Here is a 55703-nt window from a genome sequence, read left to right as displayed (position 1 = left end):
AGAATTTCGCGCGCGGCCAGCGGGATATTGGTCCCCGGCCCGAAGATCGCCTTCACGCCCGCCTTCTTGAGGAAGTCGTAATCCTGCTGCGGGATCACGCCGCCGCAGATCACGATGATATCCTCGGCGCCCTTCTCTTTCAGCGCCGCGATCAGCTTCGGCGCGAGGGTCTTGTGCCCCGCCGCCTGCGACGAAATCCCGACCACGTGGACATCGTTGTCGATCGCATCCTGCGCGGCTTCTTCCGGCGTCTGGAACAGTGGGCCCACATCGACGTCGAAGCCGATATCGGCAAAGGCCGTCGCGATCACCTTGGCGCCGCGGTCGTGGCCGTCCTGACCCATCTTCACCACCAGCATCCGCGGGCGGCGGCCCTCTTCCTCGGCGAAGGCCTCAACGTCCTTCTGGATCTGCGCGAAGCCCTCGTCGCCGTCATAGGCCGCGCCATAGACACCTGCGAGCGTCTTCACCTCGGCGCGGTGACGTCCGAACACCTTTTCCATCGCCATTGAAATCTCTCCCACAGAGGCCCGGGCGCGTGCAGCTTCCACCGCCGCTTCGAGCAGGTTGCCACCTTCAGAGGCGCGGCGCGTCAGCTCGGCCAGCGCCGCCTCGCAGGCTGCCTCGTCGCGGCTTGCGCGCATCTTCTCGAGCCGCGCGATCTGGTTGTCGCGCACTTTCGCGTTGTCGATGTCGAGGATATCCAGCTCATCCTCTGTCTCGCGGCGATACTTGTTCACACCGACCACGACATCCTCGCCCCGGTCGATCAGCGCCTGACGCCGGGCGGCCGTTTCCTCGATGCGCAGCTTGGGCATGCCCGAGGCCACGGCCTTCGTCATGCCGCCCATCTCCTCGACTTCCTCGATCAGCTCCCAGGCCTTCTCGGCCAGTTCCGCCGTGAGGCTCTCGACGTAGTAGGAGCCCGCCAGCGGATCGACCACATTGGTGATCCCCGTTTCTTCCTGCAGGATCAGCTGCGTGTTGCGCGCGATCCGGGCCGAGAACTCGGTGGGCAGCGCAATTGCCTCGTCGAGCGCATTGGTGTGCAGCGACTGCGTGCCGCCCAGCGCTGCCGACATCGCCTCGTACGCCGTGCGGATCACGTTGTTATAGGGATCCTGCTCCGCCAGCGAGACGCCCGAAGTCTGGCAGTGCGTGCGCAGCATCGAGCTTTGCGGCTTCTTCGGCTCGAACTCTTCCATGATCCGGCTCCACAGCAGGCGCGCCGCGCGCAGCTTGGCGGCCTCCATGAAGAAGTTCATCCCGATCGCGAAGAAGAAGCTCAGACGGCCTGCGAACTTGTCGACATCCATCCCCGCCTTGATCGCCGTGCGCACGTATTCGCGCCCGTCGGCCAGCGTGTAGGCCAGCTCCTGCACGAGGTTCGCGCCGGCCTCCTGCATGTGGTAGCCCGAGATCGAGATCGAGTTGAACCGCGGCATCTCGTTCGAGGTGTATTCGATGATATCCGCGATGATCCGCATCGAGGGCTCGGGCGGATAGATGTAGGTGTTGCGGACCATGAACTCCTTGAGGATGTCGTTCTGGATCGTGCCCGACAGAACGCTGCGGTCATGGCCCTGCTCTTCGCCGGTGACGATGAAGTTGGCGAGGATCGGGATCACCGCGCCGTTCATCGTCATCGAGACCGAAATCTGATCGAGCGGGATGCCGTCGAACAGGATCTTCATGTCCTCGACGCTGTCGATCGCGACACCCGCCTTGCCGACATCGCCCTCGACGCGCGGGTGATCGCTGTCATAGCCGCGGTGGGTCGCCAGGTCGAAGGCCACCGACACGCCTTGCTGCCCGGCGGCGAGCGCCTTGCGATAGAATGCGTTCGACTCCTCGGCGGTCGAGAAGCCCGCATATTGCCGGATCGTCCACGGACGGCCCGCATACATCGTGGCGCGCGGTCCGCGCGTGAAGGGCGACAGGCCCGGCATGGTGCCCAGATGGTCGAGCCCCTCCACGTCCTCTTCGGTGTAAAGCGGCTTGACCGCGATCCCTTCGAGCGTGTTCCAGGTCAGGTCCTCGAACGGCCTGCCACGCAGTTCCTTCTCGGCGAGCTTGCGCCAGTCCTCTTTCTTGTCCGTCATGGCCAAATCCTTCTTCCACTGTCGCCGCGGCGGGTGTCTTCCCCGCATCTTCGGCCGTCATTTCCACGAAATTCAGTCCCGGCGGCGCGTGGCGCAGCCCGGTCATATGTCCCAGATCGCGGGTGTCCATACGCGCACGGCACCCTATCGAAAGGCATCCGGCGCGCCTCGCCCGCCTCCGGTGCGCCGGCGTTTCGCGTATCCGCTTCCCACGACAGCAGGCCCAAGCGGCACCCCGCCGCACGCCCCGCCCCCCGGCGCCAGTCGGCACCGCTGTTCCTAGCGGCGCGCTTAAAGGCCGCATTTCGCGAAAATTCGTAGCGCCCGCCATGGTGCGAGAGGTCCGCCGCGCATATATCTGGAACGAGAGAGGAGCCCATGACCCGTCTATTATCCCTTGGACTCGCTGCATTTCTTGCGCTGACGCCCTTTGCGGCCGCAGCCCAGGACAGCACCGTCAATCTTGCCGTGGCAGAGCCCGAGGTCACGCCCCCCTTCGCGCCGGTCGATGGGGCGGACGCGGATCTGGATGCACTCGTCTGGCAGAAGCGGCCCATCGTGGTCTTCGCCGACAGCCCGCTCGACCCGGCCTTCAAGGAACAGATCCGGTACCTCGAAGACCATTGGTCGGAACTGGCCCAACGCGACGTCGTCGTCATCACCGACACCACGCCCGATCCGGCGAGCGACGTGCGGCGCAAGCTGCGCCCGCGCGGGTTCTCCCTCGTCATCATCGCGAAGGACGGCACGGTGAACCTGCGCAAGCCCGCCCCGTGGGATGCGCGCGAGATCATCCGCTCGATCGACAAGATGCCGATCCGGCGCGACGAGATCCGCGAAGAGCGCGGTTTCTGACCACATCCCCGCACACCACCGCGCGCCAATAGATCGTGCCCCGCCATGGCGGGGTGAGCCGGTCGCCCGGCCTCCCTATGCCACGGCGCGGGCGTCACTTATTCGAACTCCATGATGATGTCGTCGACGGCAAGGCTCGCGCCCGCCTCGGCGTTGATCTTCTTCACGATGCCCTTCTTCTCGGCGCGCAGAATGTTCTCCATCTTCATCGCCTCGACAGTGGCCAGCGGCTGACCCTCCTGCACTTCCGCGCCTTCCTCGACCGAGATCTTCACGACGAGACCCGGCATCGGGCAGAGCAGGAATTTCGACGTATCCGGCGGCAGTTTCACCGGCATCAGTTGCGCAAGCTCGAACTGGCGCGGCGTGCGGACATGGACCTTCAGATCGGCGCCTCGCACCCGGATGCGGAAGCCCATCGGGATCTTGCCGACCTTCAGGACCAGCGGCGCACCGTTCACGGTCAGTTCGGCCAGCGGGTCGCCCGGGGTCCAGTCACTCTCGACGCGCATCTCTTCGCCATCCTCGAAGACGATGGTGGAGCCGTTGCGATCCGCATTCACCTTCAGCTTGAAATCTTCATCCTGCAGCGAGACCGCCCAATCCACGCCGACCTTGCGCTCGTGATTGCCGAGCGTGCCGGAGATCTTCGTGCGCCGAATCTCGGCCACGCGCTCCATCGCCGCCGTGGCCGCCGCGACCTTGCGCAGCATCCCCTCGTCGAGCGTGACGCCCGCGAACCCCTCGGGATATTCCTCTTCGATGAAGGCGGTGGTGATGTTGCCGGAGGTGAAGCGCTCGTGATCCATCACCGCGGCGCAGAACGGCAGGTTGTGACCGATGCCTTCCACCTCGAACTTGTCGAGCGCGAGGCGCATCTCTTCGATGGCCGCGTCGCGGGTCTCGCCCCAGGTGCAGAGCTTGGCAATCATCGGATCGTAGAACATCGAAATCTCGCCGCCCTCGAAGACGCCGGTATCGTTGCGCACGATGCCGCCCGACGCGGTCTTGCCTTCCACCGGCGGACGGTAGCGGGTCAGACGCCCGATAGAGGGCAGGAAGTTGCGGTAAGGATCTTCGGCATAGAGGCGGCTCTCGATCGCCCAGCCGTTGATGCCGATATCTTCCTGCTTCATCGGAAGCTTCTCACCGTCGGCCACGCGGATCATCTGCTCGACGAGGTCGATGCCGGTGATCAGTTCGGTGACCGGGTGTTCCACCTGAAGACGGGTGTTCATCTCGAGGAAGTAGAAGTTCTTCTCGCCATCGACGATGAATTCCACCGTGCCCGCGCTGCAGTAATCCACCGCTTTCGACAGGGCGACGGCCTGCTCGCCCATCGCCTTGCGGGTCTCGGGGTCGAGGAAAGGCGACGGCGCCTCTTCGATGACTTTCTGGTTGCGGCGCTGGATCGAGCATTCACGCTCGTTCAGATAAACGCAGTTGCCGTGCTTGTCGGCGAGCACCTGAATCTCGATGTGGCGCGGCTGGGTGACGAATTTCTCGATGAAGATGCGGTCGTCGCCGAAGCTGTTCGCGGCCTCGTTCTTCGACGACTGGAAGCCCTCGCGCGCTTCTTCGGCGTTCCACGCGATGCGCATGCCTTTACCGCCGCCGCCAGCGGAGGCCTTGATCATCACCGGGTAGCCGATCTCGTCGGAGATCTTCACCGCTTCATCGGCATCCGCGATCAGCCCCATGTAACCGGGCACGGTCGACACGCCGGCCTCTTTCGCGAGCTTCTTCGAGGTGATCTTGTCGCCCATCGCCTCGATCGCGCCCGAGGGCGGGCCGATGAAGGCGACGCCCTCTTTTTCCAGCGCCTCGGCGAATTTCTTGTTCTCCGACAGGAAGCCGTAGCCCGGGTGAACCGCTTCGGCGCCGGTCTGGCGGATCGCATCCATGATCTTGTCGATCACGATATAGGATTGGTTCGCGGGCGGCGGACCGATATGCACCGCCTCGTCGGCCATCTGGACATGTAGCGCCTGCGCATCGGCATCGGAATAGACGGCGACCGTCTTGATCCCCATCTTCTGCGCCGACTTGATGACGCGGCAGGCGATCTCGCCACGGTTAGCGATCAGGATTTTCTTGAACATGTCAGGCCCTTCCCTTCCGGTGCGGGAGGGGCATCCCCCGCCCCGCGTGTCGTGTTCATGATGTGAGACAAAAGAAAAACCGCCACCGGGGCGAGCAGCGCCGATGGCGGTCGGATAGCGATCGGGCGCGGACAGAGCCGCGCGGATGTGCTTAGTAGGAGCGCTGGCAGACGCCGGCGTCGTCGCAATAGGTGCCCGCGAGCGCGCCGAGAGCCGCACCGGTGAGCGCGTTGTTGTCGGTCGCGTCCGCGATGATCGCGCCGCCGGCCGCACCGGCGAGGGCGCGCTGACCGTCGGTTTGCATGCAGCCTGCGAGGGCGAGACCGGCAAGGAGAAGAAGGATCGGGGTTTTGCGCATGGGAAACTGCCTCCAATAGCGGTTATGATTGGACGCGAGTTTATCGCGGCCCCGTGAAAAGCCAACGGCGAAAACGCGAGGTCCGACCCCATCGGCGAGCTATCGCCACTGCCCTTCAAATCTCTGCAGGCAGCCCCTTGACCTTCCGAAGGAAAAAACTGCGGCCCGACCATAAGATCAGGCCGCAGGAATAGGGAAGGGGTAGGGATATTACACAAGCCGCGGGTGTTGGGGACAGTACGGCTTGCCCCCTCAATGTGACTGCGCATATCGCGGATTGCAAAGGCGAAATCCCTGCAATTCCGAGATTCGGCGGCATGCCGCCATTTCGCGCAGGACATCAGCGAAATCATGCCCAATCCTCATCCTCGTCATCGTCGAAGGTGAAGGCGTCGGGATCGGCGAAGACCTCCGGGAAGGAGGCTTGAGCGCGTTTCACGTCGATCTTGAGAAGCGCCTCGTAGCTTTCGGGGTCGAACGGGTCCTCGGCAGGCACGACTTCGCGCCCGAAGAGCCAGCTCAACCGGCCCGCATCGAGATTGCCGCGCTCGAACGGCTCCTCGCCGAAATGCGCCCAGAGCGCGGCCATGAAGCCCGCATCGGCCTTGCGATCGGCATGACCGCGATCGGCGTAGCGTTCACGCCGAATGATCTTCGTCGCGCCCTTCTTGTTGGCCCGGCGAATGGTGAATTGATAATCCGTCGAGGGTAGCCGCGACGGGAAACCGCGATGCTTCAGCATGACGCGCCCTCCGCTTTGAAGTTGCTGGGACGGCGCGCGCTGAGTTTCTGCGTTACGCCTTCATTATTGACCCGTTGGGGTCTGGTTCCCGCCGGTCGGGTCCCTGCTAGGCGTCGGCTGGCGCTCGCTCGAGCCACCGCGCTGCTCGGGGACGCATTGCGCCGGTCGCTGCGTTGTCGCTGCCACCGCCGTCTCGAACGGTCCGCATTGCAGCGGACAGTCGGGCACGGAAGCCGGGTATTGCGAGTCGACGAGCCGTCCGGTCGGTCGGCAACTGCTGCCGCTTGCGACGGGACCGCCATATTTGCCGGTATAGACCGGTTCCACGGTGACAGGCGCAGGCTCCGGCTTGGGCGCACAACCCACAAGCAGAGCCGCACAGGCGACGGCGCCCAGAGAAATTCGGCCCATTTCACTCTCCCCCATTCTGTTATCGAATGGCTAAGAGCGTATTCCCGAAGGGAAATTTCCGCTAGGTAACCGTATGGCGTATTGCAAAACGCCACCCTCTCGGCAGGGATCGTGGGGGCAAGGCGGTGGCTGCCGCCCTGCCCCGCACGCAGATCACTTGTACTTGCCGGTATAGGTCGGCTCGGTAGTGACGGCCACCGGCATCGGCTCGGGCTTGGGCGCGCAGGCTGCGACGAAGGCCACGAGGCCAAGCGCGATGAGAGCTTTCGACATGTCGTTCTCCTGTCCAGGGGGGCGCGCGCCCCGATCTGGGCGAGGTTCGGCACGACCCGTTTCAACGCGGGGACCGAAATCGCTTTCCCCAAGGGCAGGTTAGCCCGCAAATCCCGCTCACGAAAGCGCGATCTTGCCGTGAGCGTCCGCACAAACGCGCGCTCCGGCATCCTGCCTTCCAAGCTGTGATCTGCGGGTCTGGCCACGGCCATCAGAAAAACTCCCAAACGCATTTTCCATCCTCGACGGAAAAGCTGTCGAAATATTGCACCACCTCTGGGGCGGCTTCGCCGAACGGCACGATCTGGTCCGACAGGCTCACCATCACCTGTGCGGGCTCCGGACCGGGCTGCGGCAGGCGCGGCACCACCCACCCGTTGCACAGCGCCTCGATATCCTTCAGCGCGATATCGGAGGAGATCGGGCTCGGCCCTCCGATCTGCGGCGCGAGGAAGCGGAAGCGATAGGTCAGCCCGTCCGGTCCGGCCTCGTTGTGGATCACGTCGACCCACCAGACCTTCTGCCCGGACGGTACCGGGATCGCATCGCCCTTCGTCCCCTCCGGCCCGTCGCCGGGCCCCAGATCCTCCCCCAGGTTGCCCGGATGCATGACCGCACCGTAATCGGGCACTGGCGTCACCTCCCGGAGCTCTTGGGCGGGCGCCGGAGACGCCAGCGCCAGCCCGGCGAGAGCGCCGGGCAAGAGCGTCGCGATCCTCGACCTGCCCGTCATGCGCCTCCTCAGAGCGGGATGTTATCGTGCTTCTTCCACGGGTTGGACAGCTTCTTCGAGCGCAGCGCCGCGAAGGCGCGGGCCACCCGGCGACGCGTCGAACGCGGCTGGATCACCTCGTCGATGAAACCCTTCTCGGCCGCCACGAACGGGTTCGCGAAACGGTCCTCGTAATCGGCGGTGCGCTTGGCGATCTTCTCCTGGTCACCCAGTTCCGAGCGATAGAGGATTTCGACCGCACCCTTCGCGCCCATCACCGCGATTTCCGCAGTCGGCCAGGCGTAGTTGAAATCGCCGCGCAGGTGCTTGGAGGACATGACGTCATAGGCGCCACCATAGGCTTTGCGGGTGATAACCGTGACCTTCGGCACGGTCGCCTCGCCATAGGCGAACAGCAGCTTCGCACCGTGCTTGATGACGCCGTTATATTCCTGGCTCGTGCCCGGCAGGAAGCCCGGCACGTCGACCAGCGTCAGGATCGGGATTTCGAATGCGTCGCAGAAGCGCACGAAGCGCGCGGCCTTGCGGCTGGAATCGATATCCAGACAGCCCGCCAGCACCATCGGCTGGTTCGCGACAACGCCGACCGTCTGACCTTCCAGACGGATGAAGCCAGTGATGATGTTGCCCGCGAAGTCCTTCTGGATCTCGAAGAAATCGCCCTCGTCGGAGATCTTCAGGATCAATTCCTTCATATCGTAGGGGGTGTTCGCGTTCGAGGGCACCAGCGTGTCGAGCGACGCCTCGATCCGGTCCACCTCGTCGAAGAAGGGCCGCACGGGCGCCTTCTCGCGGTTCGAGAGCGGCAGGAAGTCGATCAGGCGTCGGGTCTCGAACAGCGCCTCGACGTCGTTCTCGTAGGCGCCATCGGCGACCGAGCTTTTCTTGGTGTGGGTCGCGGCCCCGCCAAGCTCCTCGGCCGTCACCTGCTCGTTCGTAACCGTCTTCACCACGTCGGGGCCGGTGACGAACATGTAAGACGTATCCTTCACCATGAAGATGAAGTCCGTCATCGCGGGCGAATAGACCGCACCGCCGGCGCAGGGCCCCATGATGAGGCTGATCTGCGGCACGACGCCCGAGGCCATGATGTTGCGCTGGAACACGTCCGCATAGCCTGCAAGCGACGCCACGCCTTCCTGAATCCGCGCCCCGCCCGAATCGTTGATGCCAATCACCGGCGCGCCGTTCTGGACCGCCATATCCATGATCTTGCAGATCTTCTCGGCGTGGGTTTCCGACAGCGAGCCACCGAAGACGGTGAAATCCTGGCTGAACACATAGACCATGCGCCCGTTCACGGTACCCCAGCCGGTAACGACGCCGTCGCCATAGGGCTTGCTCTCTTCCATCCCGAAATCGGTGCAGCGATGGGTCTTGAACATGTCGAACTCTTCGAAAGAGCCCTCGTCGAGCAGCAATTCGATCCGCTCGCGCGCGGTCAGCTTGCCCTTCTTGTGCTGCGCCTCGATGCGTTTCTCGCCGCCACCAAGGCGGGCTTCGTCGCGCCGATGCTCCAGCTCCTTCAGGATGTCTCTCATGAGGGTCCTCCGCATAATTTCTCGGCACCCTATTCTGAAGGCAACAATCTTACAAAGGGGATTCGAGAAAATTTGCAAATTATTGGCAAGCATGCGATAGCGAATTGCATAACTGCGAAGCACGCTACCGATCGCAGACCATCCGCGATTGATCCAATGACGCCGGCTCAGAACCGGCAAAATTTGACGCAGGATTTTTGCAAAGCTAAAAATCTCTTTGCAAAAGGAGGGGCAGATGGCGACTCAGAAACTCTATGCCGGCGTGAAACTGCGCGAAACCCGCACGCGGCTCGGCCTGACCCAGAAAGCCTTCGCCGAGCGGCTCGGCGTGTCGCTGCCCTATCTCAACCAGATGGAGAACAACCACCGCCCGGTCTCGGCGCAGGTCGTGCTGGCGCTGGCGAGCGAATTCGGCCTCGACGTGACCGAACTTTCGGCGGGCGATGCGGAGCGGCTGGTCTCGGACATGCGTGAGGCACTGGCCGACCCGATCTTCTCCGACGGCGCGCCGCCCTTGGCCGATCTGCGGCTCGCGGCCTCCAACGCCCCTGCACTCGCCCGGTCCTTCCTCGAACTGCACCGCGCCTACCGCCAGACCCATGAACGCCTCGCCTCGCTCGACGAAGCCCTGGGCCGCGAGGGGGCACAGACGGTGGTCTCCCCCTGGGAAGAGGTCCGCGACTTCTTTCACTATTGCGACAATTACATCGACGCCGTCGATCGTGCCGCCGAACGCTTTTCCTGTCGTGATGGCAAGCGGTTGGAGCCCATTCCTCATGCCATCGATACCCTCGCGAAACGCGGTCTCGACGTGCAGTTCTCCGACATTTCGCAACTGCGCGAGCGCGACGGCAACCGGCTTCTGATCAACGCCCATGCGGGCCGCCCGACGCAGGCCTTCCAATTGCTGCACCAAGTGGCGTTGCTGACCCAGAACGACTTGCTGGATGCGACGCTCGACCTCGCGCGCTTCCAATCCGACACGGCCCGGGCGATCGCCAAGATCGGGCTCGCCAACTACTTCGCGGGCGCGGCGCTGCTGCCTTACCGCCCCTTCCTCGAAGCGGCGCAGGACACCCGCCACGATTTGGAGCGACTTTGCGACATCTTCACCGCCTCGATCGAGCAGGTCGCCCACCGTCTCTCGACCCTGCAGCGCCCCGGCGCGAAGGGTATTCCCTTCTTCTTCGTCCGCGTCGATCAAGCCGGCACCATCACCAAGCGCCACTCTGCCACGCGACTACAATTCGCCCGATTCGGTGGCGCCTGCCCGCTCTGGAACGTCCACCAAGCCTTTGAAACTCCGACTAAATTCCTGCGCCAACTCGCAGAGACCCCCGATGGCGTTCGCTATCTCTGCCTCGCGCGCGACGTCTCGAAATCGGGCGGCAGCTTCACCGCGCCAGTCCGCCGCTACGCGATCTGTCTGGGCTGCGAGGTGAGCCACGCTAAGGGGCTCGTCTATGCCGACGATATGGAGCTCGGCAATCCCAAGGCCTACCAGCCGATCGGGATCTCTTGTCGAATCTGCGAGCGTAAGGATTGCCACCAGCGCTCGGTTCCGCCGCTGGAACGCCGCCTGCATGTCGACCCCGACCATCGCGGCCTTCTGCCCTACGACATCGCATAGAAAAACGCCCCGGGGCCGAAGCCCCGAGGCGTCCCACCAAAATCACTCGTTACCATACAACTCAGGCGTCGGCGGTACCCAGCATCCGCGCGATCTCATCCTTCACCGCGGCGCGTTGCTTGCGCAGGTCGGTCTCGGCGAGGCTGTCCATCGGCTCCACATTCGTCTCGGCCCGGTGCACGCGATCGTTCAGCGTGTCGTAATCGTCCAACAGCTTTGCAAAATGCGCGTTGGAGATTTTCAACTCGTGGATCCGATCGAGTTTCGTTGGGAATTCGTCTTGCAGCGTGTGCGGCGTATTGGCCATGTCGCTCCCTTTCCTTGCTGTCGGACCGACATTAGGCCACCGCGACTGGCGCCACCTTGATGCGCATCAAGTCAGCCGCCTGCGCGACGCCATCCGGCCGCTTTTGCCGCAGCCTCGGTGCAAAACCATCGCTCGCCCTTGGCGGTATTGATCCGCGTCGCGGCATAAGAGCCCGTGCCCGGCAGATGATAGAGCCGCCCGCGCTTGGAAATATTGCCCTTGATCGCGCAATTACCCGGCGGGGTTTGTACCTTGGTCGCGGCGCGGACCGCTGCTGGGCGCCTTGCTTCGCCCTGCCAGATGCCGAGACCCGCGCGGCGCGCGCGCTCCTCCTGCCCGACATAATCGAGCGCGTATCTTCGGTAAGCGAAGGCTGCGCCGCGGGCCACCATCTCGGCGTTGAGATCGCGCCCGCCGGCGCGGCAAATAGCGATCAGCCGCCCGTAGCGATCCTGCTCGTGACCCGAGCACCGCACTCCCCGCCCCGCGAGCCGCTGCAGTTCCGCCGTCGCGGCCTGTCCACAAGCCCAGCGCACGCCTTGCGTCGTCTTGCAGCTTTGCTTCGCCTCCGGCGCGTCGATGCCGAACAGCCGCACCCGCGTATTCGCAACCACCAGCGTATCGCCATCGACGACGCGTGGAATGCCCGTGACCGTCGCCGCGAAAACGGGCGAGGCGATGAGAACCAGAAGTGAACAAAGCCTTAACATTCCCTAGATATCGGTGGGACTGATCTCGCACGCAACAGATTTCGTAGCTGAAAGGTAAACCGAAACTTGGGAGCCCCGCATGTCCGACGCGCTCAACCTGATCGGCCGCATCCTGATCGCGCTGCTGTTCCTCGGCGGCGCGGCGCAGAAAGTCAGCGACCCGCGGATGGTGCAGGAAATGATCGGCTGGCTTGGCCTGCCCGGCTGGCTGGTCTGGCCCGTCGCGCTGTTCAACCTGATCGCGGCGCTTGGCCTGATCTTCGGCCCGAAGGTGCGGGCCTGGGCACTCATCCTCGCCGCCTATTGCATCTTCACCAGCTGGTTTCACTGGCAGCTGCGCGCCGACCCGTGGCAGGTGACGATCTTCGTGAAGAACTGGGCGATCGCGGGCGGGCTCTTGATCCTCGCGGCGCAGGGGCCGGGGCGCTATGCCCTCAGCCTCCCGCGCCGCGAAGGCCGCTAACTCAGCGCTGCGCCACCTGCCAGTTCGGCGCCACCCACGGCTCGAGGTTCTCGCGTGCGAGCGGTGCCCGGCCCAGCAGGTGATCGGCCATCTTCTCGCCCACCATGATCGAGGGCGCGTTCAGGTTGCCGTTGGTGATGCGCGGGAAGACCGAGCTGTCGGCGACCCGCAGCCCCTCGACCCCGATCACGCGGCCTTCCGGATCGACGACGGCACTCGGATCGTCCGCCGCCCCCATCTTCGCAGTGCCACAGGGGTGATAGGCGCTCTCGGCATGTTCGCGGATGAAGGCGTCGATCTGCTCATCCGTCTCCACGTCGGCCCCCGGCTGGATCTCGTGCTTCACATGGGCGGCCATCGGCGCTTGCGCAAAAATTTCCCGGGTCAGCCGCACGCATTTGCGGAATTCGGCCCAGTCGTCGGGATGGCTCATGTAGTTGAACTTGATCTCGGGCTTGGCCTCGGGATCGCCCGAGCGCAGCCGGATATGGCCACGCGACTTCGAACGCATCGGCCCGACATGTGCCTGAAAGCCGTGCCCCTCGGCGGCGGCCTTGCCGTCATAGCGCACCGCGATCGGCAGGAAGTGATACTGGATGTCCGGGTAGTCGATCCCGGCCTCCGACCGGATGAAGGCGCAGCTTTCGAACTGGTTCGACGCGCCGAGCCCGCTTTTGGTGAAAAGCCATTGCGCGCCCACACGGGCCTTGCCGTAGAGGTTCCAGTATTTGAACAGCGTCACCGGCTGTTTCGCGGCGAATTGCATGTAGATCTCAAGGTGATCCTGCAGGTTGCCGCCCACCCCGGGACGATCCGCCAGCACCTCGATGCCATGCGCACGCAGATGCTCTGCCGGGCCGACACCCGAGAGCATCAGAAGCTTCGGCGTATTGATCGAACTTGCCGCCAGCACGACCTCGGACGTCGCGCGGACCACCTCGATCTGCCCCTTGCGCTTGATCTCGACGCCGACGGCCTTCTTGCCATCGAAGACGACGCGCCGCGCCAGACCACGGACGATCCGCAACTTGCCGGTCTTGAGCGCGGGGCGCAGATAGGCATTGGCCGCCGACCAGCGTCGCCCTTTGTAGATCGTGGCCTCCATCGGCCCGAAGCCTTCCTGCTGCCGGCCGTTGTAATCCTCGGTCACCGGATAGCCCGCCGCCGCGCCCGCAGCGACGAAGGCATCGAACAGCGGGTTGGAGCGCGGCCCGCGGGTCACATGCAGCGGCCCCGAGCGGCCACGCCATTCGGTCTCTTCGCCGCCGTGCCAATGCTCCATCCGCTTGTAATAGGGCAGCACATCGGCGTAGCCCCAGCCGCGCGCGCCGCTTTCTTCCCAATGGTCGAAATCGCGCGCGTGGCCCCGGACATAGACCATGCCGTTAATGCTCGACGAGCCGCCCAGCACCTTGCCGCGCGGGGTCGCCAGACGGCGTCCGCCCAGATGCTCTTCGGGTTCCGACTGAAAGCCCCAGTCGTAGATCCCCATATTCATCGGATAGCTCAACGCGCCGGGCATCTGGATGAACGGCCCGGCATCCGAGCCGCCATGCTCGATCACGACCACGTCGCGGCCCGCTTCCACGAGCCGGTAAGCCAGCGCCGAGCCACCCGAGCCTGCGCCTACGATCACATATTCTGCCGAAACACTCATATCTTCCCCTTGGCGGAAAATCCCGGGGGGCGCCGGTTGGGCGCCATCGGTCCGAGGACCAACCGGCGACGGGCAGCGCCCCCAACCTCCCCAAATTCAAATTCAGTACGGGCTCTCGACCGGCCCCATGCCGACATAGACGGATTTGAGCTGCGTATAGTGCTCCACCGCCGCGCGCGAATTCTCGCGCCCGAAGCCCGATTGCTTCACCGCGCCGAAGGGCATTTCCACCGGCGTCAGGTTGTAGGCGTTGATCCAGGTCGTACCCGCCTGCAGCTGGCTCACGACACGGTGGCCGCGCGCCAGATCGCCGGTGAACACACCCGCGGCGAGGCCGAACTGCGTGTCATTGGCCCGCGCGATCGCCTCTTCCTCGGTCTCGAAATCCAGCACGGACATGACCGGGCCGAAGATTTCTTCCCGCGCGATGGTCATATCGTCGGTGACATCGGCGAAAACGGTGGGCTGCACGAAAAGCGGCCCCTCATTGCCTGCCGAGCCGCCGCAGACCAGTCGCGCGCCTTCGGATTTCGCGCTCTCGACATAGGACATCACCTTGTCGAACTGCGCCTTCGAGATCAGCGGACCGAATTGCGTCGCCTCGTCCAGCGGATCGCCCGCGACAATGGTTTCCGCGCGCTCTTTCAGACGGGCGAGGAATTTCTCCTTGATGCCCTTCTGCACGAAGACTCGCGTCCCGTTCGAGCAGATCTGACCCGAGGAATAGAAATTCCCCAGCATCGCCGCGCCGATTGCGCTTTCGATATCGGCATCATCAAAAACGATCATCGGGGATTTGCCGCCAAGCTCCATCGTGACGTGCTTCATGCCCGCCGATGCCGCCTGATAGACTTTCTGACCCGTCGGGACCGACCCGGTCAGCGAGACTTTCGCGATACGCGGATCGGTCGAGAGCGCCGCCCCTACCGGGCCGAAGCCCTGCACCACGTTGAAGATACCCGCGGGCATCCCGGCTTCGATGAAGATCTCGGCGAGCTTCAGCGCGCCCAGCGGCGTCATCTCGGAAGGTTTGAACACCATCGCGTTGCCGGTCGACAGCGCAGGCGCGGATTTCCAGCAGGCGATCTGGCTGGGATAGTTCCACGCGCCGATCCCTGCGCAGACGCCCAGCGGCTCGCGGATCGTATAGGCGAAATCGCCGCCCAGCGGCATCGTCTCTCCGGTCAGCGTGGGCGCGAGACCCGCGAAATACTCCAGCGCCTCGGCGCCCGAGGGCCAGTCGGCCTCGCGGGTTTCCTGAATGGGCTTGCCGGTGTCGAGCGTTTCCAGCAGCGCCAGTTCCTCACCGCGCTCGCGGATGATCGCGACGGCACGGGTCAGGATACGGCCCCGCTCGACCGGGCGCAGCGCGGCCCAGTCCTTCTGCGCCTCAACCGCCCCCGAAATCGCGGCGTCGATCACCGCAGGGGTCGCCGCATGCAGCTTGGCGATCACCTCGCCGGTGCCGGGATAGGTGACGATCAGCTCGTCGCCGTCCGTATCTTCCATCCAGTCGCCATTGACGAAATGGCTTGCTTTCGGCTGTGCCCTCATTGGTGGACCTCCAATTCCTTTTCCAGATGCGCCAGCACCAGTTCGCAGGCGGCCTCGCGGTCGGGCTCGCCCGCGACAAGCGCCGCGCGGATGTAGACGCCGTCGATCATCGCGCCCAAACCCTCGGCCACGGAGCCAGCGCGGTCGCCGACCAGCGGCCGCAGCCCGTGCATGAGGTTGGAGCGCAGACGGCGCTGATAGATATGCAGCAGGCGCCGCGCTTCGGCGCTCGACTGCGCGAGAACGTAGAAGTTCAGCCACGCGGCGATCGCCTCGTGACGGAACGAGCCCGCCGCGAAAGAGCCCATCACAACTGCGCGAACACGCTCGTGCGGGGAATGCGCCATCGCCATCGCACCGCGCACTTCGGCCCCGTAAATCGAAAGGATCGAGCGCATCGCGGCGAGGAAAATCCGGTCTTTCGACCCGAAATAATGGTGCGCCAGCGCCGAGGACATGCCCGCGCGCCGGGCGATCTGCGCGACCGTCACGTCGAGCGACCCCGCCTCGCCCACTGTCTCAATAGTCGCTTTGACCAAGGCTGCGCGCCGTATAGGCTCTGCTCCAAGCTTCGGCATGTGATCGGCCTCCTTCCGGGTGGCTTGCTTGCATGTCGAGCTAGAACATGTTTATTGACTCGTCAATCAACAACCGCATCCCGCGGTTTTTCTTAACGCTGCACAGGGAGAAAAAAGCATGAAACTTCGTTCCACGCTCCTCGCACTGGGGGCCGCGCTCTCGTTCGGACTGGCAGGCACCGCGCCCGCTCAGGCCGCCGATTGCTCGAAAGTGACCTTCTCCGATGTTGGCTGGACCGACATCACCTCGACCACCGCGGTCGCGACCACCATCCTCGAAGCGCTCGGCTACGAGACCGACACCAAGGTTCTCTCGGTTCCGGTGACCTACGAGGCGCTGTCGAAAGGCGACGTCGACGTGTTCCTGGGCAACTGGATGCCCTCGATGGCCGCCAACGTCGATCCCTACACCAAGGACGGCACCGTCGAGACGCTCGGCACCAACCTGACCGGCGCGAAATACACGCTGGCGACCAACCCCGCTGGCGCCAAGCTCGGCATCAAGGACTTCTCCGACATCGCCAAGCACGCCGACGAGCTGGACAACCAGATCTACGGCATCGAGCCGGGCAATGACGGCAACGCGCTGATCCTCGACATGATCGACAAGGACGCGTTCGGCCTGAAGAACTTCGACCTGAAGGAAAGCTCCGAGCAGGGCATGCTCGCGCAGGTCGCGCGTGCCGACAAAGCCGACAAACCGATCATCTTCCTCGCGTGGGAACCCCACCCGATGAACTCCAACTTCGACATCACCTACCTGTCGGGCGGCGATGACTTCTTCGGCCCCGATTACGGCGGTGCGACGGTCATGACCAACGTTCGCGCGGGCTATGTCGACGAGTGCCCGAACCCGGGCAAGTTCGTCTCCAACCTCAAGTTCACCCTCGCGATGGAAAACGAGATCATGGGCAAGATCCTCGACGATGGCGAGGATCCCAAGGCGGCCGCGAAGGAATGGCTCAAGGCCAACCCGGACAGCTGGAAGCCCTGGCTCGACGGTGTGACCACGAAGGACGGCGGCGACGCGCAGGCAGCGGTCGAGAAAGCGCTGAACTCGTGAGCCTTCGGGCGCAATATTCGCGCGGGCGGCAGGGCATGGCCCTCCGCCCCCGCTTCCCCTCGGTCCGCGCCCTCACCGGCGCGGCCCTTCTCTTCGCGGGGATGTTGAGCGCGCCCGTAACCCCGGCGCGCGCCGCCGATTGCCCGGAGGCCGAGGCCCTGCACGCGGCGGGCGTCACGCTCACCCGCAACGCCCCGAAAATGGCGCAGGCCTATCGCTACGAAAACGGCACGCTGACCTCCTACCGGGTCGACGATCCCGAGCTCGGCCGCCCGCCCAAGCGCGAGCGCTACGACCATCCGCTGGCGGTGAGCCTGCAGGAAATGGACGGGCGCAGTTTCGCGCTCATCTACGACGAGGACCCCGCGCGGCTCGACCAACTGCCGCAGCTGGGCAACTGGCGCACTCCGGTGACGCTGAAAGTCGACGGCGAGACCAAGGATCGCGGCACCATCTCCTACGCCTATCGCGGCCCCGGCTCGGTGCTGATCGGCGCGTGCCGCTACGATGTCTGGCAGGTCGTCGAACGGATCGCGATGGGCAAGCTGCGCACCGCCTTCCTCAAGGAATTTTCCCCCAAGGCCGGGCTGGTCCTGCGCGTGACCAAGCTCGACCCCGAAACCGGCAAGGCGCAATCGCAAGTCGCCTTCGACCGCATCGAAACGCGCCAGAAATAACAACTCGCAAGGACAGTTATGAACTGGTTGACCGAAACCAAAATCCCCGTGGGCAAGACGGCCAAGATCGTGATCGACTGGCTGCAGGACCATGCAGCGCCGCTCTTCGACGCCCTCTCCGTCGCGCTGAAAGCGCTGATCGACGCAACGCTCTGGGTGCTGCAAGGCCCCCCGCCCCTTCTCGTGATCCTCGCCTTCGCGGTGATCGCCTACCTGCTGCAGCGCAGCTGGAAGATTTCCTTGCTGGTGATCGTGGGCTTCCTGTTCATCCTCAATCAGGACTACTGGGAAGAGACGACCGAGAGCCTCACCCTCGTGATCGCCGCCTGCGTGGTCTGCATGGGGATCGGGGTGCCGATCGGCATCGCCGCCGCCCATCGCCCACGGCTGTATTCAGTGCTGCAACCGGTCTTGGACCTGATGCAGACGCTGCCGGCCTTCGTCTACCTGATCCCGGCAATCGTCTTCTTCGGCATCGGCATGGTGCCCGGCCTGATCGCGACCGTGATTTTCGTTCTGCCCGCGCCAATCCGTCTGACCCATCTGGGCGTCTCCTCAACGCCGGACACGCTGACCGAGGCCGCCCAATCTTTCGGCGCAACCAAGAGCCAGCTTCTGTGGAAAGTCGAGCTGCCCTACGCCACACCGCAGATCATGGCGGGTCTGAACCAGACGATCATGCTCTCGCTGTCGATGGTCGTGGTGGCCGCGCTCGTCGGCGCTGACGGGCTTGGCGTGCCGGTCGTGCGCGCACTGAACACCGTGAACACGGCACTCGGCTTCGAATCCGGCTTCGTGATCGTCGTCGTCGCCATCATCCTTGACCGCATGCTGCGCCGCGGAGGTTCGAAATGACCCAGACCAAAGCCAAAACCGCCGTCAAATTCGACAATGTCTCCATCGTCTTCGGCGATCGCCCGCAAGAGGCCCTGCCCTTGATGGACGAAGGGCTCTCGCGCCCCGAGATCCAGGAGCGCACCGATCAGGTTCTGGGCGTGCATGACTGCTCGGTCGAGGTACCCGAGGGCGAGATTCTCGTGCTGATGGGCCTCTCGGGCTCCGGCAAATCGACGCTGTTGCGCGCGGTGAACGGACTCAACCCGGTCGTGCGCGGGCAGGTCGAGGTGCATGACGGCGAGCGTCTCGTCGATGTCACCCACGCCGATCCCGCGACTTTACGCAAAATGCGCCTCAACAAGATCGCAATGGTCTTCCAGCAATTTGGCCTGCTGCCCTGGCGTACCGTGCGCGAGAATGTCGGCCTCGGCCTCGAACTCGCCGGCATGAGCAAGGCGGAACGCCGCAAGAAGGTCGACACCCAGTTGGAACTGGTGGGTCTGTCGGACTGGGCCGACCGTCAGGTGGCAGAGCTTTCGGGCGGCATGCAGCAGCGCGTGGGCCTCGCCCGGGCATTCGCCACCGACGCGCCGATCCTGCTGATGGACGAGCCCTTCTCGGCGCTCGACCCGCTGATCCGCACCAAGCTGCAGGACGAGTTGCTGGAGCTGCAGACCAAGCTCAAGCGCACGATCATCTTCGTCAGCCACGACCTCGACGAGGCGTTCAAGATCGGCAACCGGATCGCGCTGATGGAAGGCGGGCGGATCGTGCAATGCGGCACGGCACGCGACATCATCGCCAAACCGGCGAACGGCTATGTGGCCGATTTCGTGGCCCATATGAACCCGCTCGGCGTGCTGACCGCCGAGGATATCGCCGATCCCGTCGGCACGCCGACCGGCGATGCCACGGGTGAACCGATGCCCGCCGACGCCCCCGTGCGCGACGTGATGGAGCGGCTGCGCCACGAGCCTGCCGTCCCGCTCACCGATGGCCGCGTCGTGACCCGCGAAGGCGTCATCACGCGGCTCATCGACCCCCAGCGCAGCGCCGAGGCGAGCTGAGGGACGCTTCGCGGAGGATATTTTGACCAAGCCGAAACCAAGGCGCGCGCGCCCCTTCGGCTTGGCTCAAATATCCCCGCCGGAGGCATCCGACATTTGCAGAAAAGTGCGGCGCTGTCAGATCTTGGTGGCCGGCGGAGGCGGCGTCACCCGGCGCTTGAGCTGCGCCTCGCGGATGGTCATGTAGCTCACCGCGCCGATGATGATCGCACCGCCCAGGATCACGTAAGGGTCCGGACGCTCGCCGAAAATCGTCCAGCCCGCAATCGCCGCCCAGACCAGTTGCAGGAAGATCACCGGCTGCGTCACCGTCACGGGCGCCGCGGCGAAGGCCCGCGTCATGCAGTAATGCCCGCCGGTGGCGAAGACCGCGACCGCGCCCAGCCAGAGCGTCTCGGACAGCGTGATCGGCTCCCATTTCCAGATCGCCACCGGAGCGAGCGCGACGGTCACTACCAGCGTCATCATCGCGACCACCGTGCCCGCGGGCACGTAATCGGTCAGCCGCTTCGCCGCGAGATAGGCGCCGCCAAAGAACAGCGCCGCGCCAAGCTGGGCGATATGGCCGGGCTCGATCGCGCGCATCCCCGGGCGCAGGATGATCAGCGCCCCGATCAGCGCGACGATCACCGCCGTCACGCGCCGCCACGCCAGCCCCTCGCCCAACAGGAGCGCACCGCCCACCGTCACCACGATCGGGTTGAGGTAGTTGATCGCGGTGACATCGGCGATCGGGATATTGCTCATCGCGAAGAACCACAGCCCCACCGCCACCGCGTGCAGCGCCCCGCGCACACCGAACAGCGCCCAGACCTGCGGCGGGAAGTTCTGGCGCAGGATGCGGGCCAGTGCCGGCGCGAAGAAGATCAGCCCCCAGGTGAAGCGCACGAAGGCCGATTGCGCGGCGGGTACCTGATCGCCCAGCCAGTGGACGATGATATTCACCATGACGAAACAGGCGGTGGTGGCGAGCATCCACAGGATGCCGATCAGCGGTTTGTTAGGTTTGTCTTGCGCGGTCATGGCTCTCTTGGACGCTGGATCGGCACCGCGCGCAAGGGGCGGTTTTGTGTCGGTTATAATCCGCCCGCGGCGAGCTTCCAGGCGATCGAACCCATCAGCAGCCCAATCAGCGCATCAAGCACGCGCCAGGCGCTCTCCTTGGCGAAAAGCGGCGCCAGCAGCCGCGCGCCATAGGCCAGCGCGAAGAAGAACACGAAGGAGGCCACGATCGCGCCGGTGGCGAAGCTGATCCGCGCGCCTGCGAACTGCGCCGAGACCGCGCCCAGAAGCACCACCGTATCGAGCCAGACATGGGGGTTCGCCCATGTGAAAGCGGCCACCGTCACGAGGACCGCGCGCAAGGACGGCGCGCTGCCCGCGCTCGGATCAAGATGCTCGCCGCCCCGGATCGCCGCCAAAGCGGAACGGATCGCATACCAGCTAAGAAAGGCGACACCGCCCCAGCGCAGCGCCTCGGCCAGCCATGGCAGTGCGGTGGACGCGGCGGCAAAGCCCGACACGCCAATGGCGATCAGCACCGCATCGGAGAGTGCGCAGAACAGCGCCACCGCCAAGACATGCTCGCGCCGCAGCCCCTGACGCAGCACGAAAGCGTTCTGCGCGCCGATCGCCACAATCAGCCCGAGCCCCAGTTTCAGCCCTGCCCAGAATGCCGCCAATTCCATCCGCCTCACCCCCAGTCTGCTCGGAGACGCTTCTCAGTGCCGGGGCGCGCGTATAAGTTCAACTTAATTAAACTAACTCTGTATAAGTAAAACTTATGTTCGACTATGCCGCGCTGGATGCGCTCGCCACCGTGATCGAGACCGGAAGCTTCGAGGCCGCGAGCGCACGGCTCGGGGTGTCGCAATCGGCCGTCTCGCAACGCGTCCGCCAGTTGGAGGAACGCATGGGCGCCGTTCTGGTGATCCGCGCCACGCCCTGCCGCGCGACCGAGGATGGGGCGCGGCTGATCGCCCATCTGCGCGAGGTGGCGCTTCTGGAGACCGAGCTGGCGCCCTCCGAGACCCCGCCGGTTCTGCGTATCGCCGTCAATGCCGACAGTCTCGCGACATGGGTGCTGCCCGCGCTGGCCGAGGTGGAGGGCGTGCGTTTCGATCTGGTGATCGACGATCAGGACCATTCGGCGGGGCTGTTGCGGCGCGGCGAGGTCGTGGGGGCGATCACCGCCGACGCGGGGCCGATCGCGGGCTGCGACAGCGTGAGCCTCGGGCGGCTGCGCTATATCGCGACGGCGAGCCCGGACTTCGTCGCGCGGTATTTTCCGAACCGGATCGACCGGCACAGCTTGCGCGCGGCCCCCGCCCTGCAGTTCAACGCGAAGGATCGCTTGCAGGATCGCTGGGCCTCGATGATCGCGGGCATGCCGATGGGGTTGCGGGCGCATCGTATCGGCTCGACCGAAGGCTTCGTAGAGGCCTGTCTGCGCGGCATGGGCTGGGGGCTGAACCCCGAGGCGCTGGTGCAGGCGCATCTGGAAAGCGGCGCGCTGGAACGGCTGGGCCCGGCGCCGATCGACGTGCCGCTCTACTGGCAAAGCGCGAGGCGGCTGAAAGCCCCGCTCGCGCCGCTGACCAAAGCGTTGCGGAAGGCGGCGAAGGTGGTGTTGTTGTAAGAGGTCGGGAACAGGGCGTCGCGCGCGACTTGTTCCGGTCTGAGCGGCTCCCCGGGCTGAGCGCGCATTGCCCGCGGCCTGCGCGGCGCGCATAGTGACGCATGTCCCGCAGGCCCGTCAGGAGGAGAGACACCCATGGAGCTACCCGATTTCATTCAGGCCTTCCCCGCCCTCGATCTGCCGTTTCCCGAAGATCAGGTGCGCAGCCACGCGGTCCGCTCGGAGACGGGGCTGGTGGTGTTTCTGCACTTCCTCACCGATTTCGACCTTCCGGCCCATTCCCACAAGGGCCAGTGGGGCACCGTGATCGAAGGCGAGGCGGAGCTGACCATCGCAGGCGAGACCCGGGTCTATCGCCCCGGCGAGACCTACAACATCCCTTCGGGCGCGGAACATTCCGCGCGGCTCAAGGCCGGAACGAAAGTGATCGATGTCTTCGAAGAGGCCGATCGCTATCCGTTGAAGCGCTGAAGGAACGCGCTCAGACCCGGATTACGGAGACGCTCTGGTTGATCAGCGTTGCGGGCGCCTGCGATTCCATGAAGGCCACGTCATAGGCGTCGCGCCCCACCGCGACCAGCGCCATGTTCTCGGCCCCGCACATGCCGGTCGCATCGACCATATGCCACGCGCCATCGAGCCAGACCTCGGCCACGGCGTGGAAATCCTGCGGCCTCACGTCCGGCCCGTAGGATGAAGCCATCCGCGCCGGGATCTGCGCCGCACGCACCATCGCGCAGAACAGATGCGCGTAGTCGCGGCAAACCCCTGCCCGGCCCGCGAAAGTCTCGAGCACATTGGTGTCGCTGTCCGACGCGCCGGGCACGTAGGAGAGGTTCCTCTCGATCCAGTCGCGGATCGCGGCCACTTTCGCGCCGCCCTGCAGATCGCCGAAGCGCTTGCCCACGAAGGAGACGAACTTGTCAGACTGCACGTAGCGCGAGGGGCGGATATAGGGGGCGGCCTCGGCGGGCAGTTCGTGCAGCTGCGCGGCTCGCATCTGGCTGAGGTCGATCGCCGGGCGCGTGATGTCGATCAGCGCCTGATAATGCAGCGTCATCTGTGTGCCGACCCGGGCCCAGATCCGCTCGCCCACGCCGCAATCACCCGCGATCCGGTCGACGGTCGCATCACCGAGATTCATCGACGCGCTGACGATCTCCTGCCCCGGAGCATGCGCCGCTTCGAGCACCAGCGCGACCGTATTGGGCTGCGGGAACTGGTATTGCATCTGCACGTCGACGGAAATGCGCATGGCGGCTCCTTCTCTCGGGTTTCAGGTGGTGTCACTGGAATGGAGCGCGCCGCGTAACAGAGACACGTCGATGGGGAAAGGGGGGCGGAGAGGGTTTGGTTCCGGCGCAGGATGCGCCCGCAGCGAATTGCCTGTCGCAAGGGACGTATCGTGGTCGGAGCGACCGTCCGCCCTGCTCCGGATAAAATTAACGGCGGCCGCGCCGGGAAGGCACAGCCGCCGTTGAAGTCACGCCAGGTGCGTGCCGACTTACGCGTCGATCTTGACGAGTTCCACGTCGAAGGTCAGCGCCTTGCCGGCGAGCGGGTGGTTCGCGTCGAGGACGAGTTCCTTCTCGTTCGCCTCGGCGACGGTCACGTTCACGGTCTGGCCGTCCTGGGTCTGAACCTGAAGCTGAGTGCCCGGCTCGGTCGGGATGTCGTCGGGAATGTTCGCGCGGTCGACGGCCTGCATGCGCTCGGGGTGGTGCTCGCCATAGGCTTCTTCGGGCTCGACACGCACGGTGCGCTTTTCGCCCTCTTCCATGCCGGTCACGCCCTTGTCGAGGCCGGGAATGATCTGCCCCGAGCCGAGCGTGAAGGAGAGCGGCTCGCGGCCTTGCGAGCTGTCGAAGACGGAGCCGTCATCGAGCTTGCCGGTGTAATGCAGATGCAGGGTGTCGCCAGCCTTTGCCTGGGTCATGGTGATATCCTTTCGCGGGCAGATGAATTTGCCGAGGCCGCGGGGGTTCGCGGGTGCTCGGAGCGTCACGCGACAACGTGGGGGTTATGGCCCGGAATGTAAACCGGGGCACGGGAAAAGGCGCAATTTCACGCGTTTTTCATGCAAAAAGCGCCCCGGAGGGCGCTTTTTCCTATTTTTTCGGCGAAACGCGTTACAGCTGCGCTGCAACATCTTCGGGCACGTCGAAATTGGCGGTGACGGATTGCACGTCGTCATCGTCTTCGAGCGTGTCGATCAGCTTCATCAGCTTCTGGGCGGTCTCGAGATCGACCTCGGTGCGGTTCTGGGGCTTCCAGATCAACTTGGCCTCCTCGGCCTCGCCCAGCTCCTTCTCCAGCGCGTCGGAGACATCCGAGAGGTCTTCCATCGCGCAGTAGATCCAGTGGCCTTCCTCGTCGCTCTCGACGTCTTCGGCGCCCGCCTCGATCGCGGCCATCAGCACGGTCTCGGCATCGCCCACGGACGCGGGATAGATGATCTCGCCCATACGGTCGAACATGAAGGACACCGAACCGGTGGTGCCCAGATTGCCGCCGTTCTTGGTGAAGGTGGAGCGCACGTTCGACGCGGTGCGGTTGAGGTTGTCGGTCATCGCCTCGACGATCACCGCGATGCCCTCGGGGCCGTAGCCCTCGTAGCGGATTTCGGTATAGTCATCGCCGTCGCCCGCCTGCGATTTCTTGATCGCGCGGTCGATCACGTCTTTCGGCATCGACTGGGATTTGGCCGCTTTCACGGCGAGGCGCAGGCGCGGGTTCTTCTCGGGATCGGGGTCGCCCATCTTCGCGGCAACCGTGATCTCTTTCGAGAGCTTGGAAAACATCTTCGAGCGCGCCGCATCCTGCTTGCCCTTGCGGTGCTGGATGTTGGCCCATTTTGAGTGGCCTGCCATGGGTATCTCCGTTCGGAATAGTCGCGAAATCGACCCCGTATAGTGCGCAACGGGGGGATGATTCAAGATCGATGGATGCGGGCCGGCTCCGTGCCCGCCGGGGCGAGGTTACTGCGGCAGCTGGATCTGGCCCTCGCCGCGGGCATGCGGCGGCACGTCACGAGGCGTCTTGAAGTGCCAGCGCCGACCGGCCGCGTCTTTCAGCGTCACCTCGGCATAGGGCTGGAAAAGGTCCCCCACCCCGCTGCCCGCGAGATAGCTCGGCTCGAAGCGGGTCACTTGGTAGCGCATCGGATAGGGGCAATCCACAAGGTCGCCGGTATACTGGCCCGAGATATTGGCTTGGCAGTTTGTGCCGTCATTGAACGACACCTGCATCACCGTGCCCCGGAAGCTGATCTTGTCCGGCCAGGACGGTGCGCGGGTCCCCGGCCCCGGCACGCATGCGGCGAGCGCGAGCGGCGCGAGAAGCGACAGGGCGGCGAGACGAGCGGCAAAGCGCATGGGGGAACCTCCTCAGAAGGGCCAGATCAGCGGGATCAGCAGGCAGGCGGTCACCCCGGTCACGATATCCATCGGGATGCCGACGCGCAGGAAATCGGTGAACTTATAGCCACCGGGGCCATAGATCATCATATGGGTCTGATATCCTATCGGGGTCGCGAAAGCCACCGAGGCGGAGAACATCACAGCCACGGCGAAGGGCCGCGGATCGAGCCCGAGAGCGGCGGCCAGCGAGATCGCGATCGGGGTGTAGATCACCGCCACGGCGTTGTTCGACAGCAGCTCTGTCATGAACAGGCCGAGGAAATAGACCACGAACAGCGCAAGCTGCGGCGGCAGCATCTTCAGCAAGGGCGCCACGCCCGAGACGATCAGTTCGACTGCGCCGGAATGCTCGAGCCCCGCGCCGACCACGAGCATCGCGAAGATCAGTGCGAGCAGGCGGCCCTCGATGAAGGTGAAGGCCTCGTCGGTATCGATGCAGCGGCTGACGAGGATGCCCGCCACCGCCACCATCGCGAGCGCGAGGATTGGGGCCACGCCAAGCGCCGCGAAGATTACCACCGCACTCAAAGCACCCATCGCGAGCGGCAGATGCGAGCGGCGATAGGCGCGCGCCTGCGGTTTCGACACGTCCACAAGGTCCATATCAGAGGCCAGACGCGCGATATCCTCGGGCGCGCCTTCAAGCAGCAGCGTATCGCCCACCACCACAATCAGATCGTCGAGCTGGCGGCCGATATTCTGGTTCCGGCGGTGCGCGGCCAGCGTGTAGACGCCATAGCGGCGGCGCAGGCGCATGTCGCCCAGACGCTGCCCGATCATCCGGCAGCCGGGCGAGATCAGCACTTCCACCGTCTCGGTCTGCACAGAGGACAGCTTGTCGACCATGCGAAGGTCGCGGTTCTTCTGCATCCCGAGCAGTTCTTCCATCTCCGAGCGCAGCACGACGCGGTCGCCCGCCATCAGCTCGACCGAGGCCAGATCTCGGCGCAGCGAGGCATCGCCGCGCAGCACGTCGATCACCCGTACGCCCTCGCGCTTGAAAGTGTCGGCCTCCTGCACTTTCTCGCCGATCAAGCCGCTCTCCTCCGGGATCGCGACCTCGGTGAAATATTTCATCTTCGGCCGATCGCCGAGCATGAAGGACAGCGATTGCCGCTCGGGGATCAGTTTCGGCGCGAAGATCATCAGGAACGCCCCGCCGACGAGGCAGATCGCGAAGCCCAACGGCGCGATCTCGAAGATGGTGAAGGGCTCCATGCCGCGGCCGCGCACGACGCCGTCGACGAGGATGTTGGTCGAGGTACCGATCAGGGTGATCATGCCCCCCATCACCGTGACGTAGCTCAGTGGCATCAGCAGGCGCGACGGCGAGAGGTTCAGCTTGCGCGCGACCTGAATGAAGACCGGGATCATCACCGCAACGACCGGCGTGTTGTTCATCACCGCGCTGGCGAACATGGTGATCGCGAACATCAGAAGCACGGTGAGCTTCGGGTTCTGGTCGATCCGCGATTCCGCGTAGCGCGTCATCGCGTCGAGCGCGCCGGTGCGCACCAAGGCCCCCACGATCAGGAACATGAAGGCGATGGTCCAGGGCGCCGGGTTCGACAGGATGGCGGCCGCGTTCTCGTAGGGGACGAAGCCGAAGATCAGCATCAGCGCCGCGCCCGCGATCGCGGTGACCTCTGGCGGCCAAGTCTCGCGGACGAACATCGCGAACATCCAGCCCACGACGAGAAGGGCCGCGACTGCCGTCTCGGTGCCGGTGAAGGGCAGTTGGATCATGTCAGGCTCTCGCGAAGGCGCATCGGGCCGATACTATCGACACGCGATGCACGAGCAAGCGCGCTCTGCCCACAGCAAAGGAAATTTGCACGCAACGGCATGAGGTTCGGGCAAATCGGGACGCGAACGGCGCTCAGAGCGGCACCGATTGCGCGAGCCTGCCGCCGGTGCGCACCGCTTCGCAGCGGGTGGCGCGGCCGGTCTTGTCGTCGGTCTCGACATAGAAGCCGCAGAGCGTCACCGGACCGCGCGCCGGCGAGAAGCGTTCCTTCGACATGCCGGTCACGAAGCGCCGCATCGGTTCGGCCTTGGCCATGCCGATGACGGAGTCGTAATCGCCGCACATTCCCGCATCGCTGAGATAAGCCGTGCCCTTCTCTAGGATCTGCGCATCGCCCGTGGGGACATGGGTATGGGTGCCCACCACGACGCTCGCACGCCCGTCGCACCAATGGCCCATCGCCATCTTCTCCGACGTCGCCTCGCAATGCACATCCACCAGCGCGGCCTGCACCGCCCCGCCCAGCGGGTATCGTTTCAGTTCCGCCTCGATGGCCGAGAAGGGATCGTCGAAGGCGCGTTTCATGAACACGTTGCCCAGCACCTGCGCCACCAGCACCTTGCGCCCGCGCCGGTCCTGGAACACCCGCGCGCCCTTGCCCGGCGCTTCCTTGGCGTAGTTCACGGGGCGGATGATGCGCGGTTCGCTCTCGATGAAGCGCAACATGTCCTTCTGATCGAAGGCGTGATCGCCCAGCGTCACCACATCCGCGCCCGCATCCAGCAGAAGCTTCGCGTGATCGCCGGTCAGCCCCATGCCGCCCGAGGCGTTCTCGCCATTGACCACGACGAAATCGAGGCGCCACTCCTCGCGAAGTTTCGGCAGGGTTTCGGTGATCGCGGCGCGGCCCGCGCGGCCCATCACATCGCCTAGAAAGAGTATCTTCATGGCCCGATTAGATAGAGCGCGGCGCCAGCGAGAGCAATGGGCGGCGCGCATCGGCTGCATGATGATGATGACGATTTCTCATGCAGGCGCGTCGGTTGCGGGCTTTGCTCTGCCCCGCATGGGCCCTAGAACGAGGGGCAAGGAAAACGGGAGCGCGATATGACCGAAGACGTGCAGGTAATCTTCACCCCCTCTGGCAAGCGGGGGCGCGTGGCGCGTGGCACAAGAGTGCTCGCGGCGGCGCGCAAGCTGGGTGTCGATCTCGATTCCGTCTGCGGCGGGCGCGGCGTGTGCTCGAAATGCCAGTGCACGCCGTCCTTCGGCGATTTCCCCAAACTCGGCCTGCATGTGGAGCCCGGCGCGGTCAGCCCGATCAACGCGGTCGAGGAACGCTATGACCGGATTCGCGGGTTGAAACCGGGGCGGCGGCTGGGCTGCCAGACCGAAATCCTCGACGACGTGGTGATCGACGTGCCGCCCGAAAGTCAGGTGCACAAACAGGTCGTGCGCAAGGCGGCTTCCGAACGCGTGATGGAGATGGATCCGGCGACGCGCCCGGTCTATGTCGAAGTCGCGGAACCGGATATGCACCGCCCCGAGGGCGACCTGCAGCGGCTCTCGCAGGCCCTCGAAAAGCAGTGGCAGATCAAAGGCGTGCGCGCCGATCTTGATGTTCTGCGAATCCTTCAGCCCGCGCTTCGCAAGGCCGATTGGAAGGTCACCGTCGCGATCCACGATGCGGGCGACGGGCCGCGCGTGACGGGCATCTTCCCCGGCGTGCGCGAAGTGCCGCTGTATGGGCTGGCGATCGACCTCGGCTCGACCACGATTGCGGGGCATCTGGTCGCGCTCGATGACGGGCGGGTGCTGGCGAGCGCGGGCGTGATGAACCCGCAGATCCGCTTCGGAGAAGACCTGATGAGCCGGGTCTCCTACGTGATGATGAACCCCGGCGGCGATCAGGAAATGACCAACGCCGTGCGCGATGCGATGGGCGATCTAGCGCGGCAACTGGCGGAAGAGGCGAAGGTCGAGACGGGCGAAATCGTCGAGGCGGTCGTCGTCTGCAACCCGGTGATGCACCACCTGTTGCTGGGCATCGATCCGGTGGAGTTGGGTCAGGCGCCCTTTGCGCTGGCGACCTCGGAGAGCCTTGAATTCGCCGCACGCGAGATCGGCATCGAGGCCAGCCCCGGCGCGCGCGCCTATATCCTGCCGCTGATCGCGGGCCATGTCGGCGCGGATGCGGCGGCGGTGGCGCTGTCCGAGGCTCCGCAGAAGCGCGACGACCTGTCGCTGATCGTCGATGTCGGCACCAATGCCGAGATCATTCTCGGGAATAAACAACGGGTTCTGGCCTGTTCTTCACCCACCGGCCCGGCCTTCGAGGGCGCGCAAATCTCCAGCGGTCAGCGCGCCGCACCCGGCGCGATCGAGCGCATCGAGATCGACCCGGAGACCAAGGAGCCGCGCTTCAAGATCATCGGCAACGAGCACTGGTCGACCGATCCCGAATTCGGCACGCCCCGCATCACCGGCATCTGCGGCTCGGGCATCATCGAGGCCGTGGCCGAGATGCGGATGGCCGGGATCGTGGACACATCAGGGCTGATCGGTTCGGCCGAGCAGGTCGGTACCCCGCGCTGCGAGCCGAACGGGCGCACCCATGAATACGTGATCTACGACGGTGGTGAGGAAGGCCCGCGCATCACCGTCACCCAAGGCGACATCCGTGCGATCCAGCTGGCGAAATCCGCGCTCTACGCGGGCGCGCGTCTGCTGATGGACGAGATGGGCGTGGACACGGTCGACCGCGTGGTGCTCGCGGGGGCGTTCGGCGCGCATATCTCGCCCAAGCACGCGATGGTGCTGGGGATGATCCCGGATGCGCCGCTCGATCGTGTCACCTCGGCGGGCAACGCAGCGGGCACCGGCGCGCATATGGCGCTGTGCTCGGTGAAGGCGCGGCGCGAGATCGAGGCGCAGGTGCATCAGATCACCAAGGTCGAGACCGCGATCGAGCCGCGCTTCCAGGAGCATTTCGTGGCCGCGAACGCGCTGCCGCACGCCACCGCCCCCTTCCCCGAGCTGCGCAAGATTGCGCCGCTTCCGGAGGTCAGCTTCAACACCGGCGGCTCCGGCGAGGATGGCGGGCGCAGACGGCGCAGGCGCGGCTGAGGCGGGCCTGCGGGCCTCGCTTCTTAGCGCTGCGAGCGGCCCGATTTCGGGCCGGATCGGCTTGCACACGATTTCGTGATGAGACGTAAGTGATCGGCTCGCCCCCGGCGCGCCGTAACCCTCTTGCTTTGGCGGGGACAACCGTCGCTCAACAGGGAAGGAAAACCTATGTCCATGAAATTCCGCGCATTCGCCGCGTCGCTCACCGCAGCCGCAACCTTGGGCCTCGCCCTGCCCGCGCTGGCGAACCCGATGGTCGGTGGCGCGAAAATGTATGAGAGCAAGCCGATCGCGGCGAACGCTTCGGCCGCTCCGAACCTCACGACGCTCGTCGCAGCCGTGAAAGCCGCAGGGCTCGTCGACACGCTGGCGGGCCCCGGCCCGTTCACCGTCTTCGCGCCGACCAACGCGGCCTTCGACAAGCTGCCCGCGGGCACCGTGGACACGCTGGTGAAGCCGGAGAACAAGGAGATGCTGACGCATATCCTGACCTGCCACGTCGCCAAGGGCGTGATCACCGCCGAGAATATCATCGCGACCGTTCAGAAGGGTAACGGCATGGCCACGATCAAGACGCTCGGCGGCTGTGATCTGACCGCGATGGTCAAGGACGGCATGGTGATGCTTAAGGACCCGAAAGGCGATGTCGCGACGGTTCAGACCGCCGATGTGAAACAGAAGAACGGTATGGTCCACGTGATCGACACGGTGCTTCAGCCGAAGATGTAACTACCCCCCGCGCGCCTCGTCTCCCTTTTTTCGCGCGGCGCCTGGCGCCCGGTGAGCTGATCCTCGCCGGGCGCTTTTTCATGGGAGGGCGCGGGGCCCCGCGCGATCCCTCTTGACCGTGGCTTTCGGCTGGAATACCTCTGCGTTCGCACCATGCGGGTATGATGTAATGGTAGCCTGTCAGCTTCCCAAGCTGAACGCGCGGGTTCGATTCCCGCTACCCGCTCCACCCTCCCGAGACGATAAGCTGCTGTTTTGAATGCGCTATCCCCGCTCTACGGCGGAGAAGAGCTTTCGACTGTTTTGCTGACTGAGAAGCCAATTCAGGACATAAAACGACGGAAATTCCCGAAGAGTCCCGAAGAAACTCCCGAAGCGGATGGACCCCATGCGCCCGACCTACAAAACCAAGAGCTGGCCAGCCTACAGTAAGCCGGCGGCAGCGTCGCTGGGTTGAGCCTAACAGCGGTCGCGATGGTCGCGGGGCTCGCTGACGATCTGGTTTGACCCCGAGATGACCGAGGATGCCGTGCCGACAGGTCGACGTGGCCACCGGCAGACTGTCTGTCATGCCTGCACTGGCGCAGTTCTCAGTTTTGGAGATATTCTTCTCCGGAAAGCACTGAATTTCTTGACGTTGGTCCCTCCGAGTCCAGATTTTCAATGAAGAACCAAGAAGGAGCAGTTCGGTCGCATGGTGAAGAGCTTGTTCTCTCTCGGCGCCCTGTTTCTGGGTTCAGCGTTTTTGCTGTTCGCGGGCGGCGTCAATGCCTTGATCCTGCCTGTCCGCGGCGAGGCCGAAGGCTTCACGGCAGCGTCGCTCGGCCTGCTCGGGACAGGGTGGGCGATCGGGTATATCGCGGGGTGCTTGCGCACGCCTGCCCTCGTGGCACGTGTCGGCCACATCAGGGCATTTGGGGCCATGTGCGCAATTGCCGCCATTGCCGTTCTTATTTCTCTCATCCTTATCACACCATGGGTCTGGATCCCGGTGCGGGCGCTGTCCGGTTTCTGTTTTGCAGGAGCGGCAATGATCGTCGAAAGTTGGCTCAACGAGCGGACCGAGGCATCCTCGCGCGGTCGGGTGTTCGGCATCTATACGATGGTAAATCTTGCTGCGACGACGGCAGGCCAGATGGTGCTGACACTCGGGGATGCCAGCGGGTTTTTCTTCTTCGTTCTGGCCGCGATGGTTTACTGTCTGGCGCTTCTGCCGACAGCCATAAGCGCGACAACGACCCCGCGGCCGCTTACAAAGGTCTCGCTCAATCTGCGGGGACTTTGGAAAAATTCACCCATCGCAGTCTTTGCGGTGTTGATGGTCGGTGTCTCAAATGCTTCTTTCGGAACTTTGGCCGCCGTTTACGCGGCCCGGATCGGCCTGACGCTGGGCCATATTGCGTTGTTCGCCAGCATTCCGATTCTGGCAGGCGCTGCGATGCAAATCCCCGTCGGGATCGCCTCGGACCGTCTTGACAGAAGAAAAGTGCTGATCGGCATCACCGGCTTTGCCCTTGTTTCTGATGCGCTCTTTCTGGTCTCGGGCGCGACCACTCCAGCCGCTGTGCTTAGCCTTTCCGCTCTGTTTGGAGCGACGGTTTTTGCGATGTATCCCGTGATCGTGGCCCATGCAAACGACCACGCCGAGCCCGGAACATATATTCAGGTGAGCGGTGGTCTGTTGCTTGTGTTCGGGATCGGGTCGATCATCGGCCCTACGGTTGCCGGTATGTCGATGACCGCATTCGGGGCTCTCAGCCTGTTCGCTGTCACCGGCGCTGCACACATCCTTTTGTTTGCTTTCGCGGCCTACAGGCTAAGAAATGCTCCTGCCGTCTCCAGTGAAAACAAGGTGGCGTTCCAATCCAAACCGATGGCCCGCGCTTCGACACCTGAAACGGTCGCCCTCGGTGCTGATCAGGCCGAACTGGATGCGGACCAGCCCGAAGACGCTCCCCTCCCCATGGAATTGGCGCAACAGGACCCAAGAGAATGAACTCCGATTTTTTTGGCGACAATTGGCCTTGCAGATGTGGTGGTCGGCGGCGAACTCCTTGTGCGCGGTGCTGCTCCGTCCGCTCTGCATACGATGGAGGAATGGCCGGTCTCATGAAGCTGCAGCGCAGCGGTCTGACAAAGGCTGAGGGTCAGCTTTGGGCCGTTAACGAAGTGATGCAGGAATGGGCGGAAAACAGTCATTCGCTGCATTTGGTGCGAAAGTCCGCTAACGGCGTAGCGCGACGAGCAGGTGATCAAGGCTGAGAACGGGCCTGGGTCGGCACGCATCGTGAAGTCTCGATCCGTAGACGCGAGAGCTGTCAGTTCAAATTCAAAGCCGCGAAAACCAGCATTTCTGTTCACATGACATGCTGGTTCCTTGAGACTGTAAAAGGATCGAGCGCACAATAGTGTGCTGGTCGGAAAAATGACCGGCACACTCCTTTCCAGTGGTAAATGCTCTCAGACCGTGAAGGCTCTGCGGAAAGCCTCAAGTGCGACCTCATCATCGCCTTGCGCGAAGGCCTCCATGCCCACAGGACCCTGATACCCCATTTTCTGCAACGCCCTCGCCACACCGGCGTAGTTGATCTCGCCAGTGCCCGGCTCACAGCGACCCGGATTGTCCGCCACCTGAACCTCACCGATCCAAGGCAAACAGGCCTCACACCAGCGGATCACATCGCCTTCGCCAATCTGCGTGTGATAGAGGTCGAGATTGATCCGCAGCTGTGGTCGATTGACGGTCGAGACCAGCGCCAGAACATCCGCTGTCGCGCCGAACGGGCAGCCCGGATGGTCGATCGGGTTGAGGTTCTCGAGGGTGAAGACCACCCCCTCTTCTTCGGCCAGATCGCAAATCCTGTTCAGCGTATCGCAAGCACGCTGGAACATGCCCGGAGCGAAGCTCCCAGAGTGCGGGATCGGGAGACCGCCGTCCCCAAGACCCGTGCCATGCAGGTTGAGCCGGTCCACGCCAAGGCGCTTGCCGATCTGCGCAATCTCACGGGCCGAGCGTAACAGCATCTCGGCACCTTCGGGGTCACTCAACCGCCCCTGCAGATAGCCGTTCATGATCGTGTAATTCGCTCCCACCGCCTCGAGCTTGTCGAGATCGTGGTCGGGCCCGTTCCACAGCCCTACGCCGAAGCCCATCTCGGTGAGGCGCGCCGCGCGCCATTCGATCGGGCGGTCACTCCAGAGCATTTCTGCGCAGGCGGCCAGTTGAAACGGTTGTCCCATGGTTCTTCTCCCAACGGATGCCGCTCAGGCATCCCGCTCCATGATCCACTGCACAGCAGGATCAGCCTGGAAACGCCAGTTGCGGCGTGGCCCGGCCATGACGTTGAGGTAATACATCTCAAACCCGTAGGGCGCCCCGCAGGGATGATGCCCGCGCGGGACCAGCACGACGTCGCCATCCGAGACCGCCATCGTCTCGTCGAGCGTGCCGTCCTCGGTATAGACGCGCTGGATGCCGAAGCCCTGCACCGGGTTGAGGCGGTGGTAATAGGTCTCTTCGAGATAGGTGATGCGCGGGAAATCATCCTCGTCATGGCGGTGACTTGGATAGGACGACCAGTGACCCGCTGGCGTGAAGACCTCGGTCACCAGAAGGCTGTCGCAGTAATCCTCCGCCTCCATCGCGATATTGTTGATGTAGCGCGTGTTGGTGCCCTTTCCGCGCTCGGTCAGGCTGATCCCGTCGGGGCCGATGCGGCGCGCCTCATGCCCGCCTTTGCCCGGCGCGAGGCAGACCGCGATCGTGCAATCCGTCTCTGCCACGGCCTCCCAGTCCTGATCGTTCGGGACATAAAGGCAATGGGGCGGCGTCTTCTCGAACACATCCATCCGCTCGCCCAATACCCCCCAATCCCGCCCGGCGGCGTTAATCGCGGCCTTGCCCTCAACCATCACGAGGATCGCCTCGTTAGAACCGGTCGCCTCCGCCGCACTCTCGCCCGCCCGCAGCCGATAGAGCGAGAAGCCGACATAGCGCCAGCCCGCCGATTGCGGGGTGATCTCGTGGACTTTACCATGAGTGCCAAAGGGTTTGCGCAGCAGATCGGTCATTTGTCTTCTCTCGGCTTGAAGGTCACGAAAAGACGATAGGCGGCATACCCGCCCATCGCGAGGAACAGGATCGCGAAACCCGGCTCTCCAGCGACGAGTTCGAACAGCCCCCAGCCAAGGGCCACCCCCACCACCAGCAGCCGCTTCCACAGCGGGCGGAACCAGGGCGTGTCGAAATCGAGGAAGCGATCACGGGCCATGCGCTCAGGCCTGTTCGGTGGCGATCAGCCCCGCCTTGACGGCGGCTGACTTGAGGGTTTTGAGCCCCAGAGATTGATACTCGAACGGGTTGCGCTGATCGGGATCCTGCTCGGCCTCGATCACGATCCATCCGTCATAGCCAGCCTCGTTGAGGATCGAGAGCAGCGGCGCGAAATCGATCCCTCCTTCGTTATCGCCGGGGACGGTGAAGACGCCGCCGCGCACCCCGTCCATGAAGGACATGCCTTCCTCGCGCACTTTACGCATAACTTCGGGGCGAACATTCTTGGCGTGGAAATGGCGCACGCGGTCGACGTATTTGCGCAGTATCGGAGCCGGATCGATCCCGTCGCCGCCGAAATAGCAATGCCCCGCATCGAACAGCAGCTTCGTCGCAGGGCCGGTCGCCGCCATGAACGCGTCGATCTCAGCAGGCGTCTCGACGACGGTGCCCATGTGGTGGTGATAGACCAGATCAATGCCCTGCCCGGCGGTGAACGCCGCCAGTTCCTCGACCTTGGCACCAAATTCGGCCATTTCGGCGGCGCTCAGAACCGCCTTCTCGCTCAGCGGCACGTCCTGCCCCTGCACCGAATTCGACGTCTCGCAGGCAATACAGACCTTGCAGCCATTATGCTTTAGCTTGTCGAGATGCGGCTGGATCGCGGCCTTCTCCGCCTCCACCGATTGCGCCAGCAGGTTGAGCGAATACCACCCCGAGACGAAATCCAGCCCATAGCCGCTGAGCAATTTCTTGAGCGCTTCGGGATCATCCTGCGGCCAGCGATGGCCATTCTCGATCCCCTCGAAACCGATCTCAGCGGCTTCGCGCAGGATCTGTTCGGTCGGGATATGCGCGCCCAGGGACTGGTCGTCGTCATTGGCCCAGGCGATCGGGTTCGTGCCGAAACGGATCATGGTTCAACTCCTCGAAGGGGGATACCCCTTCCTCTTGGTTCAAATATCCCGGGGGCTCGCGTCCGCGAGCGGGGGGCAGAGCCCCCTTCCCGGTCTCAGTCAATCCTCAGTTCACCAGCCGCGCGTTTGCGATCTGGGTCAGGTATTCTTCGAAGCGGTCGCGCTGCTTCTGGCGGTCCGAGACCTCGGGCACCGCCACGTCCCAGAAGAAGCCGTGTTCGCCCGCCGTGGTCTCGAGCCCGGTGCCGGGGAAGTCCTTGGCCACCGTGTCGATCACGATGACTGTCGGGATGTCACGCTCCCGCGCGGCTTTCACTTCCGCTTCCAGTTGGTCGGTATTGGCCGCCTTCACCGCATGCGCGCCCATCGATGCTGCATGCGCGACGTAGTCGATCTCCGGCTGTGCCTCGACATTGCAATCGACATACATGTTGTTGAAGGGCTCGCCGCCGCAGCCCATCGTCTGCAGCCGGTTGATGCAACCATAGCCGCGGTTGTCGGTCAGGATCACCGTAAAGGGCACGCGGCGCATCACCGCCGTTGCAAGCTCCGAATTCGCCATCATGTAGGAGCCGTCGCCCACGAAGCAGAGCACCTCGCGTTCGGGCCGCGCGAGCTTGAGGCCCATCGCGCCCGCCACCTCGTAGCCCATGCAGGAATAGCCGTATTCCATGTGATAGCCCCCCTGAGAGGGCTTCCACAGCAGCTTCAGCGCACCGGGCATCGTGCCCGCCGCACACATCGCGACCGCATCTTTGCCGGTCGCGCGCTGCACCGCGCCGATCACCTGACCGTCGGTGGGCAGCGCCGCCTGATCCCCGGGACGCGCGCAATAGGCGTCGACCGCGCGCAGCCAGTCCTCGCGGGCCTCCGCATCGGGGGCCGCGGCCTGATAATCGCCAAGTGCGGCGCTGAGCTGCTCGAGCGCGACCTTGGCGTCGGCCACGAGGCTTTCGGCCCCGTGCTTGGCCGCGTCATAGCCGTGGATGTTGATCGAAACGAGCTTCGCCCCTTCCCCGAACAGCGTTCGCGAGCCGGTGGTGAAATCTTGGAACCGCGTGCCGACCCCGATCACGAGATCGGCGTTTTGCAAGGCGGCATTGGCCGCCGCCGATCCATCGACGCCCGAGGCCCCGAAACTCATCGGATGGCTCTGCGCGAGGCTCGACTTGCCCGCCTGCGTTTCGGCTACCGCGATCTGGTGCTTCGACGCGAACTCCGCGAGCGCGTCTTCGGCTTGGCTATAGACCACACCGCCCCCCGCGATGATCACCGGGTTCTTCGCCGCCTTCACCATCTCCGCGACCCGCGCGAGTTCCCCCGCATCGGGTGCCGGACGGCGAATACGCCAAACGCGCGGCGCGAAGAACTCGACCGGGTAATCGTAAGCCTCGGCCTGCGTGTCCTGACAAAAGGCCAGAACGGCGGGGCCGCAATTGGCCGGATCGGTCATCACCCGCAGCGCCCGCGGCAGCGCGGAGAGGATATGCTCAGGCCGCGAGATCCTATCGTAATAGCGCGAGACCGGGCGGAAGCAGTCATTCGCGCTGACGGTGCCGTCGTCGAAATCCTCGACCTGCTGCAGCACCGGATCGGGACGGCGCGTGGCAAACACGTCACCCGCCACGATCAGCACCGGCAGCCGGTTCACATGCGCCAGCGCCGCAGCCGTCACGAGGTTGGTCGATCCCGGCCCGATGCTTGACGTCACCGCATGCGCCCGCGTGCGCTTCTTGCCCTTGGCATAGGCGATCGCTGCATGGCCCATCGTCTGCTCGTTCTGCCCGCGCCAGGTCGGGAAGACCTCCTTGTAGGCATGCAGAGCCTCACCGATCCCGGCCACGTTGCCATGGCCGAAGATCGCCCACATCCCTTCGATGAACCGCTCGCCATCCTCGGTCATCTGCACCGAGAGCCACTTCACCATCGCCTGCGCGGCGGTCAGCCGGATCGTCTCGCTCATCTCTCTCATCCTCTCTGGGGCCACTTCCTCTTGGCCCAAATATCTCGGGGGGCTCCCGCCAGGGAGCGGGGGCAGAGCCCCCTCTCCATTTCGTTCTGCGCGCCTCCGCGCGCGGGGGCAGAGCCCCCTCCCCGCTCACACCTCAAGCAGCCTTGGCCGCCTTCGCACGTGCTCCGTCCCAGATCCCGCAGAGCCGCGTGTAGCGGCGCGCCATCTCGGCCACGGCCTCGGCATCAGTCAGCTCACCGGCCATCCAGGCCCGCGCCACGTCGCCGAAGATCGTCCGGCCGACCGCGAAGCCCTTGACCAGATCGAAACTCGCCGCGACCTCGAAGCTGGCGGCCAGCTCGGCCTCGGGCGCATCCAAGCCCAGCACCACGATTCCGCGGGTGTGCTTGTCGTATTCCTCGATGGCGGCCACGGCCTTGGCCCATCCGGCCGCGTCCGCCATCGGTTCCAGCTTCCACCAATCCGGGTAGACGCCGATCTCGTAGAATTGCCGGATCAGGGTCGCGGTGGTGTCGGCATCGACCGGTCCCACCTTGGACGGAATGACCTCGAGCAGGAATTCCAGCCCGTTCCTGCGCGCCGCGGTAAAGAGGCGCTTGACGGTAGCCTCCTGAGTGGCGCGGGTCTCGGCATCGTCGTCGGGGTGGCAGAAGCACAGGACCTTCACCACCTCCTCGCGCGCCCACTGGGTCAGACCGCCGCAATCGGGGCCAAGCTGCGGCTCCAGTTCCAGCGGGCGGCTCCCGGGCCATTCCGCAGGCCTCCCGATCCAGAGGCCCGAGCCGGAGGCCGCATGCAACGCCGCGCGCCCGATCCGGTCGTCGCACAGAATACCGTAGCCCGGACGGCCGTCCTGCACTTGGGTTGCCGCCGAAAGGCACAGCTCCTTGAACGCCCCACCCTTCTCGAGCGTGTAACCCGGCATCTCTTCGAGCTGCATCCGGTGATCGAAGGCGAAGACCCGGTAATCCGGCCAGTCGGGCAGCGAGCGCGTGTGGCGGTTGGTCGACCAGTGGATCTGCTCCAGCTCCGCATCGTTGCGCAGATCGGGCTGCTTCACGCCGCGTTTGAGGAAGAATTCCAGCTCGCTCAGCGACGGATAGGCGGGCGTGCAGCCATGGCGCGAGACCGCGAAGGCCCCGCAGGCATTGGCGTATTCCAGCGCCTTCGGCCAGCTCTCGCCATCGAGCCAGCCCTTCATCAGCCCCGAGAAGAACCCGTCGCCCGCGCCCAGCACGTTGAACACCTCGATCGGGAAGCCCGGGCCGGTCTGGCCGTCATCGAGCCTGTCCGGAATATCGCCCTCGAAAGCCACCGCGCCGGCGGCCCCGCGTTTGCAGACCAGCGTAGCATTCGAGACTTTGCGCACCGCACGCAGCGCCGTAATCGTGTCGGTCGAGCCGCCCGCGATGTGGAACTCCTCTTCCGTGCCCACGATCAGATCGAAATGGTGCAGCACGTCCTGCAGCTTGGCCGTGACCTCGGCGCTTTCCACAAAACGGCTCTCGCCCTCGCCATGGCCCGCCACGCCCCAGAGGTTCGGGCGGTAGTCGATATCGAGCGCAGTCTTCGCCCCATGCTTGCGGGCCAGTTCCAGCGCCTTCAGGACAGCCGCCCGCGTGCGCGGATGCGACAGATGCGTGCCGGTCGCGAGCACGCTCCGCGTCTGCGCGATCAGCGCCTCGTCGATATCCTCCTCGCTCAGCGCCATATCCGCGCAGTTCTCGCGATAGAAGATCAGCGGGAACTGCTCTTCATCACGGATGCCGAGGATCACCAGCGCGGTCAGCCGCTCCGGGTCCGTCTTCACGCCGGTCACATCCACCCCTTCGCGCAGCAACTGCTCGCGGATGAAGCGGCCCATATGCTCGTCGCCGACGCGAGTGATCAGCCCGGACTTCAGCCCCAGCCGCGCCGTCCCGCAGGCGATGTTCGTCGGAGACCCGCCGATATACTTCTCGAACGAGCCCATATCCTCCAGACGCCCGCCAATCTGCGCGCCATACAAATCCACGCCGGCCCGGCCAATCGTGATCACGTCGAGGTTTTTCATGCCATATCTCCGATCCGGATCGGGGCACCGTTGGAGCGCGCCATTGCGTGGATCACCGTCTCGATCTCCAGACCGGCGGCGAAATCGGGACCGGCATTCGAGCCACTCGCGATGGCCGCGCACAGGTCACGCGCCTCGATCACTTTCTGTTCGTTGAAGCCAAAATTGTGCCCCGGCGCGGGGCAGAAGGCGGCGAAGTCGGGCTGCTCGGGACCGGTGAGGTGACGTGTGAAGCCCGCCTCTCCAGCGCGGTGCAGCCACAGTTCGTTCATATTCTCCTGATCGAAGACCAACGTGCCGTCCGAGCCATGAATCTCCCATTGCAGGCGACATTTGCGGCCCCGCGCGACCCGCGACGTGGCGAAGGAGCCCTGCGCGCCGCTGGCAAACCGGATCAGCGCCATCGCGCTGTCCTCGTTCTCGACCGGTTTCGGCCCATCGGGGGAGCCGCGCTCTGGGATCGCGATCTGCGTCATCGCGGTCAGTTCCTCAACCGGGCCCATAAGCGCGACCATTTGCGACACGAGGTGGCAGCCCAGATCGCCCAGGGCGCCCAGACCACCAGCCTCGCGCGTCATCCGCCATGACCACGGGAGGCGCGGGTCGGCGGAATAGTCTTCGTCGTAGACTCCGCGGAAGGCACGCGGCGTGCCGATCGCGCCTTCGGCGATCAGCTTGCGCGCCATCTGGAAGGCGGGCGAACGCAGGTAGTTGTAACCGAGGATCGTGACCTGTCCGGGATGCTCAGTAGCAAGCGCCGCCATCGCCCGCGCATCCTCCAACGTCAGCGCCATCGGCTTTTCGAGCCAGACATGCTTGCCTGCACGCAGCGCGGCTTCCGCCATCGGGCGGTGCAGACCGTTGGGCGCTGTAATCGAGACCACGTCGACCGCCGGGTCGGTGCAGCTCGCCTGCCAATCGTCGCTTCCGCGTGCGAAGCCGAACTGCTCGGAGAACGCCCGGGCTTTGTCGGAGGGCGTGTCGCAGAGGACCTCCAACCGGGGATGCGCACCGCCGAACACGGTCGCGAGGTTGCGCCACGCCATTGCGTGACATTTCCCCATGAAGCCGGTCCCGATCAGGGCCACGCCAAGCGGAGTTTCGGGCATCTGAAGCGCCATGTCAGCCTCGGTTTCTGAAGTCATTGTCACTCGTGGCAGGGGCATGCCGCGCCCCTGCCCGCCTGTCAGATTGTGCCGCCGAGCGAACCTTCGAGCTGCGCCATCTCCTGACCGCCCGCCATCATGTCCTGCAACTCGTTGGGTGTGATCTCACCGCGATTCGCGGTGCCCAGCGTCTGGCCGCGATTGAGCACGGTGAAGCGGTCGCCCACCGCCATCGCGTGACGCACGTTGTGACTGATGAAGACGACGCCCACGCCCTGCTTGCGCACCTTGTCGATCGTGGCGAGCACGTTCGAGGTCTGGCGCACGCCGAGCGCCGAGGTCGGCTCGTCGAGGATCAACACCTTCGCCCCGAAATAGACCGCGCGGGCGATGGCCACCGTTTGGCGCTCGCCGCCCGAGAGCGTGCCCACCGCCTGATCGGGACCACGCAGGTTGATGCCCATGTTGCGCATCTCTTCGACGCAGACTTCATTGGCGTGCTTCACATCGAAGCGCTTGAACGGACCCGAGCCTTTCGTGGGTTCGCGGCCCATGAAGAAGTTGCGCGTCACGCTCATCAGCGGGATCATCGCAAGGTCCTGGAAGACCGTGGCGATCCCGGCTTCCATCGCGTCGCGCGGGCTCGAGAAGTTCATCGGCTTGTCTTCGAAGAGTATTTCGCCTTCTGTCGGCTTATGCACGCCGGACATCGTTTTGATGAAGGTCGATTTGCCCGCGCCGTTATCGCCCAGAAGACAGTGACACTCGCCGGGGCGGATGTCGAAGCTGACGCCCGCCAGCGCGATCACGTTGCCGAAATGCTTCTTAATGCCGCGCATCTCGAGGATCGGTTTCGTGTCGGCGGCGACGGCGCCGTGATGGAATGCGGTTTCGAGTTCCATATCAGCGTTCCCCCGTCACGCGCTTGCGGATCACGTTGTTGAAGATCACGGCTAGCAGCAGCATCCCCCCCAAGAAGACCTGGAACCAGTCCTGATCGATAGAGGTGTAGGTCAGACCGATCACAACCATGCCGAAGATGATCGCACCGAAGAAGGCGCCGATGGCCGACCCGTAGCCCCCGGTCAGCAGCGAGCCCCCGATCACCGCGGCGATGATTGCCTCGAATTCCTTCTGGAAGCCGCGTCGTGCATCGGTGGAGCCTGCGTCGATCACCGTCATGATAGCGACCAGGGCGGCGCAGCAGGCGGTCACGACGAAGAGCGTCGTCTTCACCCGGTTGACCGGCACGCCCGAATTGGAGGCGGCGGTCTTGTCGCCGCCTGCGGCGAAAATCCAGTTGCCCGCAGGGGTTCGCAGCAGGATCCAGGTCGCGAAAAGTGCGATCGCGATGAACCAAAGGATCTCGACCGGGATGCCCGGCACTTTGGGCGCGCCGGATTTGAACCGGTCGATCCAGCCCCATTCGGCGAGCTTCGCGAAGAGACCCGTAAACGCGTCGCCCGAGAAGAACGGCGCCAACCAGTCGTCGCCCACCGCTTCGCGCACGCCGCGCAGCTGGGTCGATCCGCCGGTGAGATACTTCAGACCGACGAGCGACAGGCCCCGCAGGATGAAGAGGAATGCCAGCGTCACGATGAAGGACGGCAAGCCGGTGCGGATCACCAACTGACCGTTCACCACGCCCATCAGCCCCGCGAAGATCAGAGTTCCGGGAATAGCGACGATGAGCGGCAGACCGAGATTGACCACCAACGCGCCGAAAATCATTCCCGCGAACGCGACCATCGAACCGATTGAGAGGTCGAACTCGCCTCCGATCATCAAAAGCGACGCGCCGATGGCGAGAATGCCGAGTTGTGCGGCGGGCGTCAGGAAGTTCATGATCCCGGAGAGGGTGAACATCGAACCGTTGGCGGTGAAGAGAAAGAAGATCGTTACGAGAACGAGCCCGGCGATCGCGCCCAGCTCAGGCCGCTTCATCAAGCGCGCGAGCAGTGACTCCTCGCGAACGCGCTCGTCGGTGACCGTAGTGTCGGCTGGCATTTTGCCCTCCCTGAAAATGCTGCTCCGTGGCGCTGTTGTCCCGCGATAGCTCGCGACGGCGCCGGTGGGATGCGCACGTATTCTTGGAGCGCGCATCCCCTTGTCTGTCATCCGATGCGGATCAGCGGATGCCCTTGGCTGACAGGTCAACCACCTGGGCGGCCTTGTTCTTGGTGATAAGGTTCGGACCCGAGGCGACGTCCGAGGCCGGGATCAGGCCGTATTTCGCATAGAGCGCGAGGAACGAAACCGGTAGGTAGCCCTGGAGGTATTGCTGCTGGTCGATCGCGAAAGCCGCGTCGCCATCTTCAACCGCCTTCAGGAAGCCGGGCGACATGTCGAAGCTCGCCACCTTGATCTGGCCGCCGCCCTTGCCGAGCGCCTTCACAGCCGCCACCGAGGGCTCGCCTGCGGTCGCCGCGCCGAGTGCCATCACCGTGTCGATAGAAGGATCGGAATCGAGCGCTGCGCGCACCTTGGCTTCGATATCGGTCGGGTCATTGGTAGTCGGCAGAACGGTCGAGTCACCGAAGCCTTCCGCAAAGCCCTTACAACGCAGGTCGAGCGAGACGTTACCGACCTCCTGGTTGACGCAGATCGCTTTGGTGCCGCCCATTTCCTTGAGCTTCTCACCCGCACGCTTACCCGCGTCTTCCTCGTCCTGCCCCACATGCAGCAGGGCGCCGAGCGATTTCGACACGTCCGAGCCCGAGTTCATCGAGATCACCGGAATACCCGCTTCGACCGCGCGTTTAATAGACGGCCCGAGAGCGTCCGCATCAGGAATCGAGACGACGAGCCCGTCCGGCTCCTGGTTCACGGCGGCGTCGATCAGCTGGCTCATCGCGACCATGTCGAAGGTTTCGGGCGAGCGGTATTCGACATTCACGCCGGTATCCTTCGCCGCCTGTTCGACGCCGTTCTTCACAACGGACCAGAACGGGTCATTGGCCTGCCCGTGCGAGACCACGACGATATCCGTCGCGAAAGCCGGTGCAGCGAAGGCAACCGTAGTGGCCGCGACTGCAGCACGCAGAAACTGTTTCATTTATTCCTCCCAGACTCTTTCTGTTTGTCACCGCACCACGACCCTCCATGTCGCTTCCGATGCGGCCTGACCGATCCCTTCGGCCTTTGAACCACAGGCACCTCCTCGCGCCTGCGATCTCCGTCCACTCCGAGGCCGAGCCTCAAAGCGTCGCCAGATCGACGGCTTTCCCCGTCTTGGCGGATTTGGTTGCGGCCTCGGCCATCGCGAGCGCGGCCACGCCGTCCTCGAGCGTCACCGGCATCGGGCGGCCTTCAGCCAGAGCAGTGACGAACACGTCCCATTCCGCGGCATAGGCGGGCATGTAACGTTCGAGGAAGAAATAGGTGGGCTTCGCCGAGGAGACCCCGGCCACGGTCGACTTCGAGACGGTGTTCTCCAGCATGTTCGCCGCGCTCAGCAGCCCTTCCGAACCCAGAATCTCGACCCGCTGATCGTAGCCGTAGACGGCCCGGCGCGAGTTCTTGATGACTGCAATGCGTCCGTCTGCGTAGGTTAGCGTGACCACGGCGGTATCCACGTCGCCCGCCCTTCCGATCGCCGGATCGACGATGGACGAACCGACGGCGCGAACGCTGACCGGCGCACTGTCCATGATGAAATTCGTCATGTCGAAATCATGGATCATCATGTCGCGGAACAGACCGCCCGAGACCTTGATGTAGGAAACTGGCGGCGGCGCCGGGTCGAAGGACGTGACCGAGAGAAGCTCGGGCTTGCCGATCTCACCGGCCTGCAGGGCTGCGCGCAACGCACCAAAGTTCGGGTCGAAGCGACGGTTGAACCCGATCATCACCGGCTGGCCGGTTTTCGACACGACTTCCAGGCAGGCCTTCGCCCGCTCCAACGACAGATCGACGGGTTTTTCGCACAGCACCGCCTTGCCCGCCGCAGTCGCCTTTTCGATCAGATCCGAATGCGTATCGGTCGAGGTCGCGACGAGAACCGCGTCGATCTCCGGGTCGGCGATGATCTCCTCCGAACTCGCCACATTGGCCCCGAATTTCGCAGCAAGTGCCCGCGCAGCCTCCGCGTTCACGTCCGAGACCGCAACGAGCGTGCTGCCCGAATGTCCGGCAATATTGACCGCATGCACCTGACCGATACGGCCGGCGCCGAGCAATCCGATTTTCAGCATCCATTCCTCCCAGAACCGGTCCGATTCGACCGACGATTGGCGTTAACATCAGACTTTTTGCACGCGCGTGCAATAATTTTTTGCACGCGCGTGCAAAACCGACTCCGTTGACGCTCATTTCTGTGTGTATGCTTGCGTGAAAGCTGATAGGTCAGTTTGGGAGGAGAGCCCGATGACCGAAGTCCGAAGACCAAATTTCGAAAACAACATCACCGCCGATGATGTCGCGGAAGCCGCCGGCGTGTCGCGCTGGACGGTGAATCGCGCCTTCAAGAAGGACGCTTCGATCTCGCCTAAAACGCGCACCAAGGTAATGGAGGCCGCGAACAAACTCGGTTACGTGCCCGATCTGCGCGCCGCCGCTCTGGCCTCGGACCGTTCTAATCTCGTTGCGCTTCTGGTCGATGACTTCGCCAACCCCCACAAGTTGGTAATGATGGAGCGCCTGACGCGCATCCTGCGCAAGCATGGCTGGGATACGCTTCTCGTGAACACGCTCGATCGCGACGATGCGGGACATGCGATCCTGAATGCCAGCCAACGCCGCGTCGATGCCGCGATCCTGATCGGGATCCAGTTCGATGACGACGTGCTCGAGACCGCGCTGCATGCCCGGCGCTTCCACAAGCTGATCATTTTCGCGCGCACCTCTCGCCACCCGGACACGATCTCGATCGCGGTCGACGATGCCTTGGCGATGCAGGAGATCACCGCCTATGTCGCCGAACGTGGCTATCGCCGCCCCTTGTTCCTTGCAGGTCCGCGCACCTACTCCGCGCATTTGCTGCGCAAGGAAACCTTTTTGGGCTGCTGGGAGCGGCGGTTCGGAACAATTCCTGAATTCGCCGAAGTGCCCGCCTATGATCCGATACTCGCCGAGCAAGTCGTAACCCGAATGCTCACGGATCGCCCACGCGACGAGATGCCCGATATTCTCGTCTGTGAAAACGACGCGCTCGCGATCGGAGCGATCGACGTAATCCGCCACAAACTCGGACTGCGCATCCCCGAGGATATCGCGGTGACGGGCTTCGATGACGTGCCCCAATGCCAGAGCCCGAATTACGCGCTAACGACCTATCGTCAGCCATTGACGGAGATGGCCGAATATCTCGTCGAAGTGCTCGAAAGCAGCGAAGATCGCGACTTCGACCGCGCGTTCAAGGGCACACTTGTCCCTCGCGCAAGCGCCTGATGCAGCGAAGCCCGGTCCATCGATCGACTGAAGAATTGGTCGTGGGGGCGAAAAGCGCCTTGAGCGGGCGTAACTACTTCTTCTTTCCGCGATTAAAGATCTTCCATAGCCCCCAAAACACTGAATAGCCCCGCGTTTTTTAGACGCCTTCGTGTCTCAGTTTCTGCTGCCGTTCAAAGTCGACGGGCGACAGCATTCCGTTCCGGGCGTGCTTGCGCTTTGGATTGTAGAACATCTCGATGTAGTCGAACACATCCTGCCTGGCTTCTTCGCGGGATCGGTAGGTCCGTCGTCTGATCCGCTCACGCTTCAGCAGGTTAAAGAAGCTCTCGGCGACCGCGTTGTCATGGCAGTTTCCGCGGCGGCTCATCGAGTGCTCCAAATTGTGGGCCCGAAGGAACGCTGCCCAGTCCATGCTGGTGAATTGGCTGCCCTGGTCCGAATGGATCAGAACCTTTTCCCTGGGCTTTCTCCGCCATGTCGCCATGAGCAGCGCTCGCAGGACAACTTCGGTCGTCTGGCGGCTTTGCATCGCCCATCCGACGACACGACGCGAGAAGAGATCGATGACAACGGCAAGATAGACGAAGCCTTCCTGCGTGCGGATAGCCTTGGAGGCAATTGAGAACGTTGGAGAATACCGCGCCCTTCCGGAGTTCGATTGCCGAAAGTGCAGCGCGCTACCCGCTCCAAGCTTCCCTGACCTGTAGAATTCCGAATTCCGACGATAATCTCGCCAGAAGGTCAGGGCCGCTGCCGGTGTCTTTCCCTCAAACGAGCCACTCGGCGACGAGCGTCAGGCTGGCATGGAAGATCGCTTGCCTTTGGTCGTCTCGGACGGTGACCGAGATCGCATACGGGTCGTCATTGGGGAGGACGTCCTTGGCAATAAGTGTGAGTGCGGCGATGGCCTCTCGCCGTGCGGCCTCCCGGTCCTCCAATTCCAGCCCGGTGCTATCGCGAACACTCATCCGCCCGTCGTCAGTGTCGAAAAAGAATAATTCCATCAAACAATTCCTTCACTCATGCGCTTATGACGTCGAACCCTCGTCAAGATGAAGGTAATCGGGATCGAACTCGGAAAATTCGATCATCCTCTCGAAGTCTGTAACCACGATCCTTCGCCCCTGGAGCGACACCAGCCCCGCGTCCCGAAGGCTCGCCATGACCCGTTGGGCGTGCACGTGAGAGATGCCGAGAATGTCGGCCAGTTCTTCCTGCGTCAGCGGCAACATGCTCCCGAGCGAGAGGCCGACCGCCTTCAGTCGGAAATGCATCTCGCACAGCAAATGCGCCATCTGCCGATCCGATCTTCGTTTGCCCATGTTCACGAGCCATTCGCGCAGAATCGCCTCGTCGACGAGCGTCGCCCACCAGAGCGAGCGCTGGATTCTCGGGTAGTTCTCCAAGAGATCGTCGACCGTGCTACGGGGAATGTCGACGATTTTGCATTGGGTGAGTGTGCCGATGCTGTGATCCATCCGCTTCAGGATCGAGATATGAAGATCGCAGAAATCGCCGGGCAAAAGCAGCGCGACGATCGCCCTGCGCCCGTCCGGCATCAGCTTGTAGCGACACGCGATGCCCTCGATCACGAGGCGCACGGCATCGGGACTCTCGCCCTGCCGGATCACATCCGTTCTGGGCCCGAGGTCGTAGGCCTCCTTGGTCACGGCCGTCAGCCGGTCGCAATCGTCTTCGGCCAGAAAGCCTCCGTGCTTCAGTTTCCTAGTGAGGATTTCCGCCATCATGGCTCCTTGCCCTATCTCGCGGACCCGCGGGAAATTCGACCGTGAGCACCGTTCCGCCATTGTCGCCTGCGGTCCAGCGGGCGCTCCCGCCGATCTCCGAAGCAAGGTCTCGAATGAGTTCGCACCCTTGGCTTTTCGTCAAATTCGCATCGTCGGGCATACCATCGCCGTCATCGGAGACACACAGCCGCCCAGCGCCCGCAGACGACAGGGTCACCTCGATGTCGATATGGCCGTTGACGTTCATCGCCGCCGGATACGCATGCTGGATGCAGTTGGTGACGGCTTCCTGCAGGATGAGCGCGATCGCCCCGGTGCATTGGCGCGACAGGCCGGAGAGATCGTCCCGCCGCACCGAGATCTCGATGCTGTGCGGCAATGCGATCTGCCGCCAAAGCTGCTCGACCCCGTCCAGATATCGATGCAGCCCCCCGTCTTCGGCGATCGAGAGACCGGTCTGAAGCTGCGAGACCGTCAATATCTGGTCGAGGACAAGCGCGAGGCGCGAGCGCGCTTCGGGGGTCTCGGCCTCTCTGAGTTGGCGGCGGGTGTGTGCCGACAGAAGCTGGAAGCTATTGGCCATCCGGTGCCGGATTTCCGCGACGCGATCGGCCTCGACGCTCTCGTGGGATATCTGTGTCACGTCACTGCCTTTCCGAGCCATTTCCTGATGCATCGACGCTGAATTCATGGGGCGCGGCTGTCTCGAACAATTGTTGGGTTAAGCCCATTACACGCTCACGCCTTTGTGGGCGGGCGGAGGCTTGCCGACGCGAATGGGGCAACGCGGCGGGTTGCGCTCAATCCGAAGGCTCCAGGAACAAGTTGCTGCCCACTTTGTTCCAACGGCCGTTCGCCGGGATCGACCCGCTGACGACGCGCAACAGCGCAACAGCAACGCATGACGCGGGCCGCATTCGGCCCGGACGGAGGGTTCAGCAATCACTTTCTTTCGGAGTCTTTCAGCCGCCGGTTTCGCGGCGACCGCAATCAGCTACGGCCCCGGCCGCATGGGGTTCGGCCTCTTCGTGCCCCAATTCTCGTCCACATTCTCGATGTCACCCTCCGCGGTGGGCACGGTGTCCAGCATCGGCTTCGTGGGGTTCTTCCTCGGCCTGCTCGTCGCCCAGTTCTTCCTGAACCGCCGGGGACCGGAATTCCCGGTCCTGACCGGATTGAGCGCGGCGACCGCCGGGATGGCGATTGTCGCACTTGCTCCGACTGTCGGCGTTCTGGCGCTCGGCATCTTCCTCGCGACTTCGAGCGCCGGCTTTGCCTGGACCCCGTTCAACGACGCGGTGCACCGCAAGGTCAGCGACGTGGACCGCCCGACCGCGCTGTCGCAGGTCAGCACGGGCACCAGCGTGGGGATCATGGGGGCAGGCGCTTTGGCCCTGGCAATGGTCGTGATGGAGTTCGACTGGCGGATCTGCTGGTCGGTCTTCGCCGGGGCGAGCGCTCTGGCACTTATTGGCAACTGGGCGGCTCTGCGCCAGGTGGACAAGGCCCCCGAGGAGGCCCCCGATCGGAGTTGGGGCGACCTTCTCAATCGGTGCGCGCTGCCCCTTTTCTCCATCGCCTTCGTGTTCGGCATCACCTCCGCCGTCTACGTCTCCTTCGCGGCAGACCGCTTCGCGCAGGCGGAGTATCCCGGGCTTCCCGAAGACGCGACGCCGTCCGTCCTCTTCCTCTTTTTCGGCTTCTTCGGGCTGAGCGGTCTCTTCACGAAGCGGGCGCGGGATGCGGTCGGTCTGAGCCTGCTGGTGCGTATCCTTCTTGTGGTCGCAGCTGTATCGCTTGTTTTCGCAGCGCTCGAGCCCGGAAATTGGGTCGCGCTCGTCGCTTCCGCCGCCCTGCAGGGGATCAACGTGATGATGACGAGCGCGGTGCTCGCCTTCTGGTCCGAACGTCTATTCTCGTCCTTCCCCGCGCTCGGCTTTACGGCGACGCTTCTGGCGACCGCTGCGGGCAGCGTGATCGGCCCGGCGATCGCAGGCATGGTCGCCGGGAGCTTCGGGCCCGCCGCGATGTTCTGCGGAACGGCGGCGATCCCGCTCCTCGCCGCCTTGTCGTTGCGCGCGAGGTTCGTCGTGGAACGGCCCGCGAGGATGGTGGCGACCTGAGAGGGAAGGCGCGCTGCCACCCCTGCCCCGCGCAATCGCGGCGCGCTGCGTTCCGCAGCAGGCAGGAACATATCGCGCCAGCTCCTGTTCCCGGCTCAGACCACGCTGCTTTGCGCGGTTGCCAAACACGAGAGGAGAAGCTCATGTCACGGCACTATGACGATATGACCGAAGAAGAGGCCCGCCGTGCCCTGTCGCGGCGGCGGCACCCAGAAGAAGGCGACCCGGAAGACCGCAGATCTCGGCTCGAACAGTTCGGCTATCCAGCGGCGCCGATGGCTGGAGGCTATGCGTGGCCATTCCTCCCGCCCGTCTATGGCGGAGCACCTTACGATCCGGACCCCTATTGGCGGGCGAGACCCGCGCAGCGGCGCGGCGCAGGACGTGAAGCGCACGGCGGACGGAGCTTCATGGACCGGGCCGGCGACGAGGTCGCTTCATGGCTGGGGGACGAAGACGCAGAAGAGCGTCGGGAAGAGGATCATCGCGGGCGCGGCCCGAAGGGTTACCGGCGCTCGGATGCCCGGATCGAGGAAGATGTTCACGACCGGCTCACCGACGATCGGCTGGTGGACGCGCGCGAGATAACCGTCAGCGTCGCGGATCAGGAGATCACGCTGGATGGCTACGTGGACTCCCGCCGCGCCAAACGCCGGGCCGAAGATTGCGCCGACAGCGTCTCCGGCGTCACCCATGTGCAGAACAATCTGCGTGTCCGGACTGCGGAGTGACGCTGTCGCAACAACGAAACGCAAAGCGCAGCGGCGCAGTCGGGCGCCGCTGCGCCACACCCCGGAATGGCCGGGTGCGCCATCGGTGTGAAGCCTCGCCATGGATTGCGCTTATCCGACGGAGGCATCCGCCAAATATAAACCGGTTTGCCTCGACCGCCGTAAAAGGCATAAGGAGGCAAGGCATGGAAAAAGAGCACGACAAAAAGCCTCCAGGCGAGGATTTGGATGAAGCGCTCCGGCAGCAGGCAGGCGAGGTCTGGAACAAGGACGTTCCCGAACGCCTCGTGTCGCTGGCACGACGCTTGGGCAAACGCCTCGATGAACGCGACAAGCCCGAGTAATCGGCGCGATCCGCGGCGACCTAGGGTTCAACTCTAATCTTCGAGGGGATCGTTCGGCGCGCGGGCTTCGAGGTCTTCGACCACCATCGCGCGTGCGCGGTTGGCGCGGCTCTTCACCGTTCCCATCTCGATACCGAATAGATTTGCCGCATCCTGGTAACTTTCCCCCAGCATCACGACGACGATCAGAACCTCGCGGTAATGACGCGGCAGGCGTTCGACGGCACGCATCAGCTCGCCGCCCCGCACCGACCAATCCTGCGTGGCCGGCGTCGACAAGGTGGTCGAGACGCAATCCTTCTTGCCTGTCGTCGAGCGTTTCGATTTCGCGATGTTGTTGAGGAAGGTATTGCGCATGATCGTCATCAGCCACGCGCGCAGGTTGGTCCCGGATTGAAAGCTGTCGACCTTGTCGATCGCCTTGACCAACGTGTCCTGAACCAGGTCGTCCACGTCCTCGTGCCGCTTGGTCAGCGCCCAAGCATAGGAGCGCAGCGCCGGTATGAGTTCGATAATGTCGCGTTCCTTGCTCACGCCAACCTGTCCTTCTCGTTGAGGACTCAATGAAACGCGAGGGGGCGAAGTTCCTGCCGAGCGAAGTGTGAGCAGCGACCCGCTGAGACGTTGGCGGCAATGCGGCTCCCTCTAGCTGGAAAAGTCTGGTTCAAAATGTGCTCGGGCCTAAGCGGCGAAAACGCAGGAAGTTCCGACAGAAAGCCAGAATAAGTCCCGCGCGAACGTCGGGGACAGCGGTTGTCCGGTCCGACCGGCAATCGAGCGCTGTGCGGTGACGCGGTTGCAGAAAGGTCAGCTTCGCGGCTTGCTGTCATACCCCAAGGGCCGCGCAAGCAGGAACCGAACAGGTCAGCCGTTTGTTGATTTCCTGAACCAGACAGGAGACACGCCATGAAATACGGATGGAGACTTCTTTTCATTCCGCTCTGGGTGCTCTGCATTGCCGGAGCCGTTGTGACCGCCTTTCTCGCATTCGACTGGATGAACTGGCAGGCCTTCGTCGTGGCAGGCCTGATCGGTCTGCTGGCGGGCGTTCCGGCGGGCCTTTGGAACACATTCAAGGTCAGACGGGAGGACCCGGACTGGAACCGGTCGCCCTCGCGCAGCGGCATCACCTGAGCCAGCTTCGCGCCCCTGCCGGATGGCGTTGGCGCGTTCGCCGGTTTCGGCTTTGACGCAAGGCAAATCCAGTTGCTCCATGCGACAGGCCCGTCGCCCACCCGAGGACCAAGGAAGACGTTCGATGACGAACAAGGAAGATATAGAATACGTGGATGGCAAGGCACGTTCAGGGTCGGCGGAAGCCAGCCAGCTACGCGAGACCATCGACAAAGGCGGCGCGGGTGACAAGGTGGGGTTCAGCGACCCCGCCGCCGCGCCTCTCGGCACCGATGACGAGGCGGCCGGCACACCTCCGAGCCCCGATCAGGTACGTATGGCACAGCGTCTGGAGGGTCGCCGGTCCGAGGCGGAGGTCGAAAAGCAGACCCCGGCCGAACGCAACAGCGGGATCAGCAAGTGGACCGCCGTCGCGATCGCCGTCGCGGTCCTTGTCGTCCTCGTGGTGACCTGGATGTGGATCGGCTGACTCGCCCGATCCGCCCGGATTCCGCGCAGTCCGTCGGCGCTGCCGAGGGCCGGGCCCTCAAGACCAGAGAAAATGCAGCGCGCTACCGATCGCGCCACCGACCACGGCCGATATCCCGGCAACGAAAGTGAGGCGCCTCTCATGCGCGCGGCGGCGTTCATCTGCCTGTCGATGAATTTCCATGCGCGCGATCCAGACTTCGTGGGGATGTGCTTCCGCGCCGAGCGACGAACTGAGGTAGAGATCTGCGAGCGGAAACCCCTTCACGCGCTCAACTGCGATTTTCACATCCTCGGCCCGGTTCATGTCCAAGCCCGTCAGGGCCGTCTCGACCATTCTATGGGACACGGCCGGGTCGGCCTGCTCCCCCTCCAAATGAGTCTCCATCTGCAAAGCCTTCCATCATCAAAGCCCCAGCAAGCCGCCTGCCGCAATTTTAGGCAACGCGTAAAATTGTATCCCTGACAATCGCTCACCGAAGAAGGCCCCCATTTCCCGCGGGGGAAAATGCGGCTGCGACATGCGCCCTGAGCTCTATTGAACCTTTTTTGGGAAACCGAAGCGGCGAACGCGGGTTGGCTCTGCATAGGCAGGGGATCTCGAAGATCCCCTGACGTAACGCGGCACGCAAGGACACGCTCCGATCGATCACCATGAGTCAGGAGGCACACGCGTGGAACATGCGACGTTCGACCCGGGCCGGATCGGCCACGTTTCCCGCGCGGCCGGGTTTACGCTCGGGCTCCCCGTCCCTCGTGAGCGCAAAAGCGAGGCCGATGCGCTCCGCTCCGTGAGCGGAGGCGGGTGACGCCATGGTGCTTGCAGGTCGCATTTCCGACTTCATCCGGCAGACGATGGCCGGAGGGCCAGACTGGCTCGGGCCCGCAGTCGTGCTTCTGGGCGCGCTCCTGCTGTCCTTGCTGCTGCATTGGCTGCTTTTCCGCGCCCTTAGGCGCTGGGTGGACGCGGGCAGCGGCATGGCGGGCTCGGCGCTGCGACAGGCAAAGAGACCGATGCGGCTGGCATTTCTGCTCGCGGCATTGGCGATCGCGGTGCCGCGCACCGACCTGCCGTGGCGGTTGCAGGACGTATTGGGGCACATATTCCTGATCCTCCTGATCGTGCTGATCGGCTGGACCTCTATCCTGCTGACCCGAAACCTGAGCGACCGGGTGATCCGTCGCCAGCGGATGGACCTCGATGACAACCTTGCCGCGCGCAAACTGGTGACGCAGTTTCGTGTCCTGCGGCGCACCGCGACGATCCTGCTGACCATCTTTACCGTCATGGGCGTGCTGCTGACCTTCGAGACCGTACAGAAATACGGCGTCAGCCTGTTCGCTTCGGCGGGCGCGGCGGGCCTGATACTCGGGCTCGCGGCGCGCCCGGTTCTGGCCAACCTGATCGCGGGCATCCAGATCGCGATCACTCAGCCGATCCGGCTGGAGGACGTGGTGATCGTCGACGGCGAATGGGGCTGGATCGAAGAGATCTTCGCCACTTACGTTATCGTGCGGATCTGGGACTGGAGACGCATGGTGGTGCCGCTGAGCTATTTCATCGAACAACCGTTCCAGAACTGGACCCGCGAAAGCGCGTCGATCATCGGCGCCGTGCACTGGTATCTCGACTACACCGTGCCCGTGACCGAAGTGCGCGAAAAGCTCGAAGAGATCGTCCGCGAGTCGCCGCATTGGGACGGCCAGGTGATCAACCTTCAGGTCACCGATGCCGACAAGGACACGATTGCGCTGCGCGGTTTGATGAGCGCACGCACCTCGCCGCAGGCTTGGGACCTGCGCTGCGAAGTGCGCGAGAAGCTGATCGCGTGGCTGCAGGAAGCCTACCCCGAGGCGCTCCCGAGGCTGCGCGCGGAACTCCTTTCTTCCCCCGCTGACACCGGCGCGTCGCCGGCCTGATCCGCGACCGACCACAGGAGAGCTGCCATGGATGACCACATGAACATTTCGACCTTCGCGCTGCTTGGCGGCGCGCATGTTCATCTGCCGGACCACCTGCAGCAGATGAAGGCGCGCGGCTTTCGTGTCGGCTACGTGCATGATCGCGATCCGGACCGCCGCGACCGGCTTTGCGCCGAGCTTGACGCAAAGCCCCTCGCGACG

At 64.1% G+C, this 55703-nt stretch carries 55 protein-coding genes, 1 tRNA gene and 1 pseudogene (2 of these 57 cut by a window edge); 21 read left to right on the top strand and 36 right to left on the bottom strand.

All coding sequences use genetic code 11. The annotated features are described in order from the left end of the window. Positions 1 to 2102, bottom strand: the 5' portion of a protein-coding gene (gene scpA, locus DEM26_RS15075; protein WP_075775527.1) for a methylmalonyl-CoA mutase. It extends 28 nt beyond the left edge of the window; only the first 2102 of its 2130 coding nucleotides appear in the window; the start codon lies at positions 2100 to 2102; its stop codon lies beyond the left edge, outside the window. Between the two features lie 378 nt (positions 2103 to 2480). Between scpA and DEM26_RS15070 the strand changes: the two genes are divergently transcribed. Then, positions 2481 to 2957: a DUF4174 domain-containing protein gene (locus DEM26_RS15070; RefSeq protein WP_109172756.1), complete on the top strand. Its 477-nt coding sequence runs from the start codon at positions 2481 to 2483 to the stop codon at positions 2955 to 2957. A 98-nt stretch (positions 2958 to 3055) separates the two neighbouring features. Here the strand turns inward: DEM26_RS15070 and DEM26_RS15065 are convergent, their stop codons facing one another. From DEM26_RS15065 to DEM26_RS15040, 5 genes are all read right to left on the bottom strand, one after another. After that, positions 3056 to 5059, bottom strand: coding sequence for an acetyl-CoA carboxylase biotin carboxylase subunit (locus DEM26_RS15065; RefSeq protein WP_088720265.1), 2004 nt, complete (start codon positions 5057 to 5059; stop codon positions 3056 to 3058). Between the two features lie 151 nt (positions 5060 to 5210). After that, positions 5211 to 5417: a hypothetical protein gene (locus tag DEM26_RS15060; RefSeq protein ID WP_075775530.1), complete on the bottom strand. Its 207-nt coding sequence runs from the start codon at positions 5415 to 5417 to the stop codon at positions 5211 to 5213. Positions 5418 to 5766: 349 nt separating this feature from the next. Continuing rightward, positions 5767 to 6159 carry a hypothetical protein gene (locus DEM26_RS15055; RefSeq protein ID WP_088723593.1) on the bottom strand — a complete coding sequence of 131 codons (393 nt, stop codon included), beginning with the start codon at positions 6157 to 6159 and terminating at the stop codon, positions 5767 to 5769. A gap of 895 nt (positions 6160 to 7054) precedes the next feature. Then, positions 7055 to 7576 carry a DUF6497 family protein gene (locus tag DEM26_RS15045; RefSeq protein ID WP_233243134.1) on the bottom strand — a complete coding sequence of 174 codons (522 nt, stop codon included), beginning with the start codon at positions 7574 to 7576 and terminating at the stop codon, positions 7055 to 7057. A gap of 8 nt (positions 7577 to 7584) precedes the next feature. After that, positions 7585 to 9117, bottom strand: coding sequence for an acyl-CoA carboxylase subunit beta (locus tag DEM26_RS15040; protein WP_109172754.1), 1533 nt, complete (start codon positions 9115 to 9117; stop codon positions 7585 to 7587). Positions 9118 to 9352: 235 nt separating this feature from the next. Here DEM26_RS15040 and DEM26_RS15035 point away from each other — a divergent pair, with 235 nt between their 5' ends. After that, entirely contained in the window at positions 9353 to 10747 is a 1395-nt protein-coding gene (locus DEM26_RS15035; RefSeq protein ID WP_075775533.1) for a helix-turn-helix domain-containing protein, read from the top strand. A gap of 61 nt (positions 10748 to 10808) precedes the next feature. Here the strand turns inward: DEM26_RS15035 and DEM26_RS15030 are convergent, their stop codons facing one another. Further along, positions 10809 to 11054, bottom strand: a complete 246-nt coding sequence (locus DEM26_RS15030; RefSeq protein ID WP_075775534.1) for a YdcH family protein — start codon at positions 11052 to 11054, stop codon at positions 10809 to 10811. 71 nt (positions 11055 to 11125) lie between these two features. Continuing rightward, positions 11126 to 11764 carry a thermonuclease family protein gene (locus DEM26_RS15025; RefSeq protein WP_088720261.1) on the bottom strand — a complete coding sequence of 213 codons (639 nt, stop codon included), beginning with the start codon at positions 11762 to 11764 and terminating at the stop codon, positions 11126 to 11128. A 79-nt stretch (positions 11765 to 11843) separates the two neighbouring features. On the opposite strand from DEM26_RS15025, the gene DEM26_RS15020 reads away from it, so the two are divergent. Next, complete coding sequence (locus tag DEM26_RS15020) at positions 11844 to 12227, top strand: DoxX family protein (RefSeq protein WP_075775536.1); 384 nt, start codon at positions 11844 to 11846, stop codon at positions 12225 to 12227. A 1-nt stretch (position 12228) separates the two neighbouring features. Here DEM26_RS15020 and betA read toward each other — a convergent pair whose 3' ends face one another. The 3 genes from betA to betI all read right to left on the bottom strand — a co-directional run bounded on the left by betA (position 12229) and on the right by betI (position 16016). Then, positions 12229 to 13884 carry a choline dehydrogenase gene (gene betA / locus DEM26_RS15015; protein ID WP_109172753.1) on the bottom strand — a complete coding sequence of 552 codons (1656 nt, stop codon included), beginning with the start codon at positions 13882 to 13884 and terminating at the stop codon, positions 12229 to 12231. 102 nt (positions 13885 to 13986) lie between these two features. Further along, positions 13987 to 15438, bottom strand: a complete 1452-nt coding sequence (betB, locus tag DEM26_RS15010) for a betaine-aldehyde dehydrogenase (protein ID WP_075775538.1) — start codon at positions 15436 to 15438, stop codon at positions 13987 to 13989. Beyond that, positions 15435 to 16016, bottom strand: a complete 582-nt coding sequence (gene betI / locus DEM26_RS15005) for a choline-binding transcriptional repressor BetI (protein ID WP_075775539.1) — start codon at positions 16014 to 16016, stop codon at positions 15435 to 15437. The genes betB and betI overlap by 4 nt, the downstream gene beginning before the upstream one ends. Positions 16017 to 16134: 118 nt before the next feature. Between betI and DEM26_RS15000 the strand changes: the two genes are divergently transcribed. The 4 genes from DEM26_RS15000 to choV are packed head-to-tail and all read left to right on the top strand — an operon-like array spanning position 16135 to position 19660. After that, positions 16135 to 17079: a choline ABC transporter substrate-binding protein gene (locus tag DEM26_RS15000; protein ID WP_075775540.1), complete on the top strand. Its 945-nt coding sequence runs from the start codon at positions 16135 to 16137 to the stop codon at positions 17077 to 17079. 35 nt (positions 17080 to 17114) lie between these two features. After that, entirely contained in the window at positions 17115 to 17756 is a 642-nt protein-coding gene (locus DEM26_RS14995) for a hypothetical protein (protein WP_109172752.1), read from the top strand. A gap of 18 nt (positions 17757 to 17774) precedes the next feature. Beyond that, positions 17775 to 18611 carry a choline ABC transporter permease subunit gene (choW, locus tag DEM26_RS14990; protein WP_075775542.1) on the top strand — a complete coding sequence of 279 codons (837 nt, stop codon included), beginning with the start codon at positions 17775 to 17777 and terminating at the stop codon, positions 18609 to 18611. Next, positions 18608 to 19660, top strand: coding sequence for a choline ABC transporter ATP-binding protein (gene choV / locus DEM26_RS14985; protein ID WP_075775543.1), 1053 nt, complete (start codon positions 18608 to 18610; stop codon positions 19658 to 19660). The genes choW and choV overlap by 4 nt, the downstream gene beginning before the upstream one ends. Before the next feature lie 117 nt (positions 19661 to 19777). On the opposite strand, the gene DEM26_RS14980 is transcribed toward choV, so the two are convergent. Together DEM26_RS14980 and DEM26_RS14975 are read right to left on the bottom strand one after the other, a co-directional pair. Then, positions 19778 to 20683 carry a DMT family transporter gene (locus tag DEM26_RS14980; RefSeq protein WP_075775544.1) on the bottom strand — a complete coding sequence of 302 codons (906 nt, stop codon included), beginning with the start codon at positions 20681 to 20683 and terminating at the stop codon, positions 19778 to 19780. Between the two features lie 53 nt (positions 20684 to 20736). Further along, the gene (locus DEM26_RS14975) at positions 20737 to 21348 is read right to left on the bottom strand and encodes a LysE/ArgO family amino acid transporter (RefSeq protein ID WP_109172751.1); all 612 of its coding nucleotides are present in this window, start codon (positions 21346 to 21348) and stop codon (positions 20737 to 20739) included. 95 nt (positions 21349 to 21443) lie between these two features. Between DEM26_RS14975 and DEM26_RS14970 the strand changes: the two genes are divergently transcribed. Together DEM26_RS14970 and DEM26_RS14965 are read left to right on the top strand one after the other, a co-directional pair. Next, a complete protein-coding gene (locus DEM26_RS14970; protein ID WP_109172750.1) occupies positions 21444 to 22298 on the top strand; it encodes a LysR family transcriptional regulator ArgP in 855 nt (284 codons plus the stop codon). Positions 22299 to 22433: 135 nt separating this feature from the next. After that, entirely contained in the window at positions 22434 to 22769 is a 336-nt protein-coding gene (locus DEM26_RS14965; RefSeq protein ID WP_088723585.1) for a cupin domain-containing protein, read from the top strand. A gap of 10 nt (positions 22770 to 22779) precedes the next feature. Here the strand turns inward: DEM26_RS14965 and DEM26_RS14960 are convergent, their stop codons facing one another. From DEM26_RS14960 to DEM26_RS14935, 6 genes are all read right to left on the bottom strand, one after another. Then, on the bottom strand, positions 22780 to 23553 hold the full coding sequence (locus DEM26_RS14960; RefSeq protein ID WP_109172749.1) for a transglutaminase-like domain-containing protein: 774 nt from the start codon (positions 23551 to 23553) through the stop codon (positions 22780 to 22782). A 249-nt stretch (positions 23554 to 23802) separates the two neighbouring features. Continuing rightward, the gene (locus tag DEM26_RS14955) at positions 23803 to 24234 is read right to left on the bottom strand and encodes an FKBP-type peptidyl-prolyl cis-trans isomerase (protein ID WP_075775548.1); all 432 of its coding nucleotides are present in this window, start codon (positions 24232 to 24234) and stop codon (positions 23803 to 23805) included. 193 nt (positions 24235 to 24427) lie between these two features. Continuing rightward, on the bottom strand, positions 24428 to 25168 hold the full coding sequence (locus DEM26_RS14950) for a YebC/PmpR family DNA-binding transcriptional regulator (RefSeq protein WP_075775549.1): 741 nt from the start codon (positions 25166 to 25168) through the stop codon (positions 24428 to 24430). Positions 25169 to 25276: 108 nt separating this feature from the next. Next, positions 25277 to 25672, bottom strand: a complete 396-nt coding sequence (locus DEM26_RS14945) for a hypothetical protein (protein ID WP_088723584.1) — start codon at positions 25670 to 25672, stop codon at positions 25277 to 25279. A gap of 12 nt (positions 25673 to 25684) precedes the next feature. Next, on the bottom strand, positions 25685 to 27463 hold the full coding sequence (locus tag DEM26_RS14940; RefSeq protein ID WP_075775551.1) for an SLC13 family permease: 1779 nt from the start codon (positions 27461 to 27463) through the stop codon (positions 25685 to 25687). 133 nt (positions 27464 to 27596) lie between these two features. After that, positions 27597 to 28412, bottom strand: a complete 816-nt coding sequence (locus tag DEM26_RS14935) for a TIGR00282 family metallophosphoesterase (RefSeq protein ID WP_088720254.1) — start codon at positions 28410 to 28412, stop codon at positions 27597 to 27599. 159 nt (positions 28413 to 28571) lie between these two features. Here DEM26_RS14935 and DEM26_RS14930 point away from each other — a divergent pair, with 159 nt between their 5' ends. From DEM26_RS14930 to DEM26_RS14915, 4 genes are all read left to right on the top strand, one after another. After that, positions 28572 to 30590, top strand: a complete 2019-nt coding sequence (locus DEM26_RS14930) for an ASKHA domain-containing protein (protein WP_088724916.1) — start codon at positions 28572 to 28574, stop codon at positions 30588 to 30590. Between the two features lie 168 nt (positions 30591 to 30758). After that, positions 30759 to 31319, top strand: coding sequence for a fasciclin domain-containing protein (locus tag DEM26_RS14925; protein WP_088720252.1), 561 nt, complete (start codon positions 30759 to 30761; stop codon positions 31317 to 31319). Between the two features lie 155 nt (positions 31320 to 31474). Further along, positions 31475 to 31548: transfer RNA gene (locus tag DEM26_RS14920), tRNA-Gly, on the top strand. A 465-nt stretch (positions 31549 to 32013) separates the two neighbouring features. Next, positions 32014 to 33315 carry an MFS transporter gene (locus DEM26_RS14915; RefSeq protein ID WP_109172748.1) on the top strand — a complete coding sequence of 434 codons (1302 nt, stop codon included), beginning with the start codon at positions 32014 to 32016 and terminating at the stop codon, positions 33313 to 33315. Positions 33316 to 33779: 464 nt separating this feature from the next. On the opposite strand, the gene DEM26_RS14910 is transcribed toward DEM26_RS14915, so the two are convergent. The 11 genes from DEM26_RS14910 to iolG all read right to left on the bottom strand — a co-directional run bounded on the left by DEM26_RS14910 (position 33780) and on the right by iolG (position 45833). Beyond that, the gene (locus DEM26_RS14910) at positions 33780 to 34559 is read right to left on the bottom strand and encodes a TIM barrel protein (protein WP_088720250.1); all 780 of its coding nucleotides are present in this window, start codon (positions 34557 to 34559) and stop codon (positions 33780 to 33782) included. 24 nt (positions 34560 to 34583) lie between these two features. Further along, positions 34584 to 35390 (bottom strand): 5-deoxy-glucuronate isomerase, encoded by an 807-nt coding sequence (gene iolB / locus DEM26_RS14905; protein WP_109172747.1) that lies wholly within the window; start codon positions 35388 to 35390, stop codon positions 34584 to 34586. Beyond that, a complete protein-coding gene (locus tag DEM26_RS14900; RefSeq protein WP_109172746.1) occupies positions 35387 to 35590 on the bottom strand; it encodes a hypothetical protein in 204 nt (67 codons plus the stop codon). Before DEM26_RS14900 ends, iolB begins: the two co-directional genes overlap by 4 nt. 4 nt (positions 35591 to 35594) lie before the next feature. After that, on the bottom strand, positions 35595 to 36509 hold the full coding sequence (iolE, locus tag DEM26_RS14895) for a myo-inosose-2 dehydratase (protein WP_109172745.1): 915 nt from the start codon (positions 36507 to 36509) through the stop codon (positions 35595 to 35597). A gap of 106 nt (positions 36510 to 36615) precedes the next feature. After that, positions 36616 to 38472 carry a 3D-(3,5/4)-trihydroxycyclohexane-1,2-dione acylhydrolase (decyclizing) gene (gene iolD / locus DEM26_RS14890; RefSeq protein WP_109172744.1) on the bottom strand — a complete coding sequence of 619 codons (1857 nt, stop codon included), beginning with the start codon at positions 38470 to 38472 and terminating at the stop codon, positions 36616 to 36618. A 142-nt stretch (positions 38473 to 38614) separates the two neighbouring features. Then, complete coding sequence (locus tag DEM26_RS14885; protein WP_109172743.1) at positions 38615 to 40534, bottom strand: bifunctional 5-dehydro-2-deoxygluconokinase/5-dehydro-2-deoxyphosphogluconate aldolase; 1920 nt, start codon at positions 40532 to 40534, stop codon at positions 38615 to 38617. Next, positions 40531 to 41679 carry a Gfo/Idh/MocA family protein gene (locus DEM26_RS14880; RefSeq protein WP_233243132.1) on the bottom strand — a complete coding sequence of 383 codons (1149 nt, stop codon included), beginning with the start codon at positions 41677 to 41679 and terminating at the stop codon, positions 40531 to 40533. The genes DEM26_RS14885 and DEM26_RS14880 overlap by 4 nt, the downstream gene beginning before the upstream one ends. 41 nt (positions 41680 to 41720) lie before the next feature. Continuing rightward, positions 41721 to 42542 (bottom strand): ATP-binding cassette domain-containing protein, encoded by an 822-nt coding sequence (locus DEM26_RS14875; RefSeq protein ID WP_088720244.1) that lies wholly within the window; start codon positions 42540 to 42542, stop codon positions 41721 to 41723. A gap of 1 nt (position 42543) precedes the next feature. After that, a complete protein-coding gene (locus DEM26_RS14870; RefSeq protein WP_088720243.1) occupies positions 42544 to 43647 on the bottom strand; it encodes an ABC transporter permease in 1104 nt (367 codons plus the stop codon). Positions 43648 to 43768: 121 nt separating this feature from the next. Then, a complete protein-coding gene (locus DEM26_RS14865; protein WP_109172742.1) occupies positions 43769 to 44695 on the bottom strand; it encodes a sugar ABC transporter substrate-binding protein in 927 nt (308 codons plus the stop codon). A 142-nt stretch (positions 44696 to 44837) separates the two neighbouring features. After that, the gene (gene iolG / locus DEM26_RS14860; RefSeq protein ID WP_109172741.1) at positions 44838 to 45833 is read right to left on the bottom strand and encodes an inositol 2-dehydrogenase; all 996 of its coding nucleotides are present in this window, start codon (positions 45831 to 45833) and stop codon (positions 44838 to 44840) included. A gap of 172 nt (positions 45834 to 46005) precedes the next feature. On the opposite strand from iolG, the gene DEM26_RS14855 reads away from it, so the two are divergent. Then, entirely contained in the window at positions 46006 to 47028 is a 1023-nt protein-coding gene (locus DEM26_RS14855) for a LacI family DNA-binding transcriptional regulator (protein ID WP_088720240.1), read from the top strand. A 139-nt stretch (positions 47029 to 47167) separates the two neighbouring features. On the opposite strand, the pseudogene DEM26_RS14850 reads toward DEM26_RS14855, so the two are convergent. From DEM26_RS14850 to DEM26_RS14835, 4 genes and pseudogenes are all read right to left on the bottom strand, one after another. After that, a pseudogene (locus tag DEM26_RS14850) lies at positions 47168 to 47635 on the bottom strand (IS3 family transposase); the annotation flags it as partial. A 163-nt stretch (positions 47636 to 47798) separates the two neighbouring features. Beyond that, positions 47799 to 48035, bottom strand: a complete 237-nt coding sequence (locus DEM26_RS14845; RefSeq protein ID WP_109172740.1) for a DUF6894 family protein — start codon at positions 48033 to 48035, stop codon at positions 47799 to 47801. 24 nt (positions 48036 to 48059) lie between these two features. After that, a complete protein-coding gene (locus tag DEM26_RS14840; protein WP_109172739.1) occupies positions 48060 to 48776 on the bottom strand; it encodes a Crp/Fnr family transcriptional regulator in 717 nt (238 codons plus the stop codon). Continuing rightward, positions 48757 to 49422 (bottom strand): sensor histidine kinase, encoded by a 666-nt coding sequence (locus DEM26_RS14835; protein ID WP_158275132.1) that lies wholly within the window; start codon positions 49420 to 49422, stop codon positions 48757 to 48759. Before DEM26_RS14835 ends, DEM26_RS14840 begins: the two co-directional genes overlap by 20 nt. Before the next feature lie 298 nt (positions 49423 to 49720). Here DEM26_RS14835 and DEM26_RS14830 point away from each other — a divergent pair, with 298 nt between their 5' ends. The 3 genes from DEM26_RS14830 to DEM26_RS20410 all read left to right on the top strand — a co-directional run bounded on the left by DEM26_RS14830 (position 49721) and on the right by DEM26_RS20410 (position 51977). Beyond that, on the top strand, positions 49721 to 50902 hold the full coding sequence (locus DEM26_RS14830; RefSeq protein WP_109172737.1) for an MFS transporter: 1182 nt from the start codon (positions 49721 to 49723) through the stop codon (positions 50900 to 50902). Positions 50903 to 51045: 143 nt separating this feature from the next. After that, on the top strand, positions 51046 to 51633 hold the full coding sequence (locus DEM26_RS14825) for a BON domain-containing protein (RefSeq protein ID WP_109172736.1): 588 nt from the start codon (positions 51046 to 51048) through the stop codon (positions 51631 to 51633). A 185-nt stretch (positions 51634 to 51818) separates the two neighbouring features. Further along, positions 51819 to 51977, top strand: a complete 159-nt coding sequence (locus DEM26_RS20410) for a hypothetical protein (RefSeq protein ID WP_157771597.1) — start codon at positions 51819 to 51821, stop codon at positions 51975 to 51977. Between the two features lie 33 nt (positions 51978 to 52010). On the opposite strand, the gene DEM26_RS14820 is transcribed toward DEM26_RS20410, so the two are convergent. After that, positions 52011 to 52511: a sigma-70 family RNA polymerase sigma factor gene (locus tag DEM26_RS14820; RefSeq protein ID WP_233243130.1), complete on the bottom strand. Its 501-nt coding sequence runs from the start codon at positions 52509 to 52511 to the stop codon at positions 52011 to 52013. A gap of 372 nt (positions 52512 to 52883) precedes the next feature. Between DEM26_RS14820 and DEM26_RS14815 the strand changes: the two genes are divergently transcribed. Together DEM26_RS14815 and DEM26_RS20595 are read left to right on the top strand one after the other, a co-directional pair. Then, positions 52884 to 53111 (top strand): hypothetical protein, encoded by a 228-nt coding sequence (locus DEM26_RS14815; RefSeq protein WP_109172735.1) that lies wholly within the window; start codon positions 52884 to 52886, stop codon positions 53109 to 53111. Positions 53112 to 53235: 124 nt separating this feature from the next. Beyond that, positions 53236 to 53580: a hypothetical protein gene (locus DEM26_RS20595; protein WP_199224674.1), complete on the top strand. Its 345-nt coding sequence runs from the start codon at positions 53236 to 53238 to the stop codon at positions 53578 to 53580. A 57-nt stretch (positions 53581 to 53637) separates the two neighbouring features. Here DEM26_RS20595 and DEM26_RS14805 read toward each other — a convergent pair whose 3' ends face one another. Beyond that, the gene (locus DEM26_RS14805) at positions 53638 to 53955 is read right to left on the bottom strand and encodes a hypothetical protein (protein ID WP_146194469.1); all 318 of its coding nucleotides are present in this window, start codon (positions 53953 to 53955) and stop codon (positions 53638 to 53640) included. A gap of 437 nt (positions 53956 to 54392) precedes the next feature. On the opposite strand from DEM26_RS14805, the gene DEM26_RS14800 reads away from it, so the two are divergent. Continuing rightward, complete coding sequence (locus DEM26_RS14800) at positions 54393 to 55499, top strand: mechanosensitive ion channel family protein (protein WP_109172734.1); 1107 nt, start codon at positions 54393 to 54395, stop codon at positions 55497 to 55499. Positions 55500 to 55526: 27 nt separating this feature from the next. Beyond that, a protein-coding gene (locus tag DEM26_RS14795) for a Gfo/Idh/MocA family protein (RefSeq protein WP_109172733.1) crosses the window boundary here: on the top strand, positions 55527 to 55703 show its 5' end (the start). 795 nt of this gene lie beyond the right edge of the window; 177 of the gene's 972 nt are visible here — the first part of the coding sequence; the start codon lies at positions 55527 to 55529; the stop codon falls past the right edge of the window.

The organism is Thioclava sp. NG1 (genome assembly GCF_003122275.1).
In the GTDB taxonomy this organism is placed as follows: domain Bacteria; phylum Pseudomonadota; class Alphaproteobacteria; order Rhodobacterales; family Rhodobacteraceae; genus Thioclava; species Thioclava nitratireducens.
This window is presented reverse-complemented; position numbering and strand designations above follow the sequence as displayed.

Bases quoted from the DNA above. Each gene is read 5' to 3' on its own strand.
- DEM26_RS15070 (WP_109172756.1), top strand. From the start codon at position 2,481: ATGACCCGTCTATTATCCCTTGGACTCGCTGCATTTCTTGCGCTGACG.
- DEM26_RS15065 (WP_088720265.1), bottom strand. From the start codon at position 5,059: ATGTTCAAGAAAATCCTGATCGCTAACCGTGGCGAGATCGCCTGCCGC.
- DEM26_RS15060 (WP_075775530.1), bottom strand. From the start codon at position 5,417: ATGCGCAAAACCCCGATCCTTCTTCTCCTTGCCGGTCTCGCCCTCGCA.
- DEM26_RS15055 (WP_088723593.1), bottom strand. From the start codon at position 6,159: ATGCTGAAGCATCGCGGTTTCCCGTCGCGGCTACCCTCGACGGATTAT.
- DEM26_RS15045 (WP_233243134.1), bottom strand. From the start codon at position 7,576: ATGACGGGCAGGTCGAGGATCGCGACGCTCTTGCCCGGCGCTCTCGCC.
- DEM26_RS15040 (WP_109172754.1), bottom strand. From the start codon at position 9,117: ATGAGAGACATCCTGAAGGAGCTGGAGCATCGGCGCGACGAAGCCCGC.
- DEM26_RS15035 (WP_075775533.1), top strand. From the start codon at position 9,353: ATGGCGACTCAGAAACTCTATGCCGGCGTGAAACTGCGCGAAACCCGC.
- DEM26_RS15030 (WP_075775534.1), bottom strand. From the start codon at position 11,054: ATGGCCAATACGCCGCACACGCTGCAAGACGAATTCCCAACGAAACTC.
- DEM26_RS15025 (WP_088720261.1), bottom strand. From the start codon at position 11,764: ATGTTAAGGCTTTGTTCACTTCTGGTTCTCATCGCCTCGCCCGTTTTC.
- DEM26_RS15020 (WP_075775536.1), top strand. From the start codon at position 11,844: ATGTCCGACGCGCTCAACCTGATCGGCCGCATCCTGATCGCGCTGCTG.
- betA (WP_109172753.1), bottom strand. From the start codon at position 13,884: ATGAGTGTTTCGGCAGAATATGTGATCGTAGGCGCAGGCTCGGGTGGC.
- betB (WP_075775538.1), bottom strand. From the start codon at position 15,438: ATGAGGGCACAGCCGAAAGCAAGCCATTTCGTCAATGGCGACTGGATG.
- betI (WP_075775539.1), bottom strand. From the start codon at position 16,016: ATGCCGAAGCTTGGAGCAGAGCCTATACGGCGCGCAGCCTTGGTCAAA.
- DEM26_RS15000 (WP_075775540.1), top strand. From the start codon at position 16,135: ATGAAACTTCGTTCCACGCTCCTCGCACTGGGGGCCGCGCTCTCGTTC.
- DEM26_RS14995 (WP_109172752.1), top strand. From the start codon at position 17,115: ATGGCCCTCCGCCCCCGCTTCCCCTCGGTCCGCGCCCTCACCGGCGCG.
- choW (WP_075775542.1), top strand. From the start codon at position 17,775: ATGAACTGGTTGACCGAAACCAAAATCCCCGTGGGCAAGACGGCCAAG.
- choV (WP_075775543.1), top strand. From the start codon at position 18,608: ATGACCCAGACCAAAGCCAAAACCGCCGTCAAATTCGACAATGTCTCC.
- DEM26_RS14980 (WP_075775544.1), bottom strand. From the start codon at position 20,683: ATGACCGCGCAAGACAAACCTAACAAACCGCTGATCGGCATCCTGTGG.
- DEM26_RS14975 (WP_109172751.1), bottom strand. From the start codon at position 21,348: ATGGAATTGGCGGCATTCTGGGCAGGGCTGAAACTGGGGCTCGGGCTG.
- DEM26_RS14970 (WP_109172750.1), top strand. From the start codon at position 21,444: ATGTTCGACTATGCCGCGCTGGATGCGCTCGCCACCGTGATCGAGACC.
- DEM26_RS14965 (WP_088723585.1), top strand. From the start codon at position 22,434: ATGGAGCTACCCGATTTCATTCAGGCCTTCCCCGCCCTCGATCTGCCG.
- DEM26_RS14960 (WP_109172749.1), bottom strand. From the start codon at position 23,553: ATGCGCATTTCCGTCGACGTGCAGATGCAATACCAGTTCCCGCAGCCC.
- DEM26_RS14955 (WP_075775548.1), bottom strand. From the start codon at position 24,234: ATGACCCAGGCAAAGGCTGGCGACACCCTGCATCTGCATTACACCGGC.
- DEM26_RS14950 (WP_075775549.1), bottom strand. From the start codon at position 25,168: ATGGCAGGCCACTCAAAATGGGCCAACATCCAGCACCGCAAGGGCAAG.
- DEM26_RS14945 (WP_088723584.1), bottom strand. From the start codon at position 25,672: ATGCGCTTTGCCGCTCGTCTCGCCGCCCTGTCGCTTCTCGCGCCGCTC.
- DEM26_RS14940 (WP_075775551.1), bottom strand. From the start codon at position 27,463: ATGATCCAACTGCCCTTCACCGGCACCGAGACGGCAGTCGCGGCCCTT.
- DEM26_RS14935 (WP_088720254.1), bottom strand. From the start codon at position 28,412: ATGAAGATACTCTTTCTAGGCGATGTGATGGGCCGCGCGGGCCGCGCC.
- DEM26_RS14930 (WP_088724916.1), top strand. From the start codon at position 28,572: ATGACCGAAGACGTGCAGGTAATCTTCACCCCCTCTGGCAAGCGGGGG.
- DEM26_RS14925 (WP_088720252.1), top strand. From the start codon at position 30,759: ATGTCCATGAAATTCCGCGCATTCGCCGCGTCGCTCACCGCAGCCGCA.
- DEM26_RS14915 (WP_109172748.1), top strand. From the start codon at position 32,014: ATGGTGAAGAGCTTGTTCTCTCTCGGCGCCCTGTTTCTGGGTTCAGCG.
- DEM26_RS14910 (WP_088720250.1), bottom strand. From the start codon at position 34,559: ATGGGACAACCGTTTCAACTGGCCGCCTGCGCAGAAATGCTCTGGAGT.
- iolB (WP_109172747.1), bottom strand. From the start codon at position 35,390: ATGACCGATCTGCTGCGCAAACCCTTTGGCACTCATGGTAAAGTCCAC.
- DEM26_RS14900 (WP_109172746.1), bottom strand. From the start codon at position 35,590: ATGGCCCGTGATCGCTTCCTCGATTTCGACACGCCCTGGTTCCGCCCG.
- iolE (WP_109172745.1), bottom strand. From the start codon at position 36,509: ATGATCCGTTTCGGCACGAACCCGATCGCCTGGGCCAATGACGACGAC.
- iolD (WP_109172744.1), bottom strand. From the start codon at position 38,472: ATGAGCGAGACGATCCGGCTGACCGCCGCGCAGGCGATGGTGAAGTGG.
- DEM26_RS14885 (WP_109172743.1), bottom strand. From the start codon at position 40,534: ATGAAAAACCTCGACGTGATCACGATTGGCCGGGCCGGCGTGGATTTG.
- DEM26_RS14880 (WP_233243132.1), bottom strand. From the start codon at position 41,679: ATGACTTCAGAAACCGAGGCTGACATGGCGCTTCAGATGCCCGAAACT.
- DEM26_RS14875 (WP_088720244.1), bottom strand. From the start codon at position 42,542: ATGGAACTCGAAACCGCATTCCATCACGGCGCCGTCGCCGCCGACACG.
- DEM26_RS14870 (WP_088720243.1), bottom strand. From the start codon at position 43,647: ATGCCAGCCGACACTACGGTCACCGACGAGCGCGTTCGCGAGGAGTCA.
- DEM26_RS14865 (WP_109172742.1), bottom strand. From the start codon at position 44,695: ATGAAACAGTTTCTGCGTGCTGCAGTCGCGGCCACTACGGTTGCCTTC.
- iolG (WP_109172741.1), bottom strand. From the start codon at position 45,833: ATGCTGAAAATCGGATTGCTCGGCGCCGGCCGTATCGGTCAGGTGCAT.
- DEM26_RS14855 (WP_088720240.1), top strand. From the start codon at position 46,006: ATGACCGAAGTCCGAAGACCAAATTTCGAAAACAACATCACCGCCGAT.
- DEM26_RS14845 (WP_109172740.1), bottom strand. From the start codon at position 48,035: ATGGAATTATTCTTTTTCGACACTGACGACGGGCGGATGAGTGTTCGC.
- DEM26_RS14840 (WP_109172739.1), bottom strand. From the start codon at position 48,776: ATGGCGGAAATCCTCACTAGGAAACTGAAGCACGGAGGCTTTCTGGCC.
- DEM26_RS14825 (WP_109172736.1), top strand. From the start codon at position 51,046: ATGTCACGGCACTATGACGATATGACCGAAGAAGAGGCCCGCCGTGCC.
- DEM26_RS20410 (WP_157771597.1), top strand. From the start codon at position 51,819: ATGGAAAAAGAGCACGACAAAAAGCCTCCAGGCGAGGATTTGGATGAA.
- DEM26_RS14815 (WP_109172735.1), top strand. From the start codon at position 52,884: ATGAAATACGGATGGAGACTTCTTTTCATTCCGCTCTGGGTGCTCTGC.
- DEM26_RS20595 (WP_199224674.1), top strand. From the start codon at position 53,236: ATGACGAACAAGGAAGATATAGAATACGTGGATGGCAAGGCACGTTCA.
- DEM26_RS14800 (WP_109172734.1), top strand. From the start codon at position 54,393: ATGGTGCTTGCAGGTCGCATTTCCGACTTCATCCGGCAGACGATGGCC.